The following is a 49,042-nucleotide window of genomic DNA, read 5'->3' as shown; positions in this document are numbered from 1 at the left end:
CCGGAGTCAGGAGATTTGAGATTTGAGATTTGGAATCCCAGATTACTGACGTGTCCCGGCTTCTTTCGTCGGCGGCTGGTTCCCCTCTGGCGGGCTGTAGCGTCGGCCTGGGGCGCCTTGCGGCGAACCCCGCCCGCCGGAGCGGTGTCTCTCAGCCGTCTTGTCGGCCACTTAGAATGGGGCTGGGCGTCTCCAGCCGAGCTGGCCGAAGCGAGTTAGGCTGCGGTTTTTTAGGCCAGAAACGATCGATTTGACCTTTCCGATTCATACTGTGTTTGCGATATTGCCGATCCCGTGGACTGGACGAAAATCGCCCAATAGCCCCAAGTTGTGCGGACTCGACCGCTCGGCTGGGTGGTCACGCCGCCGTGATGACGGTGGAAATCGCTGGCCGCTTCGTGGTTGTATATCTTTCCAACCGCGGTCTCTGCGAACGCCCCAAACCAAATAGTTCCCTATCCCACCCGCCGGATATCGAGCCCCAATGCCCAAGAATGGTACGTGGCTCAGCCGGCCCTATGCTGCCCAGGTGTACGAATGAGTCTGGAGAAACTGCGAAATATCGGTATTAGTGCCCACATCGACTCGGGGAAAACCACCCTGTCGGAACGGGTACTGTTTTATACAGGCCGGATTCACAAGATCGAAGATGTCCGCGGCGATGGCGACGGCGCGACGATGGACCACATGGAGCTGGAGAAGGAGCGGGGGATTACGATCACCAGCGCCGCGACCAGTGTCGAATGGAAAGGTCACCCGATCAACTTGATCGACACCCCCGGCCACGTGGACTTTACGGTCGAAGTCGAACGTTCGCTGCGCGTTCTGGACGGAGCCGTATTGGTGCTGTGCGCCGTCGGCGGTGTGCAGAGCCAGTCGATCACGGTCGACCGCCAAATGAAACGCTACCAGATCCCGCGTCTGGCATTCATCAACAAGATGGACCGCACCGGTGCCAACCCGCAGCGTGTCGTGGAACAGTTGCGCGAGAAGCTGGGGGCGGAAGCCTTTCTGATGCAGTTGCCCATCGGCGCCGAAGATAACTTCCGCGGCGTGGTCGACCTGCGAACCATGAAGGCCCTGTACTTCGAAGGTGCGAAAGGGGAAGAGGTTGTCGAGCAGGAAATCCCCGACGACTTGAAGGACGAAGCCGAAGCGGCTCGCGCCCACATGCTCGAATCGCTGTCGATGTACAGCGACGAGATGATGGAGTTGCTGCTGAGCGAAGAAGAGATTCCCGAAGAGCTGCTCGAAAAGACCACCCGCGACGCCGTGCTCGGTGGAGCAACGCCGGTCTACATGGGCACCGCCTACAAGAACAAGGGTGTCCAGCCGCTGCTCGACGCCGTCATCAAGTACTTGCCCAGCCCGCTGGATCGTGAAATCCGTGGTCGCGACCCCAAGGACGAAGCGAAACGCATCGAGCTGACGCCCGATTCCGACCAGCCGTTTGTGGGCATGGCCTTTAAGATCGTCGACGATCCCTTCGGCCAGTTGACCTTTATGCGGATCTACCAAGGTACGATCAAAAAGGGCGGTACCTACGTTAACCAGCGTACCGGACGCAAGGAACGGTTCAGCCGGATCGTGCGAATGCACTCCGACAAGCGGGAAGAGATCGACGAGGCCAAGGCCGGCGACATCATCGCCGTGATGGGCATCGACTGTGCTTCGGGGGACACCTACGCTCCGGAGCGTGATTTCTGCACGCTGGAAAGTATGTTCGTGCCCGAACCGGTCATCAAAATGGCCGTCAACCCGACCAGCCGTGCCGACTCGGACAAGATGGGCAAAGCCCTGCAGCGGTTCCGCAAAGAGGATCCCACCTTCCGCGTCTTCACCGACGAGGAAACCAACGAGATTCTGATCAGCGGCATGGGTGAGTTGCACCTGGAGGTTTACATCGAACGGATGCGTCGCGAATACAAAGTCGACGTCGAAGTCGGTGCTCCGAAGGTCAGCTACCGCGAAGCGCCTACGGTCGAAGTGCCCTTCAACCACAAGTACAAGAAGCAGACCGGTGGTTCGGGTCAGTACGGTCACATCGTTGGCACCTTGACGCCGATCGAAAGCGACAGCGAAGACAGCTTCGAATTCGAAGACAAGGTCGTCGGTGGACGGATTCCCAAGCAGTACATCCCGGCCATCGAGAAGGGCTTCCGCGACTCGCTGGGCAAGGGACCGATCGCCGAATACCCGGTGGTGGGCACCCGCATCCAGCTGGACGACGGCAGCTACCACGATGTGGACAGTTCGGAAAAGTCGTTCTACACCTGTGCTCAGGAGTGCTTCCGTGTGCACTTCCGCAAGGCTTCGCCGGTGCTGCTCGAGCCGATCATGAGCGTCGAAATCGAATGTCCCGAATCCTTCCAGGGTTCGGTCGTCGGCGACGTGATCTCGCGTCGTGGTCTGATTACCAGCACCGACACGCAGGGTGAAAACAGTGTCATCATGTGCGAGTTGCCGCTGGCCGAAACCTTCGGTTACGCGACCGACCTGCGCAGCATGACGCAGGGTCAAGGTACCTTCAGCATGGAACTGCTGAAGTACTCGCAGACCCCGCCGCACGTCCAGGAAAAGATCATCGAAGAGAAGAAGCAGCAATTGGTCGGCGCCAAATAGGCTCCGCCGCTTCGCTGATTCACACCGCCCCCTGTGCCTGGTGCCCAGGGGGTTTTTTTGTGAGCCTGCTCAGCGATGTTCGATCATGCGCTGGCACAGGGCCTGCGCTGCGGCGTCGACGTCAGCGTTACCTGAAAACGCGGCCGCCATGTCCAGCTCGGTGCGTTCGCCCAGGGAGCGCAGAAAGGTTTCCTGACGGCGAGCCAGCTGGCGGGTATGCGTCTGGACCTGTTCGATCGTCTGTGCGAGGGTCAAGCGACCCTCGAGGTGCTGGATCGTTTCGGCGTAGCCCACGGCCTGAGCCGCGGTTCGGCTCAGCCGGCCAAAGCGGCGGAGCAGTTCGCGGGTCTCCTCGACCAGACCGGCGGCGAACATCTGTTCGACGCGGCGATTGATGCGCCGGTGCAGCTCCGCCCGCGGCCACGCACAGGCGAACACGCGGCACTGCGAGGCGGCGCGTTGTTGTTCCAGCTGCAACTGGCGATGGCTGAGCGGAATGCCGCCGGCGCGGGCCACTTCCAGAGCCCGCACCATCCGCCGTTGGTCGTTGGGATGCAACCGATGGGCGGCCAGCGGATCGACTTGTCGTAGTCGCTCGCGGAGCGCTTCCAGGCCGAACTCGGCCACGTCGCGTTCGACCTGACGACGAAACTCCCATTCGGCTGGCGGCCCGGGATCGAAACCCCGCAGCACGGCTTTCAGATACATCGGCGTGCCGCCAACCAGGATGGGCACGCGCCGGCGACGGTGAATCTGCTCGACCAACTCATGTGCGTGCTTCAGAAAGCACGCCACGCTGAACGCTTCATCGGGATCGACCACATCGATCAAGTGGTGAGGCACTCGGCGCCGCTGCGAGGCGTCGGGTTTGGCCGTGCCCACGTCCATGGCTCGGTACACCGCCATGGAATCCATCGAGATGATCTCGCCGCCGATCCGTTCCGCCAACGCGATGGCCAGCGAGGATTTGCCGCTGGCCGTCGGTCCGGAGAGTACCCAACAGCGATCGATCAGCGGAGGAAAAACGTCGGACTCAGACATCGAACTCGTAGCAAACAAACAACTTCGCAATCCGCGGCACAGGTTTCCAGCCGGTGAGGGCTGGAACACCAGCATAGAAGCCTTTGCCGCGTTTGATACACGCACCATCCAAGCATGACCGGATCGGCTCGATTCGCCTAGACACGGTCTGGAAACGAATGCCGTCAAACGGTGCGGGTCGTAGCGGTTGTGCGGGGCGGAGAATTGTCGGTCATGGCTTGTTGCCGGCCGGCCGATAACCGATGGATGTAGGAAGCTGGATGTTTCAACTCAGGGAAGAGAGCCTGTGGTCGCGCGCACTTCCGCGGCCCCCACCCGAGGTTCCCTCCGTGCGTACGATCTCTTACGGCATCCCGATCCTGTTTCTCGGGGTCTTGGCGGCGTTGCCTTTTCGTCGTGTTCCCGAACCGTCCTCGGCATCCAGTGAGGCGGCCGATCCGGCGCCCGAGACGATCCAGCCCACGGCTCTGGTCGAAGTCCAGCCGCGTGGCGCGTGGGTGCCATCGCCGGCAGAGCTTTCCCCGCGACCGGCCCCCGCACCGGCTCCACCGCCGCTGCCCACCGACTACACCGAAGTGGCTGTCCCGTTGGCGACGCCCCCGGCGATCGCTCGACGGTACGAGGCCCTGGAGATGATCGAAGAACGCAAGCGTTCGGGCGCCGACATCCAGTACCAATTACCGCCGCGGACCGAAAACTTGGCGCAGTCCGGCGCCGGTTGGCAGACCGATCTGCCGCTGGCCGTCGCCGCCCCACCCTCGACGCAGCCAGGGCCTACAACGCAGCCAGAACCTTGGCCGCAGCGGTCCAGCGAATCGATCGCCCAGGTTGCAGACGCCTCGCCGCCGTCGCCGGCCGGTATGGTGAGCGAACCAACGGGCACGCGTCTCCAGCGGCCGGCCGCGGCGGCGGCCAGCGAGGGCACGGTAACCGCCCTGAAAGCCAGCTTTGGAACGCGCAGCCAGCCGCACGACGCAGCGTCAAGTTCCCCGCCGGCACCCCGCAAACGGTACTACATCCGCGAACCCCAGCGGTAGTTGGTAGGAGTGGCGAGTGGCGAGTGGCGAGTGGCGAGTGGCGAGTTGCGAGTGGCGAGTTGCGAGTGGCGAGTTGCGAGTGGCGAGTTTGAATCGTGTTCGTGCTCGTGCTCGTGCTCGTGCTCGATTTGAGATTTGAGATCTGAGATTTGAGATTCGCTGACTCCGGCGGAATCTATTTAGGAGAAGAGTGGTTTTCTCCCCTCTCCCACCACTGCTTCACTCGCTGACGCTCGCGGCGCAGCGGGGGAGAGGGGAGAAAACATCGCCTCCTACCGCTCTGAACCCTGCATAGAATCCGCCGGAGTCAGGCACTTTGCACTTTGCAATTGGCAATTCGCACTTTGCAATCCCCCTCCTCTTCCGCTCACCACGGTTGGTGGGGGACGCCGGCGAGGCGGTCGATGCGGGCGAGGATCGCGGCGAGCGACGCATCGAAGCGGGCTAGCTGTGTTTCGAACTGCAACAGCTCGCGATACGTCTCGGTCAGACTGAAAAAGTCGCTGCGCCCGCCGCGGTAGTCGGCCACCGACAGCTTCAGCGTGGCTTCGGTGCGGGGAATGATCCGCTCCTCGTACAGCCGCCGCTGCTCGAGCACCGCGTCGGCTTCGGCGACCAGTCGTCGCAGCTGGCCCATGATTTCATCGCGGCGGGCCTCTCGGCGTAGCGCCGTGCTGCTGGCCCGGTGTGCCGCTTCGCGGATCCCGGCGTCGATCTTGCTGCGCCAGATCGGCAGCGTCGTGCCAACAGAGAAATTAATATTGTCGTGTCCGTTGGCGACCGGGCTGAGCACATTGTGGTCGTCGCTGATCAAAGCCCAATGGAGGCCGACCTGCAGGTCCGGGTACTGCTGCATGCAGGCCAGCCGCTGCCGCCCTCGATCCCGCTGGAGCTCCCAGGCCAAGCCTTGCAGTTCGGGGTTGTTGGCTTCGGCCACGGCGACCAGTTCGATCAGTTGTTGGCGGTCTTCGGGCAGATCCATTTGGTCGCGGACCAGGGGCACCAAACGGACGGGTTGTTGCAGCAGCGCCGCCAGATCGGCCTGGGCGACCGCCTTTTGCTGCTCCAGCTCGACCAGTTCGTCGTCCAGGCGATCCAGTTCCAATTGGGCGCGAAGCACGTCCTGCTGGGTGCCGCCACTGCGGTAGCGGGCTTCGGCCACTCGAACCAGGTCGTCGACCAATTCCTGGGTCTTTCGTGTGATCTCGATCGCTCGATCGGCGTACCAGACTTCGTAGTAGGCCAACCGCACCGCTTCGGCGATCTCGCGTTCGATCCGTTCGACTTCCGCCCGAGCCACCTGAGCCTCGCGTGCCGCAATTGCCGCTCTGGTCTCGCGTTTCCCTTTCCAGGGGATGCTCTGCGTCAGGGACATTTGATTGCCGACGCGACCGCCGGCCGTCTGCAGGGCTTGATCGTGGATCGGCCAAAACGTGTTGTTGAATGTGGGATCGGGCAGAGCTCGTTCCTGCGGAATCCGCTGGGTCTCCGCGGCGACACGGTGCCGCGCCGCGCGGAGCCGCGGATGGTTGGCCAGGGCCGCCTGGACCAGCTGCTGGACCGACGCCCCGGTGGGGCCGTCCGAAATGGCCTCGCCGGCCGGAACCGTTTCAGTAGCCTCCGGCGGATCCGTCGCGGCGGCGTTGTCAGCCGGTTCGTCGTCGCCGGCCCCCGCTTGAGCTGCGGCGAACAACTGGATCGGTGGCGCTTCGCTGAGCGCAGCGGCAAAGCGGTTCTGCACGGCCTGGGTGCCTGCCGGCGCATGGGCGACCGGCGCGTCGACTTCGTACCCGACCGTCGCCGTGCTGGCCAGCAGCGCCGCGGGTTCGTGTGGCGCCAGAGATTCGTGTGGTGTCGGGGGTTCGGTTGCCGGGGCGGATTGCGCCGCCGTTTGCGGCACGGTCGCAGCCACGGCGAGCGTGGCGGCGTCGGCGCCGGAGCGGCCGAGCGCCAGCCAGGATGAATTCGCGGCGCATCCCGACGTGGCGGCCAGGCCCAGCAGTACCGTCAGGGCCCATCGTTTCCGTAGCCGGCTGAGCCGGTGGCGGCGATCGGCGGTCCGGTTGGTCGTTGCTGTCGCGGATCGGGAGGTCACGAATATCACCCGTTTTCATGAGAATGATTCAAGTTGCCACGCCTCGCCAGGACTGGCAAGAGGCAAACGGCCGGCACGCCAGCCGGTCAGGCCGCATACCGGTCACGGGTATCATTTTCGGAACGCTACAGCGGCTACCTCTCGCTTTATTGACGCCGTCGTCAAGGTTTCACTGACCGGCCCGAGCGGAAGCCCGGGGGCCCCACAGGCTGGTGCTGCGTCAGCGTTAGATTTTAGGGTCTGGCCGTAGCTGAACCGCGCCAGACTTTGGGCCTTCTCGCCGCTTCAATCCAATCTCTGGCGAGATCAGCTACCCTAAAATTCGGCTTTGACGCACCACTAGAAGCCTATGCCACATATGCGACGCTCAGGTATTCGTCGACGCGTATTTGCGAAACAGCGTGACCAGCTCTTCCAGTTTCTGCTTGCGATCGTCCGCATCGCCGTTGCGGATGGCTTCTTCGACGCAGGTCTTCAGATGGTTTTCCAGGACGATCTGACCGACTTTGGAGAGCGCTCCGGTCGCGGCGGACAGCTGCATCAGCACGTTGACGCAGGGCTCGTCGGCTTCGATCATCCGGCCAACGGCTTCCACCTGGCCGTTGATCCGCCGCAGGCGATTGAGCACCTTTTTCTTTTCGTCGTCTGTCAGCATCGCGGGTCAAAGCGGGAAAGGAAGAAGCGGTGGAAGGAATGATTGTAGCGTATCGGGGTCGAAGTTCAGCGCCAGGCGAGGATCTGGCTCTGGCTCGCGCCCACGGCCTGTTGCCAGGATCGTAGCGCCGGCGGCAACGCATGGGGGTCGTAACGAGATTCGAGTTCGGTGGCGAACCCGACCGAGTCCAACAGCCCCAGGATCGCATCGGCCGAATTGTGGTCTCGGTCCGCGTCGGTCTCGTGCACCTCGACGTACAGGGCCGCGACCTCGCGCAGCCGCTCGCCGGCTTCGGCCAGCACCCGTTGCTCGGCGCCCTCGATGTCCAGTTTCAGGAAATCCACCGGACCGCGGTCCAGGAGGGTCGACAGCGGTTGGCAAGGCACCTCGGTCTGGCTGCTCGCGGCGCGATTCCCCCAAGCGGCGACCAGGGAGTTGCCACGGGCGTCGCCGCCGCGGCCCAGGTCGCCGTACAGGGGGGCGGAGCCGGGTTCGGGCCACAGCGCCGCATGCTGGCAGGTGACGCCCGGGATATCGTTGGCCGTGATGTTCTTCTGCAGCACGGCGAAGGCGGCCGGATCCGGCTCGAAACACTCCACACGCGCCCCCGGCCAGCGGCTTTTCCATTCCAGCATCGAAACGCCGATGTTCGAGCCGCCGTCGATGATCCGCGGCCGCTCACCTTGGGGGGTGAAGAACGACGGGAACTCCTCGGCTTGGCGAATCATCGACGCGGCCGCTTCGCCATTCTCATAGTGCAGCCAGTAGCCGCGAAATCGAGTTCTCTGCATCCGTCGTCAGCTTTTGTTTCATCCGTTGGGGGGCCTATGCCACACGGTTGCGCCGGTTTTGGCGGTTGTTCGCTTGGCCGGGCCGTTGTCGCCTACACAGTGGCCCCTGTTTTCCGGTGCGACCCGATCGCCAAGCCCCGCAGAGTGCCGAAATTACCTGTTTTCGTTGACACTCATTTTATCCCGTAACTATACTTCGCTTGTAAGATGGCTTCGTTCGCTTTCTTCTCCGCGGCTAGTGCCTTTGATTTTTGCGTCCAGCTTGGTTCGGAGAGCTAGAATAGAGTCCTGGATACCGCATTCCGATTCCGGAATCACCTTGTCTCATAGAGAACCTGCACGATGACATTTCTTGGCAAGTGCTTCACCTTCATGATCTTCATCCTGAGCGCCGTCTTTATGGCGTTGGCTCTGGCGGCAAATGCTTCGCACCGCAACTGGCGCGACGAGATTGTCAAGCCGGGCGGGTTGAAGGAACAGGTTGAGCAATACGCCCGCAAAAACAAGGAACTGGAGGACGCTCGAGTCCGTGTCGAGCGAGCGTTGGCGGCCGAACAGGTCGCTCGCCGCACCGCCCTGGCCGCCTTGCAGACCGAACTGGACGAGAAGACCCAGCTGCTGGAAACGGCCGAAGGGGCGATGAGCAGTCTGTTGGCACAGAAAGACGTCCTGACCCGCAAAGACCTGCAGATCACCGAGGAGCTGACGCGGCTGACGGCCGACAACGAAAAACTGCGGCAGCAGATCGTCGCCGAACAGGAGGACCGCGACCAGTTGTTCGCTCGGACGCTGGAGTTGACCGACCGGATGAATTCGCTGCGGGGACTGTTGGAAGTCCAGAAAGAACGCAACGAATCGCTGCTGGCCCAGGTGACGCGGTTCACCGAGGTGACCGAAGCCCATGGAATCAATATCAACGACGCGATCGACGGTGCTCCTCCGGAGCGGAACGGCACGGTGCTGGTGATCGATCGTCCGAATCGGCTGGTGGAATTGTCGATCGGTTACGACGAAGGGCTGCGAAAAGGCCACCTGTTGGAGGTCACTCGCGGCAAACAGTACTTGGGACGGGTGCAGGTTCGCCGCACCGAACCCGACCGGGCGGTCGCGGAAATCCTGCCTGATTACTCACTTGGAACCATTCGCGAGGGCGACCGTGTCGACACCACTATTGAATGAGCCGAATCGGATCGAGCCCAATCGCAAACAAAGCGCCAACGTCTACACCGTCATGCTGCTGCTAAGCATGCTGTTCATGTTCGTGGCCGTGATTGCGATGTTCGTGGAATTCCGCCGGTACGAGGGGACCTTGCCCTGGAAAACCGACGATGCCCGGCCACAGGTCATGCACGCGATCGATGCCCCGCATTATCTGTAATTTCCAACCTGCGTAAATTGACAGCTCGCACCGCCTTCCTACAATTCCAAGGCAGTGGTCTGGTACTTGCTACGAAAGCGTATTAGAACCATTGTGGGTTGGCTGGCCGACAAATCGGCAGCCAGCTCCTTGCAATCCGCTGGAACGTACTTTACTGAAAGGTGCAAAAATGGCAGGTGCCGTAGCTGAATTCACGGCTGATAACTTCGATTCGGATGTTCTGAAAGCCTCGGGACCGGTCTTGGTGGATTTTTGGGCGCCCTGGTGCGGTCCTTGCCGCCAAATCGCGCCGATGATCGACGAATTGGCCAACGACAATCCGGACGTCAAAATCGGTAAACTGAACATCGACGACTATCCGGAGATCGCCCAGCGTTATCAGGTGAACACGATTCCCACGCTGTTGGTCTTCAACAACGGCGAAGTCAGCGAAACCTTTATCGGCGTTCGCCCCAAGGCCCAGCTGCAAGAAGCCCTCGACTCGGCCGCCAACGCCTAGTGCTGCGTCATCAGTTTGATCTTAGGGTCTGGCCGTAGCTGAAGTCGCCAGACTTTGGACCTTTTCGCCGCCTCGATTTAATCTCTGGCGAGATCGGCTGCCCTGAAATCAGAATTTGACGCACCGGTAGGGGTAAAACGCTCCAGCCAGTGCTTGGAGTCAATTCTCTTTACTCTCCCCCGGGGAGAGTTGGGCTCTCAGGCCCGGAGAGGGCCTGATGCGGGCCCCTTCTGCAGTTTGACGCGTTCCCATCACACTCTGCGTGGACGCGAACATTCGACTACAATAGGCCGGCGTTCGGCGGTGCGCGTCGAACGCTTGATTCCGAAATCTCTCGGATTCGGTTTCCGCCGGGGGTCTGTTCGCATCGCGTCCGCGTTGACGCCTTCGTCTGCGACGAACGATTCTGGCCCGCGCCTTGTTCCTCGCCCAGAGAGTGTGTCCTCGTGTCGACTGTGGAACCGAATCCATCGAGTTCAAAGAAGCTTCCCGCCGACGATCTGGCGCGAGCCGCGCGGCTGGTCGAAGCCTGCCAGCGCGTCCGCCAGCAGGTCGCCAAGATCGTGGTCGGCCAGGAAGAGGTGGTCGAGCAATTGCTCATCGCCATCTTGGCTCGGGGCCATTGTTTGCTCGAAGGCGTGCCGGGGCTGGCCAAAACCCTGATGGTCCGCTCCCTGGCCGAGTCGATGGATCTGGTGTTTCGGCGAATCCAGTTCACCCCGGATCTGATGCCGGCGGATATCACCGGCACCGACATCATCCAAGAAGACCCCGAGACCGGTCATCGCCGCTTGGTCTTTGAAAAGGGACCGATCTTTACGCAGATGCTGTTGGCCGACGAGATCAACCGCACGCCGCCCAAGACGCAGGCCGCGTTGCTCGAAGCGATGCAGGAACACGAGGTCACCGCCGGCGGTCACACCTACCGCCTGCAAGCACCCTTCTTTGTCCTCGCCACCCAGAACCCGATCGAGCAGGAAGGTACATACCCGTTGCCCGAGGCCCAGCGCGATCGATTTCTGTTCCACGTCGTGGTCCGCTATCCCACGCGTCAGCAGGAAGCGGACATCGTCGACCGGACCACGTCGACCTTTACCGCTCGAGCCGAACCGGTGATCAGCGGCGAGGAGATCGTCCAGTTCCAGCAGACCGTACGGCTGGTGCCCTTGCCCGATCACGTCCGAGATTTCGTGTTGGATCTGGTGCGGGCGGTGCGGCCGGGCGAAGCGGATGTGCAGCCCTGGGTTCGCGAGTATGTCGAATGGGGCCCGGGCCCGCGTGCCTGCCAGCAACTGGTCCTGGGCGCCAAAGCGAGGGCGCTGCTAGAGGGTCGACATCACGTCACGCTGGAGGATGTCGAGGCCTTGGTGCATCCGGTTCTGCGGCACCGGATCGTGCCGACCTTTAGTGCCGAAGCCGAAGGGATCGGCGTGGACGACTTGATCTCCCGGTTGCTCAACGAGATCCCCCGAGCCAAGCCGGGTTTGCTGTAAACGGACCTTCGTTGTCGTTCTTTGCCCCGCGAGTGGACCGTTGCGAGTTACTGACTTCTTATCGCCCGAAGAACTCTCCAAGCTGAAGCACCTGCAGGTTTTGGCTCGGCAGGTCGTCGAAGGAGCGGCCAGCGGACTGCATCGTTCGCCGCACAAGGGATTCAGCGTCCAGTTCAAGGAGCATCGTCAGTACGTCCGCGGCGATGAGATCCGCAGCATCGACTGGAAGATCTACGGCAAGACCGACCGCTACTACATCCGCGAGTACGAAGAAGAAACCAATCTCCGCTGCACGATGTTGGTCGACTGCAGCGGGTCGATGCGGTATGCCGGTTCGCGAGCTGCGGGGCTGAGCAAACATCAGTACGCGACACGTCTGGCCGCTTCGCTGGCCTACTTGTTGTTGGGCCAACAGGACAGCGTCGGACTGGTGACCTTCGATGCAGCGGTTCGCCAGATCATTCCTCCGCGCAGCCGGCCGTCGCACCTGCGCGCCATCCTGGCCACCCTGGCGCGGACCGAGCCGCAGCGGGAGACGGAACTGGGCAAAGTGTTTCATCAGTTGGCGGCCAAGCTGCATCGCCGCGGACTGTTGGTGGTGATCTCGGACTGTTTCGGTGATGTCGACGAACTGCTGAAGGCTTTTGCGCATTTTCGACACGCACATCACGAGATCATCGTCTTCCAGGTGCTGGATCCGGACGAGGTGGATTTTCCCTTTCAGCGGCGCACCCAGTTCCGCTGTCTGGAAGCGGCCGGGAACCGGCAGACGGTCGATCCGGCGCAGCTGCGGCAGGTGTATATCCAGAGGCTGCAGGCGTTTCGAGAACAGCTGCAAGCCGGTTGCCGCCGCAACCATATCGACTTGGTGCCCGTGACGACCGACATGCGTTACGCCGACGTGCTGGCCGAATACCTCAGGCTGCGGAGGCGATCCGGTTGACGTTTCTCAATGGCGCGCTGGCCTTCGGGGCTTTGGCCTTTGCCATTCCGCTGTTGATCCACCTGCTTAATCGCAGCAGGTTTCAGACGGTGGACTGGGGGGCGATGCACTTGTTGGAGTCGGTGATTCGCGTCAACCAACGTCGCTTCCAGCTGCAGCAGTGGGTGTTGTTGGCGATCCGCTGTGCGATTCCCGTGCTGTTGGCTTTGGCGTTGGCGATTCCCGTTTTGACCGATTGGCGAGCGCTGCCTCAGAACACTCCGTCGTCGCTGGTCGCCGTGATCGACGACAGTTATTCGATGGCCGCGCGGTATGACGGCGATGGGGAACCGTTGATCGAAACCGCGACGGCCGGTCTGCGAAAGTTAATTTCCGCCCTGCCCCGCGGCAGCCAAGCCCAGCTGATTGCCAGCGGCGTGCGGCCGCTGGCGATGCCTTCGCGTCCCACCGTCGACCTCAACCACGTCGACAACCAGCTTCGCGCTCTGCGAGCCGAAGCCGGTCCGCAGAACGTCCTGGACGCTCTGCAGGCGGCCACGGTGGCGGCGGCCGGCATGGACCACGCTCGCCGCGAGATCGTGCTGGTCAGTGATTTCCAGCGGGCCGACTGGAACAACCTGGATCCCCAGCGGCTGGCCGGTCTGCGCCGCCAGTGGCAGGACTTGCCCGTCGCCCCGGCCGTCACGTTGATCCCGGTCGGAAACCGCGAGACGGGGACGCTTGCGCCGAATGTTTCGGTGCAGTCGTTAGAACCGGATCGGGCCACCGTGGGGATGGACCAAACGGTGCGGCTGCGAGCGACGATCCATAACCACGCCGACGAACCTCGCACGGCGGTACGCGTGCGGCTGCATGTCGACGGCGAAATGGTCTCCGCGACGACGACCAATCTGGAGCCGCGAGCCAGCCGGCAAGTCTTGCTGACCCACGCCTTCGAACGTGCCGGTTCGCACGTTTGCGAAGTGGCGCTGGAGGTTACCGACACGCTGCCGGCCGATGACCGCCGACAGGTCGTTGTGGACGTTCTGGAAACCATCAACGTCCTTTTGGTCGACGGTCGTCCCAGTCACCAGCCCTTGCAAGGCGAGACCGGATTCCTGTCGGTGGCCCTCAGTCCGTTTGCGTTTGGTCGCCAGGATCTGGCCGACCTGGTCAACACCCGCACCGTCGGCCGCGAAGACTTAAACGCGGAAACGCTGGCGGACGTTCAGGTCGTGGTGCTGGCCAATGTGAATCGGTTCAGCGACGAACAGGTGCAACAGCTCGAACGGTTCGTCGCTGCCGGAAACAGTTTGTTGATCTTCACCGGAAATCGTGTGGATGTGGACTGGTACAACGATCGTCTGGGCCCCGCCGGTGCGGGCCTGTTGCCCATGACGCTGGGCGAACGATCCGGCACCGGCCCGCCAGCAGGCAATGCCGGGCCCGCGAACGACGCTTCGGGTACGTCAAAATCGGCTCGTCTGGCAGCGCAGTTCTTCGAGCACCCGGCGATGCAGTTGTTTAACGAGACCTCCGGCGGCGCTCTGGCTGACGCGGACATCTATTACTGGCATCCGCTGCAGGCCTTCGAAGGTGCGCCGGTGCCATCGGAAACCGGCCAACCCGACCAACCCGGCGAACCCGGCGAAACCGGAGTACCTCGCCCCGCCGCGACGCTGGTGGCTCGTCTGGAAACCGGCCAGCCGTTGATCGCCGAATCCGCTCATGGCGACGGCGTGGTTTTGTTGGTCGGGACGTCGGCGTCGCTGCGCTGGTCGAACCTGCCGATGCAACCCAGCTTTGTGCCGCTGATCCAAGAGTGGATCAACTGGATGGCCACGCGCGGGATGCCGCCACGAAACGTGGACGTGGGCCACAGCGCGGTGGTGCTTCTGCCCGGCGATGCGGAGCGCACGTGGCAGTGGATCGGCCCCGAGGGCAAGCGGACCGAGGTGCCGGCGCCAGCGGATCCGCAACGTCACCGTTTTCAATCTCCCCCGCTGCGGCACCGCGGCGTCTATACCTTGGCCGGACGCGTGCAGGAATCGGCTGCGCCGGACCAGGTGGTTTATGTCGCCGCGGCGGCCACGGCGGCCGAGTCGCAATTGGTTCGACTGAGCGACACCGAAATCGCTCGCGTCGCGGACCAGCTGGGCGCGACGGTCAGCCCCTCGGTTCAGGAGTACCTTAATGCCGACAGCCTCCGCCGCTACGGACGCGAGATTTGGCGGCCGCTGTTGGGATTGTTGCTGGTGTTCATGCTGTTAGAAGTCTTTCTGCAGCAACGCTTCGCGGGGGTCCATTGATGAGCCTTCGCTTTCTGGGCGATCTATCGTTCTCGATCGGCTTGGCCATCGCGTTGCTCGCGGCCTCGGCGGTGTGGTGGTTCTATCGTCGCGACACCCGCGACAGCGGCCCGCTGGCCCACTGGGTTCTGCCCACCCTGCGAGCGACCGCCGTGGCTCTGGCCATTCTGACGCTGACCGGTCCGGTGCTGCGGCGAACCCGAGTCGTTGGGCAACTGGGAAAGGTCGTCGTGTGCGTCGACGCGTCGGCCAGCATGGCCTACCGGGACGATCTCCGTGGCGACGACGATAATGCCACCGTGGTCGCCCCGGCGGTCCTTCCGCGGACGACCGATTCGATAACGTCGCCGGCCGAGCCGGACTCATCGCGAGTCGAACGGGCGACGGAACTGCTGGCCGGAACGCAAGGACTGATCGAACGGCTGCGTTCGACGCATACCTTGTCGGTCAGTGCACTGGAGGGCGAGAAAGCCAGGCCGCTGTGGGATTCGGCCGGCGGCGAAGACGTGCCCGCGGCATTTGACCTCTCGGCCACCGCTTCGGCCACCAACCTGAACACGCCGATCGCCCAACGTCTGGGACTGGATGCCTTGGTCTCTACCGCGGACCCTGGCTCGGGCGATGATTCCGCCCACGATGACGTCGGCGAGGGGCCTCGCACCGCCGTGGTACTGCTGAGCGACGGCAGGCACACCGAGGGGCCGGCACCGTTGGAGCTGGCCACACAGCTGGCCGCTCGGCGGATTCCCCTGATTTGCGTCGGTTACGGCGACACCACCGAACCGGCAGATTTGGCCGTTCTGCAGGTCCAGTACCCTCAGTCGGTGTCCAGCAAGAACCGCGTGCGAGGAACATTGGTTTGGAAGGACCGGGGGCCCGCCGGTCGACCCGTGCTGGCCAGCATCCGGGCCGGGGACGAGGTCTTGTGGCAGCAGCAGTTGGTGACGCAGGACGTGCCGCTGCGGCGCACCGAGTTTGATTTTTCGATCCGCGAAGTCGTCGAGTCTTCGCTGCGAGCGGCCGCGGACGAATTGCATTGGCGGTCGTTGCCGGTGGAATTGACCGCTCGCTTGGAACCGCTGGCCGGTGAAGTCGATGTCGAGAACAACGCGTCCTCGTTTCGCTTGTCCGCCGTCGTCGATGACCATCGCTTGCTGTTGATCGACGGACGCAGCCGCTGGGAGACTCGCTATGTTCGCAATCTGTTCGAGCGCGATGAAGCTTGGGATGTCCGCACCTTGATCGCCGGGCCTGCCGCCGGCCGGTCCGGTCTGCCTCGCGGCGCGGGACCGGCACACTTTCCCGACGCTCGGGCACGTTTGCAGGATTTTGCCTTGATCATCTTGGGCGAGATCGATCCGGGCCTTTTCCGCAGCGACGAACAGACGGCGCTGGCCGAGTACGTGGCTCGCGGCGGCGGGGTGATCCTCGTCGATGGGCCGCGGGGCAAATGGAAACAGCTGGCCCCGACGCCGCTGGGAGATCTGTTGCCGGTGCGCTTCAGCGATGTGCCGGCGCAACACGCCGAGCGTCTGCAGTTGACCCCCGCCGGCGCCGATTGGTTGCCGCTGCGGCTGAGTGGCGAGCGTGAAGCGAACCGCCGGTTGTGGCAGCAATTACCGCCCCCACGCACGTTGGTCGGTGTCGAGCCACTGGCCGGTGCCGAAGTATTGGTCGAGGCGATCGTCGGTGGCAAACCCAAGCCGGCAATCGTGCGGCGACCCTTTGGCGCAGGCCAGGTGTTGTACGTGGCGTTCGAGGATTCTTGGCGTTGGCGTTACGAGGTCGCCGATCGCTTTCACATGCGGTTCTGGAATCAGGTCGGCAAGGCGGTGATGCGGCCACCCTTCGCGGTCAGCGACTCCTCGGCTTCGCTGGATACCGGACCGGCCGAGTACGTTCAGGGACAGGCGGCGGACATTCGCGTTCGGTTGCGGGATCCCGATGGACGCCCCGTCGCGGATGCTACGACCGACCTGTTGTTGTGGCGCGGCGAAGACGTCGTCGCCACGATTAATCTGCAAGCGGTTGGCAGCCAGCCCGGGCTGTATCGCGGCCGCACCGATCCGCTTCCCCCCGGCGAGTATCGCACCACGTTGCGGGCTTCGGGATTCAGCGAGGCGGCCCTGAAGGTTCGGACCGAGTTCCGGGTGCGGCCCCGGGCGAATCGCGAATGGGACGCCTTGGCGTGCCATGAAAGCCTGCTGCGCGAATTGGCCACGACGTCGGGCGGGGCGTACCTGCACGAGGCGAGCGCCGCGGAGGTGGCCGATTTGCTGCGTCCGCTCAGTTCCGGCAAGATGGAACGATCCGACACCTTGCTGTGGCGTTCTTACTGGTGGTTCTGGGCCATCCTCGGGCTGCTCAGCGCGGAATGGTTGCTTCGTAAACGGTCAGGATTGCTGTGATGAGTGTAACGCTGAACCCGATTACGATTGGCAAACTGGACCAGTTTCGCCGCCGTCGTCGCGTCCTGGTTCTGCTCCGCGGACTGGCCGCTGCGGTGCTGGTTTTTCTTGTGGCCATGCTGGCTGTGGCGGCGCTGGATTGGTCCTGGGTCCTGCCGACGCCGTTGCGGTATACGCTCAGCGGACTGGGGTACGCGGTGTCGCTGGCGACGTTCTATGGGCTGGGGCTGCGGCCGCTGCGCCACGATGCCGATCGCCGGGCCCTGGCCGGACGCATCGAAGCGGCCGCGCCGGTGCTGCACGAACATCTGCTGGCCGCTATCGAGCTGAGTGACCCTCCGGCGGCCAGTGCGTCCGCCGCCGGCGAGCGGTCCCCGGACAAAGGTTCGCCCCTGTTCCTCGCCCTGTTGCAGGATCGCGTGGCCAAGCGGCTCGCAGGCCTTCAGGTTCCCGAACTGCTGCCGCTGCGTTTGATCCTGCGATGGTTGTCCTCGGCCGCAGTCTTCGCCGCGCTGTGTCTGGCATTGTGGTGGTTGCCGGGATTGCCGTTTCGACAACTGATGACGCGGGCGATGTTGCCCATGGCCAATCTCGATCGCGTGTCTCGTACGCAGGTTACCATCCTCCAGCCGTCTCCAGCGTCGCTGCAGGTGCCCGAGCAGGAGACCGTGGCCGTGGTGGTCCGGATCGGTGGACGAAAGACCGACGACGTTACGCTAGAGATCACCTCGGCCGATGGCGAAACGATTAAGGAGCCGATGCGGCCACAACACGTTGCGGTCGAGGGATCGGGAACCCTCGACGCGGACGGCGAACGGTTTGCCGCCAACATCAGCGTCGGACAATCGGACGTCCGTTACCGCATCCTCGCCGGCGACGCGGTCACCCGCACCTACGAGGTCACGACGGCCCCGCGACCGCTGGTCCAGCAGGTTCGAAAACAGTACGTCTACCCGGCCTACACCGGGTTGCCGCCGAAGACCGTCCAGGAGCCGCACGGCGATCTGGAAGCCTTGGCCGGCAGCCGAGCCGTCCTCGATGTGACGATGAATCAGCCGGTGTCCACCGCGGAGGTCGTTTTCCAATCGGTTGCGGGCAAGGAAGCCAGACGCGTGTCGATGACGCCGGGTGACCAGCCCCATCGGTACACGGTCGAATTGCCGATCCTCCGACCCGATGTTTACCGTTTTCATTTGGTGGCGGAATCGAATGGCTTTGATAACCCTTTCAGTCCCCAGTACGAGATCCGGCCGATTGCCGACTTGGTGCCTCGAGTGCGTTTGCTGGATCCGCCCCACGACGCTTTGTTTCTGCCTGCCCATGATCTGCTGCATTTGTCCGTCCATGTCGAAGATCAACTGCCGCTGGCCTGGCTGGGGTACGAAGTATCCGTCAACGCGGGGCCCTGGCAGCGACGGCCGTTGGAGGTTCCCGCCCAGCCTGCCTTCGATGCCGCGTTTCAGTGGGATCTGACGGATTGGCCTTTTCAAGCCGGCGATCGGGTTGCCCTGCGGGTCACGGCGATCGACCGCAAGGGGCAACGTGGCGTATCGGATGAGCTGCAAACTGTCATCGCGACCGACGATTTCGAACCGGATCGTCACCGCTTGGCGGATCTGAAGGCAGACTTGGTGCCGGCGGTGATTGCCTGGGCAGAGGAGACCGAACGATTGTATGACGACGCCTTCGCGTCGCTGGAACCGATGGCGAAAGACGGTGCGCCCCTGCTCCCGCAAGCTCGCTTCGAAGCCTTCCAGCAACAGGCCACGGCCCTGCAGCTGCGCAGCAATTCGTTGCTGCAGCAAATTGCGAAGATCCTTCCTGAAATGCCGGCCGGATATCATGCGGCTCAGGTGCAATGGGTCGGCCGTGCGGTCGACCGGGTCCGCTCGCAGGCGGCCGAGCTCGCCAATCAGTGGGAGACAGCCGCGAGCGCTTCCGCCGAGAACGCAGGGGCCGCCGAGAACGCAGGGGCCGGCGAGAGGCAGGAAGAAGACGGCGAAGCGGACGACGACAGGAGACAACGCCAGCGTCAAGCTCACTCCTGGCGGCACGTCCTTTCGAGCTCTCGCGATCTGACGCGGCGCGGCGAAAAGGGGTTCGTCGCGATGGTCGGCCACGACACCAATCAATCGCTTACCGTAGACCTGGCTGCCCTGGCAACTCACGTCGGTCGCCTGATTCGTTCCGATACGGATTCCTCCTGGCAACGTTTGCTGCGTCAACACACGATCACCGTCAATCAATTGTTGGCGATCGAACAACGGATCGAAGCCAAACAGCCTTCCAGTCCGTCCAGCTCGCACGACGCACTCCGCCGGCTCCGCACGTGGGCCGCCGAGTGGCGAGATACTTTGGATCAACGGATGGGCGAAGAACATCAGGCCGAGGAATTGCGACGGGTCACCTTGCGACTGGCCGAAGAGCTTGAGGGTCGCCTGGTAATCAGCCTGATCGATGCACATCTGCCCAGACCGATCGTCGACGAGTACGCCAACGTGGATCGACGGGTCGGTACGATCGCCGACGACATTCAGGAAGGACGTATCCATCTGGATGCGGCGATCAACCGGTTGGTCGATGCCGAACGTTCCGGCGACAGCAGCGAGTTGCGCGAGGCAACCGAGCGGTGGCGGCAAACACTCCGGCAACTGGCCCGACGTTACGCGCTGGCTGGCCAGCGAATGTCCACTTGGCGTTTGCTGCAACAGTTGCGTCAGGACGGCGATCCCCAGTTTCCTGCCGATGCGGCCCTGGCCGCCGCGGCGCTTCGCAACGTTGTCGAAGCACAGCTGATGGCGGATTACCATGATCACCGCAGCGCCCAGCAGTGGCGGGCGGATTTGGACGAGGTGCGCCGTGCCTATCAGACGCTCGAAGCGGGACACTACCTGCAACAGTACCGGCGAGAATTAAGTACGTTGATCGATGCCGAACGCTGGCAGGCGATGGAGATCGAAGGCCGCATCGCCAATCCCTTGGCCTGGGAAACCTTGCATCGATCGGCCGAACTGGTGGTTGAACGGCTGCGGACCGCTGGTTATCCCGAAGCGGTTCGGCGTGCTGCGCAGGACTTGCGGCATTCGCCGGCCACCCGCCGTGCCGGCGAATTAATTCCCGCCAGACGATCGGCCAAAAATCCTTTGGTTTCGGGGCTGCAACCCCTGCAAGAACTGCGGCTGCGTGGCGACCAGGTGGCAGCCGCAGTCGAACCGTTGATGGAAGACGCTCGCGAGCGTTTGCGTTTGTTTGTCCGCACGCCGGCCGAACTGGCCAAGCACACCGCCGAACAACTGCACCAGCTGCACCAGGAAACGCAGCAGGCGGCCGAGAGGCTCGCCGGCCAAAGCGAAACCCAAGAACCTTCGCCCCCGCTGGACACCTTGCGCAAACAGCAGTCCGAAATCGAACGCCAAATCCAGGAGTTGCTCGACGCCCTGACCGATCAAGCCAATGCCCAGGACCTGCTGACCGCCGAGGGACGCGAGACGGCGCGGGATGCCGACGATGCGCTCGCGATGCTAACGCCTCCGGCCCAGGCCATGCAGCAACACATGCAGCAGGCCGCTCGGGCCGATTCCGCCGATCGGGCAGCTCAGTCCCTCGATGCGGCAGCCACCAACCAACAGCAAGCCGCCGAAGCGCTCGAACGCGTCGCCGAGCACTTGCAGAACCAGGAAACCGGTGCCGATGTCAGCGACACGCGGCAGACGCTGCGCGATCAAGAACGGCAGCTCGGGATCCAGCGGCAATTCGAGCAGCGTTACGAACAGGCCAGAAAGCTGGCTCAGGCCGCCACGCAGAAACCCGAACCATTAATGCGGCAGCTCGAAGCCGAACTGCGTCGTAATCCCGAGATGCAAGAGGCGCTTTCGGACATTGCTGCCGATTCCGCCCGGCAGGCCCAGCAGGCGCTGCAGCGTGCCGCCGAAGAGGAACAGAGCCTGCGCCGTGAAATCGAACGACAGGATGAAGACTTCCGCACGGAAAAGGCTCTTGTGGCCGGCGAACTGCAGGCCATGCATCGCAACTTGCAGGAGGCAGCAGGCAATCTGGTCAGTCAGGCCGAACAGGCGGCCCAGCAAGGCCGGGCCGATCGAGCCTCCGAGCAACTACAGCGTGCCGGCGAGCGATTGCAGGAGGCCGTTGAGGCGACTCGCAGGGTTCAACCTGATGCGCTGTTGGAGGATTTGGCGAAAGCTGCCCAGCAAGCCGATGCCGCTCTGCAAGCTGCGGTCGAAGATCTGCGCACCGCCCAGCAAAGCACTGCCCAGTCGCAGCAGCGGGCGGCCGACGAGAATCCGAATACGCAAACAGCAACGCAACAAAAGGCCGAAGCCACTCGCAAACGCATCCACGACACTCGCGTCCGTGATACCCGCCAGCTCCGATCGGTGGCCGAACAGGAAAAGCGACACGCCGACAACGTCGTCAAGCACGCTCGCAGTCAACAGAAGAGTGCCGAGCAACAGATTGAAAAGGCCCGGCGCGAATTAAAAAAGAATCCGGATCAGGACCGGGCCCAGAACAATCTTCGTCGCGCAGAGCAACAATTGCAGCGGGCCCGGCAATCCCTGGCCAACAGCCAGCGACTGGCCGAAGCGGCTGACCAACGTCGCCAGCACGCGCTGCAGACGGAACAACAGCAACAGGACTGGCGGCCGTCGCCGCTGGACGAACCCAACGCCTACGCCCAGCTGGCCAATCAATTGACGGAACAAGCCGCTGAAGTCGCCCAGGCCGCGCAGCGTCGCGCGGCGGAACTGGCCCAGCAAACGGACTTCGGCGAACAACTGGAAAGCGACTCCGGGCAATTATCTCAGGCCCGGCAGCAACAGCAGCGGATCGGCGATGATGTCGGCCGCGTCGCTGAAGATCTGGATCGTGCGGCTCGCCACGAACAACGGCTCGGACGCAAAACCCCTGCGGACCAATTGGCTCAGCGTGCCGAGCGTGCTCAACAGGCCGCCGCGGACGAACTGGACGCCGCCGAAGCGGCGCTCGGGCAAGCCGCTCAGTCGGCGGCGGATGCGTCGTCGCCAGCGGCCGCGGAGTCATCATCCGAGAACCCGGCAGAACAAGAGGATGCCGCCGAGCCGGCCGATGTTGCCGCGAGCGAACCCGCAGGAGACGTTCCTTCCGGGGCCGCGGAGCCGACGACTGCGATGCAGGCCAATCGAGTCGTCGGCCGGGCGGAACAGGCACTTGAGCAACAGGCTGCGTCGTTGGAGGCGTTGCTCGGTCAACACGCCGTCGCCCGAGCCGCGGGCGAACAGACCGGCGGCGAGCAGGCCGGCGGTGAGCAGGCTGGCGGTGAACAGGCTGGCGGTGAGCAGGCTGGCGGTGAACAAGCTGGCGGTGAACAGGCTGGCGGTGAACAAGCTGGCGGTGAACAAGCTGGCGGTGAACAGACCGGCGGTGGCTTAGCGGCGCCGACGGGCGAGCCGTCGCGCGGTGAACTCCTGGCCCGGGCGCTGGATGATCTGGATCGCATGATGCATCAGTCGTCGTCGTCTTCCGCGGCCTCGCCACCGTCCGCGGCCTCGCGGGCGTTGGCCCGTGCGGCGGAGGCTCGCTTGCGCAGGATGGCGATCGCTCGTTCGCAAGCGCGCCGCCGCTCGGCCGCTTCGCCGTCCCCACCCGGCCAGCCCAGCGAAGCTCTGCCGGCGGGTTCGGGAGCCGAAGCTGCGATGCCCGACCAGTTCGCCCTGCAGCGTGTCGAGCGTCAGCCGCGACGCGATTGGGGGCAATTGCGGGAGAAATCCGCCGAGGATCTGACCGAAGGGCGTCGCGAGCAAGTGGCCGAGCGTTATCGCCAGCAGGTCGAAGCCTACTTCCGCGTGATTGCCGAACAGGCCAAAGCCGAAGCCCGTTAAATCCTACCCCGCCGTTCCGCTTGTCGGTTTGTTACTCATGACATCGTTTTCCCCACCATCGTTTTGCTCACCACGACGACGCGGCGCGGCCGCAACGGGGATCGTCATCGGGTTGTCGGTGTGTGCGTGTTTCGTCGGGCTATGCCAGCCGCCGACGTATGGTCAGGACCTCGCCGATTCGGCGCCGGCCGCGAGCGATCCGTTTGTCAAGGACCGCGTGGATGCGTCCGTGGACAAGGCGATTCGGTACTTGATCGCGCAGCAGCGACCCGACGGAGCCATCGCCAGTCGCGGTAACGACACGGCGATGACCGCGCTGGCGGTGATGGCGATGGCCAGTGTCGGACACCAGCCGACGGATTTTTCGCCGGCTGGTCGAGCCATGAACCGGTCGCTGGAGTTCGTGCTGCAGGACAACCGGCAAGACGACCAGGGGTATTTTGGACGACAGGATTCCTCGCGAATGTATGGTCACGGCATCGTCACGCTGATGTTGACCGAGATGCTGGGAATGGGCGTCAGCGACCGGCAAGACGTCCGCATGCACGATGCCCTCGAGCACGCCATCGATCTGATTTTGGCCGCCCAAGAGGTGCCCAAACGCGAAGGCCACCAAGGTGGCTGGCGGTATCAACCCAGTGCCAACGATGCCGACCTGTCGGTCAGCGTCTGGCAATTGATGGCCCTGCGATCGGCCAAAAACGATGGCTTGCAAGTGCCGGCCACGGCGATCGACCGGGCGGTGGAGTACCTGCATCGGTCCTACACCGTGCCGCTCGATCGAGACGGCACGCCGGAGAAACAGCTCGGCGGATTCAGCTACACCCCCGGCGGCCGCAATGCGACCTTCGCCATGACCGCCGCGGGGCTGTTGGCGATGCAGGTCTGCGGCCAGGACGACTCGCCGCTGGCGAGCGGGGCGGCGAGATGGTTGGAACAGCACCCGCCACGCTGGAAGGATCGGTTCTGTTTGTACGGAACGTATTACTATGCCCAGAGCATGCATGGCCGCGGCGGCGAGGCCGCACGGGCGGCACGCAACCACGTCGAACAGATGTTGCTGGAGCACCAACGAAGCGACGGATCGTGGTTAGCCGAAAACGGCGAAGAGGAAGATCATGGCACCGTGTACGCCACCAGCCTGGCCGTGCTGAGTCTGTCGGTGAAGTACCACTACCTGCCGATCTATCAACGCTGAGCGTCGCCGATCATCCGCCCGCGGGGAGGCCTCACGTCTTTTGCATCTTCTTTTCCGCGACGGCCTTTTCCAATTCCGGATCCAGATCCTCAAAGATATTACCGGCACCCTCGTAGAAGATGCGTCCGATCAACAGATCCGTCAGGTTGCTGCGGTGCTGGGGATGTTCTTTCAGGAAATGGCCGATGCTGAATTCCTTGGTGTAAAAAACATTGACCAATTTCCGCAGCCACAGCGTGCCGGCTTTGAACGATTCGGCCCAGCCGCCCAGCTGCGCTTCCGACGTGTCTCCCTTGGCCAATCCTTCCACCACCGCTTCGCCGGCGCGGATCCCCATTTCCAGAGCGAAGTACACGCCCGAGGAGTACACCGGATCGATAAAGCCAAAGGCGTCGCCGACCAACACCCAGCCGTCGCCGGCATGCCGCCGCGTCCAGTAAGAAAACTCCTTGGTCGTCCGGTAGCCCTCGATTTGCCGAGCATCTTTCAGGCGGGCCTGTAGTCCCGGGCACATCGCCAGTTCTTCCTGATACACCTGTTCGGGTTTGCCGCGACCGCGGACCAGGTAGTCGCGATCGGCGACACAGCCGATGCTGGTGCGGCCGTTGGACAGGGGGATGAACCAGAACCACGAATTCTTGTGCTGGGTCTGCAGGATGATCGTGGCGCCTTCGTTCTCGCCCGGATCGCGTTTGGCGTTCTCAAAGTACGTCCAGATCGCCAGCTTTTTCAGTTCCGGATTGACCTCTTTTAATTTCAGCTTGTTGGCGATGAAGGACTGTTGGCCGGTCGCATCGATGACCACCTTGGCCTCGATCTCGTGCACGTTGCCATCGGCGTCGCGGACCTGCACCCCGGTGGCTCGATCGCCCTCGAACCTGACATCCAATAGACGCGTTCGGTCCAGGCATTCCGCACCGACTTCGGCCGCTCGCTCAAACAGCATCTGGTCGAACTTGGACCGTTCGACCTGCCAGGTCGAACTGCACTCTCGATCGTCGTGTTCCCGAAAGAAGAAGGGGTCGGATTCTTTGCCGTTGCCGGTCACGAACTGGACGCTGCTTTTGACCACGTAACTGCTGTGCTTCATCCGCTCCAGCATTCCCAGACGCCCGAGGGGCCAATACACTTCGGGCATCAACGACTCGCCGATGTGGTATCGCGGCACCGCTTCGCGTTCGATCAGCAACGTCTTGCATCCGGCTTCGGCAACGATCGTCGCGGCCGATCCACCCGCCGGGCCGGCTCCTACCACCACTACGTCATATTGTTTATCCACCCGTCGCCACTCCCAAACGTAAAAGACGGTCCGATGCTCGTGAGCAGTCTATTTTACAGTCAATTGGCTGGGCTGCAGCTGATCCGCCGGGGGGCGGCCTGATGTTATCGGTCGAGGCCCTGCGCACGTTATTGCTGCGGCGCGAAGCGGTTTGGGCGGTTTTGGCCGGCCAACGCCCACCGGCGACCGCTGGGACGCTCGCCAGACTTCGCCGTCAGTGGGGGCCGGACGCGGCCGCCTGGGTGCTGGAATGGCTGGAAATCCAGCAAAAAGCGGTGGAAAAGCTGGGCCCGGGGCCGTGGTTGGCAACCCAGCGCGCTCTCCAGCAGGCCAGTGACATGGCGACCGCGATGTACAAAGCGAGCCGCTTTCCCGAGGCCGCCGGGATCTACGACGTGTGCTGTGGAATCGGCGCCGATGCGCTGGCCCTGCGTCAAAAGGGCGCGGTCGTGGCCCTGGACTGCGACCCGGCCATCGCCGCGCTGGCCGGCGAGAACTTGCGGTCGCGGCCGGGTGCGCATCCGGCGGCCGTGCTGTGCCTGGACGCCGCTCGGTTTCCGTTGGAGACGGCCCGAGCGGCAAAGCCCTACGTTCACATCGATCCCGATCGCCGGCCCGGTACCGAAGCGGGCGGCGCGGGCCGCGTCATTCGTCCGGAGGATTACTCGCCCCCCCTGCCTGTGGTCCAGCGTTGGATCGACGCGGCTCTTGGAGCGGCCGTCAAATGCGCCCCGGCCGCTCCGTTGCCGCCGAGCTGGCGCGAAACCGGCCAACCGGAATGGATTAGCCACCGCGGCAGCGTCAGACAACAGGTCGTCTGGTTTGGAGGCCTGCAGCACGCACTTCCCGCCGGGCATCACATCGCCACCCGCGTGGACCGCTCGGGGTGCGGAGTCTCGTTCACCGGCGACCCCACCTGCGAAGAGGTGCCACGGGCCGACCAACCCAAATCATTGATCGTTGACTTGGACGGTGCCGTGCGGGCGGCCGGTTTGTCGGTGGCTTTCGCGGGGCGCTGGAACCTGGAGACACTGGACGGACCCAGCGGTTTCTTTACCACCGACCAGCCGCCCGAACATCCGCTGGCCAGCGTCTACGACGTGTTGTGGAGCGGATCGGGCGGTGTTAAACAGATCAAGCGAGCGGCCGCGGCGTTGGCGGTACGGTTGCAGGAAATCAAGGTCCGCGGGGGACCGCAAAGGCCGGAGCAGCTCCGGCCCGCACTGGCCGACAAGCGAACCGCCGAGGGGCCCGAGGCCACACTGTTGATCGGCCGGCGAGGCCGCGGAACCTACGCCGCCATCGCTCGTCGCATCGACTCAGCCGAGTAAACAAGTCGCAGGTCATGGACTACAATACGCCGACGTTTTGCGATTTGCCTTGCAGGAGACATCTCTTTTCCCTGGGCATCGGTATCTACACAAGTCATTACCCTCCCCTACAGTCGCCACTCCTCGAGGCACCAAAAATACATGTCTGAAGCACTGCGTTGTTGGCCCGTTAGTACCGGAGCGGATCGTCGGGCGTTTATGCGCGTGTTGAAGGACCTGTACCGGGACGATCCCCTGTGGGTGCCGCCGATCTGGAGCCATCAGAAAGAGGTCGTGGGGTTCAAGAAACACCCCTTCTGGGACGATGCCGATGGCCAGGCCTTCCTGGTCGCTCGCGATAACAGGGTGATCGGTCGCGTGCTGGCCCTGGTCAACCACGCCCACAATCGTCGCTACGACGAGCGGCGCGGGTTCTTTGGGTTTTTTGAATGCGCCGATGATCCCGAGGCTGCCAAGCTGTTGTTGGATACGGCCTGCGAGTGGTTGAAAACGCAAGGGATGACGGCCGTGCGGGGGCCGACCAGCCCCAGTTTGAACTACGAGTGCGGCACGTTGATCGACGGTTTTGATACGCCGCCGACGTTCATGATCCCCTACAACCCGCCCTACCACGACGCCTTGATCCAAGGGGCCGGTTTCGAAAAACGCGAGGATCTGTACAGCTACGATGCCCACGTCAGCATCCTGCAGAAGCTGGATCCGAAGCTGTTGTTCATTTTGGAAGAGGTCAAACGTCGCTTTGACGTGAACTGCCGTCCGCTGGATAAAAAGAATCTGGCTCGCGACGTTCGCATCTTTCTGGAAATCTACAATCGCTCCCTGGAAGGCACCTGGGGCTACGTGCCGATGTCCGACGCCGAGATCGATCACCAGGCCAAGGGGCTGAAACATCTGCTCGTGCCCGAGGTGACCAGTCTGGCGGAGGTCGACGGCAAACCGGTCGGCGCCGGGTTCGGACTGTTGGATTTCAATCCGATCATCAAGAAGATCAACGGGCGGCTGTTTCCCTTTGGCTGGATCCGCTTGTTCACCGATCGCAAGAAGCTCAAGCGGGTGCGGCTGGTCAGCACGAACGTGTTGCCGGAATACCAGAAATGGGGGCTCGGCCTGGTCACGCTCGAACGCATCGTCCCGGACGCGCTGGAGTTCGGCATCGAGATCGGCGAGTTCTCCTGGGTGCTGGAGAGCAATAGCTTGTCGCGACGAACCATCGAACGCGGCGGCGCCGACAAAACCAAAACCCACCGCCTGTACGACCGGGAGTTGGTTGATGGTTGATGGTTGATGGTTGTTGGTTGTTGGTTGTTGGTTGTTGGTTGTTGGTTGGTATCGAGTTCCGGTCCCCTTGAGCCGTTTGGGCGATAGCCCCGGTTGGTTTATGTCAAGGAACCGGGGCTATCGCCCAAACGGCTCAATGCGCCGGTTTGTTTGTTCGATTGACCGGTGCCGCTCGGCGGACTTCAGCCGGCTTCGATTCGCATCATGCCCCACAGCCAGCTCACGCGAAAACGCCGAGCGGTGACGGTTTCAAAACCGCACTCGCGGAGCATCCGCTGGCAATGCTCCACGGTGTAAGTGCGATGGAAGGCGGGATCGACCAACCGCAGCCACAGGCTGCACAGTTTGCAGATCAGGTAGTCATCGCACCAATCGACCAGGACCAGCCGTCCGCCATCGCGGAGGACTCGACGCATCTCTCGCAGCGACGCTTCGGGGGCGGCAAAGAAGTGAAAGCTGTTGACGCAGAAGACGCAGTCAAAGGCGTCGTCTTCGAAAGGCAGCTCCGACGCGCAGGCCTCCTGCATCTGGACGCTAGAGAGTTCGGGTTTCTGCGCGGCCTGCTCCAGCATCTCGGGGCTCACGTCCACGCCGGCGATGTTAAGGTCCGGCCATTTGGCCAACAATCGCTCGGCCAATGGACCGGTGCCGATCGGTACGTCCAGGATCCGCTCGGTGCCCTCGAGTTCCAGCGAAGCCAGCGTTTCTGATAGGGTAGCATCCGTATAACGGCTCCAGCGCTGATCGTAATCGGCGGCCAGTTTGGCGTATTCACCACGAACGCGTTCGGCGTGATTCATAGCGGCTGAATCATGGGCGGTGGATAGGAAAGCGAGGGGTCCTTCAACGGCGCCTCGTCGCGCGGCCGGCTCGGAACGGTCAACACCGGGCAGCGGGCGTGGCGGACGACGTACTCCGCCACGCTGCCCAGCAACAGGTTGATCAGGCCGGTGCGTCCATGGGTCCCGATCACGATCTGATCACAGCGATGTTCCTGAGCGATCCAGCAAATGACCTCGCCGGGGGCTCCCGCATAGAACATGCGTTCGATCTTGATGTCTGACATTCGCGACCCAACGGCCTGCAGCTGACGCTTCTTCTCGCGGTCCGGGTTCTCCAGCGGACCGACCGTGGGCACGTCTTGTGGAACATGCAGGACGAGCAGTTCCGCACCGGTGCTGCACGCCAGCCGCTCGGCGTACGCAAAGGCGGCATCGGCGGCGGGCGAAAAGTCGGTCGGAAAGAGAATACGCTCGATGGGCTGGATCGTTTGTTCGGACACCGCTATCTCCTCAAGGGCTTCGGAACACAAGTTGGAAGTGTAATGTATCAGGTGGGGAAGCGAACGGTGTTAGGGCGGTCTGCGCCGCGGCCCGCCCTTCGGGCTGGTCCGGCGGTCGGGCGGAATGATTGCGGCATGGATTGTTTGGAGGCCGCTGCCGGTCAAACTCTTGGTGTCCGAGCGGACAACCCGCACGCGGGCTCTTAGCCCGAAGGGCGACATAGCCCCTGCCGGGGACGTGAGTCCCCGGATACACGCACCTTGAACATGCTTAGCCCGAAGGGCGACACAGGTGCGCACTGTCTGTATCGCCCCTCCGGGGCTTTTATTTGTTTGGGGGGGGAGAGGCCCGGCGGTTGACACCGCCGGCAGGGGCTGTGCCGCCCTTCGGGCTGGTCCGGCGGTCGGGCGGAATGATTGCGGCATGGATTGTATGGAGGCCGCTGCCGGTCTAACTCTTGGAGTCCGAGCGGACAACCCGCACGCGGGCTGCAAAGCGGCCGCGGGCTTCGGCTCAACCATCAACCATCAACCATCAACCATCAACCACCAACCATCAACCATCAACCACCAACCAACAACCATCAACCACCAACCAACAACCAACAACCACCAACCATCAACCATCAACCAACTCCCCTACCCCGGCACGTACCATTGCCACGGGGCTCGGTAGCGTAGGCCCAGATTAATAATCCTCTGTAGCAATGATTCGTAACCGATGCCGATGCTTTCGGCCGATTCGGCGAAGTCTTCTCCGAATTCGATGTTGGGATTGGCGTTGGCTTCGATCACGTACACCTGCCCTTCGGCCGTCACGCGCAGGTCCATCCGGGCATAGCCGCTCATTCCTAACGCCCGATAGACGCGTTTGCAGATCTTGTGGATCCGTGCGTCGACCGCCGGCGACAGACCCTCAGCGGCTTGCGTCATGATCCCGTGGCGTTCTTGATAGTCGCGGTCCCATTTCACGTGCCGGGTGGCGATCTTGGGTTGGTCGTCGGGCGTTTTGGAAAACAGCAGTTCCCAGGTCGGAAAGGTTTGCAAACGCTCGTTACCGATCACACCGACGTAGATCTCGCGGCCTTCGACGTACTGTTCAACCAGCACGTCTCCCTTGGTCAATTCGTGCAGATAGCGGACACGTTCAATCAGAGCTTCGTCGCTGCGGACGATCGAGGCGCGTGAGATGCCCAGCGAGGCGTCCTCGGTGGCCGATTTGACGAACAAGGGAAACGCCAGCCGTTTCGGACGACGGATGCGGCGGCCGCGGGGAAAGACGGTAAACTTTGGCGACGGGATGCGGTGGTAGGCCAGGATCTTCTTGCACAGCGATTTGTCCTTGGACAGCAGCATCCCGCGGGGGTTACAGCCGGTGTAGGGCTGGCGCATCAGTTCCAGGTAACTGGCCACGGCGTGGTCGTAGGTGACCACGCCATGGAACTCCTCGAGCAACATAAAGACGATGTGCGGTTCGAAGTCTCGCAGGGCTTTGCGAATCGGTCCCAGGTCGTCGTACACGCCCAGCGGCAGCACCTCGTGACCCATGCTCTTGAGCGTATCGACCACGTCGAATTCGGCTTTCCAGGCGTCGATCTCGTCGTCGCTGTATCCCTCGGTCGATTCCGGCGGCACGTGCCCCTCGCGAACCAAGGCCAGCACGCGAAGTTTTCTGCTCATAGTGCGATCCGGTGCTTGCCTTCGTGCAAATAGTTCATGGTTTGCACCGTTAAGAGGATGGTCGCATCGCGTTTGGTCTGCTCGGGCGCGTCGCCGATGCGGAGTTTCAGTTCGCGGCAGCGCGAGATCATCTCCGACAGGACTTGATCGATCGTGTACTGATACACGCCGGTCCACTGAGCCACACTGCGGCGCAGTTCCGACCGCACGTTGGTCAGAAACCGGGCGGCCGTCATGTTGCGGCTGTGACGGGTTTCGGCGGAAAACAATCGGCGCAGATCGCGATCATAGAACCGCGGGTGATTCAACCCGTAATCGCTGCGTTTGGCTTCGTAGTGCTCGCCCAGCGTTTTGGTGATCCGGTGCACCGGGTCGACGCGGCGCCGGGTGGTGACGGCCGGTTTCTTGCCGCGGATGCTTGCCATCATCGTGTCGATGGCGTCCAGTTTCTTGATCGCGGGCCAGTTGCGGTAGCGGTTTCGCCAGCGACCGTTGGGCCGCAGCCAGACGGCGAAGGTTTCGGCAAAATCTTCGACCGGATGCGACTGGGCGTACCACAGATCCAGATGCAGGACGTACTGTTTGCTGTAGGGTTGCGGTTGGTAGTACCGCGGGTAGGGACGGCTGGGATTGCCGAACAGCCTGCGGTAGGTGGGCCGCCGCGACAGCCGGTACGCGGTGTCGATCGCATGCCCGGCCTCGTGCCGCAGGATTTTCAAACAGCTCTCTCGTGTGCCGCCTTCGACCTCCAACAACTGCCGGCGTTCCAGGCGTACCAGCCGCGGATGCGCAAGGTAAAAGGGGATCGCGATTCCCGGAATGCCCGAGGGCGAGTACCACTCGTCGCTGAGCCAACAGTGGGGGCGGTGGCGGATCCCGCGTTGGCTCAGCTCGTCGTAGACCTGCGCGATCCGCGGCTCGAGATTCGATCCTTCGAGTTGGATTCCCAGGTCGCAGATCCGCGTTTGCAGCAGCTCCTCGTCGCTCATGCGATTCAGCGCGTCGGAATTCGGCGAGGTGCGTCTGCGAGCCATAACAGGGCAAGGTTACATGGGAAAGAGGACTGCGCCGAGCATCGTGATGACCAGAGCCACAAAGCCCATCGCCGTCATCATGGGCGTGACCGTGCGGAGGCCTTCCGATTCGGTCATGCCGCTCATCTTGCAGATCACCCAGAAACCGCTGTCGGTCATCCATGAGATCGGTTTGCTGCCCGCGCCGATCGCCAGCGCCAGGTACACCGGATGAAAGGGCAGCGTGCCGGTCGTGGCCAGATCCTGCAGCAGTCCGGCGGCCGTGATCATGGCGACCGTCGCCGAACCCTGCAGGGTGCGGATCGCCGCGGTGACCAGAAACGCGATCGCCAGCACGCTCAGGCCCGAGCCGCCGTGGACCAGGTCGGCCACCACCGCCGCGATGCCGGCTTGCCGCAGCATCGCCCCGAAGGCGCCGCCCGCGGCCGTGATCAGAATGATCGTTGCCCCGCCGGCCAACGCCCGCCCGACGGCCTGATTGCGCCGCCGGCGGTGGTCGGCATCCGCACAGCGGCCGTACCGCAGCAGCAACAGCGCCACAGCGGCCGATAGTCCCAACGCCACGTTTTTGTCGCTGAGCAATTCCACGACCGGGTGCCGGCCGACCGACATGCGAAAGGCCGTTCCAAAACCGATCAAGACCACCGGCAGGACGATCGGCAGCAGGGCCCACAGCAGCGGCGGCCCGGTCGGTCGAGCCTCCTCGGCCGGCCCCACCTGCCCCGGCAAGCCGCGGTCGTCCAGTCCCAGTTCCTTTTGCTGCTCCGCCTCCGCCGCTCCGTCCCCGGCGGATTGATCGGCCGTGTCACGCAGCGGCACGGTGATCAAACGATTGATGCCCCGTGCGATCCCCAGCGAGACGACGCTGCTGCAGCCGCAGACGACCAATCCGGTCAGCATCAGCGTGGCCACGTCGACGTCCAGCGTGTCGGCCACCTGCAGCGGCCCGGGCGTGGGTGGGACCAGCGAATGGGCCAGCGAACCGCCGGCCAGGATGGCCAGGATGAACAGCACATAATCGCCGCCGAGTCGGCGCCGCAGGGTGCGGGCCAGGGGGATCATCAGATAGAAAACCGTGTCGAAGAAAACCGGAATCCCCAGCAGAAACGAGCTGGCCATGAGCGCTTCCGGCACGCGCTTGGGGCCGACCAGTGCCAGGGCGCGATCGATGATCGTCTGCGCCGCGCCGCTTTCCAGCAGGCAGACGCCGATGATGCTGGCCATGGCGATCAGGATGCCCACGTTGCCGGCGGTCGAACCGAACGCGGTGGCCAGGCGATCGGCCGGGCCGCTGGTGACGAAATCCTCGGCGGCTTGCGCCGTCCACTTGCCGGCTTCGACTTGGCCGAGTGCGAATTGTTCGAGGGCTTCGACCGGGGTGGTCACCGCGACCAACAACCCCGCCGCCAACAGCGCCAGCAAGGCGTGCAGCCGCAGCCACAGGATGGCAACCAGCACCACCGCGACGGCGACGCCCACCTGAATCCAAATCATGAAACCTCTCGAATGCTCAAACAGTTTTCGCTGGCGACGATAATGTGATCCAACACCGTGATGCCTATCAACCCGCCGACCTCGGTCAGACGCTCGGTCACCTGATGGTCTTCGCGGCTGGGCGTGGGGTCGCCGGAGGGATGATTATGCACCAACAGGACGGCCGATGCTGCATCCCGGATCGCGGGCCGAAAAACTTCGCGCGGATGCACCAGGCTGGCGTCCAGCGTGCCCACGGTAATTCGGTGGGTGCGAATCGGTTTGTGTTTGGTGTCCAGCGTGACGATGTGGAACTCTTCCTGCGTGGCGTCGTTGGCCAGGTAGCGGAATTGTTCGGCGCAGTAGGCGACCGCGGCCGAGGTGCTGGTGATCTTGGTCGCTTGCCGGTTCTGCCTGGCGGCGATTTCCGCTTCGGCGACGCGGCGGCCCAGTTCGATGCCGGCCTGGATCTGGCAAAAATTCGCGGCCGTCACCGCGCGGGTGATCTCACGCAGCTCCAGCCGTGAGTGCTCGCGCAGCTCCGGCAGCCGAGTGGCGAAGCGATTGGCCAGCTTGCGGCCGCCGGTCACGGCCGATTCACCGCGGACGCCTACCCGGATCAGGATCGCCAACAACTCGGCCGTCGACAGCGTGCTTGGGCCGTCGCGAAGCAGTTTTTCCCGCGGTCGTTCCTCCGGCGGCAGCTCGCGGACCTGGTCACCGTGCAGCTGTTGATCGATCCAGACGGCCGGCCGGAAAGAAGCTCGGGGCACGGCCCAGCGAAAGCGGCGGTTGCGGGGACCGCCCTGTTGCTCCAGCACGCCCGTGTTGACCAGGTCCTGCAGGGTGCGGGTGACGTAGCCGCCCTGCGGTTCCTGGCAACGCTGCTGCACGTCGCGGCTGGAGAAGTCATCCAGGTGAATCAATGCGTCCAAGACCTGCTGAAGGCGCAGGCGTCGCTGGTCGAGGTCCATCTGCCACCACTGGGCTCGCGTTCACGTCGCCGGCGGCCCGCCGTTGTGCCGCCCCGAGATGTCCCAGAATACCATGAACGAAGCGCTCCGTAGCTGATCTCGCCAGAGATTGGATGCTGGTGTGTAGCCGTTTGGGCGATGCAGCTCAGGCAGAAATCGGCTAAAGCCTAGACTCCAACGCTCCGTAGCTGAACTCGCCAGAGTTTGGAACGGGACGGCGAAAAGGTAGCTGATCTCGCCAGAGATTGGATGCTGGTGTGTAGCCTTTTGGGCGATGCAGTTCAGGCGGAAATCGGCTAAAGCCTAGACTCCAGCGCCCCGTAGCTGAACTCGCCAGAGTTTGGAAAACGCTTCCCCAACAACCAACAACCAACAACCAACAACCAACAACCAACAACCAACAACTAACAACTAACAACTAACAACCAACAACCAAAGTCTGGCGACTTCAGCTACGGCCAGCCCCAAAGCTAAGAGGATGTTGCAGCGCTACTCCAGCGGTTTGCCGATCAGGCGGCCGCCGTCTTGTTCGACCGCCGGGGCGCTGGTGGCGTCGGCGACGACTTCGCGCAAGGCCAAGGCACCGCGGCCTTCGGTTCGCAGTTGACTCTCGCCGTTGCCCGCGCTGACGCTGCCCTCGAGCACGACGCGACTGGCTCCGCCGACGCTGACCCCGCTGCGGCCGTTCTCCAAGGTCGTCACGTTTCGCAGCAGCACCTCGGTCACGCGGTCCGCCGCGTTGATGCCGTCGATGCGAAAGCCGCGCACCGTCAGGTCTTCGATCACCACGTGCTGGACGTCGTAGAGGGTGATCCCGGTGGTTTGCCGGGTGACTCGCAAGGGATAGTTCCGCGGACCCAGGCCGGGTTCGGTGCGGAGGTAGATGCGGCCGTTCTGGCGGGTCCAGTCCAGCGGTTTCAGCTGGGCCAGGGGAACCGGTCCACCCGTGCTGAGGACGCGCTGCAGGGCCGGTTCTGGCATCAACAACAGGCCAAAGCCGGGCGGTGTGCGCAGCAGGACCCACAGGTCCGGCTGCCGCGGCTGGGCCTGCCAAAATTCGGCCGGTGCCGGTTCGCTGCCGTCCAGGGTCGCACCGTTGCCCAGAATCGTCAGCGGTTCGGTGGGCGTGCCGCTGTGGGTCAGGCCGGTCAGGCTGATGCATTCCCGGTAGGGCCGGTCGGTTTTGGTCAGCACGATGCGGTCGCCGGGGCCCGCGGCAGCCAGGGCCCGGGTGATCGTGCGGTAAGGACCGAACGTGGGCGGCGTGCCCAGCAGGCCGCGGTCGTTTTGCAAATCGCTGCCGCGGACATTGTCGACGATCAGATCCGCCGCGGCGGCGACCGTTGTCGGACCGGCAAGGCAGCACAAGGACAGCAGCGATGCCAGGGCGAGGCGAGCGGCGTGGTGAGAGATCACGATGGGCCTCCGAGGGGAGCTGGGGCAGGCGAGCCGAAACGGAGCCGCTAGTCTAGTTGGTCCAGCGGCGGGGAGTCGGCGTTTTCCTGATTCGGGGAGTCCGTGCGCTGGGCCTGTTCGAGGACCCGTTTCAGCGGTCTTCACATGTCGGCTCCGGCCGCGGCGCCTACAGCACCGCAGCGATCGCCTCGCACAGCCGCGGCAGGTTTTCCTCGGTCATGCCGGCCACGTTGATGCGGCCGCTGCCGACGATGTAGACGCTGTGTTGGCTGCGCAGCTCGTCCACCTGCATGGGGTTCAGCCCACTGAAGGAGAACATGCCGTTTTGGTCCAGCAGGAAGCGAAAATCGCGTTCGACGCCACTGTCGCGCATCCGCGTGACGAACGCCTGGCGCATCGCCGCGATCCGCTGCCGCATCTCGGCCAATTCCTGATGCCACTGGGCGGTCAACGCCGAATCGGCCAGCACCGTAGCGACGACCGAGGCGCCGTGTCGAGGTGGATTGCTGTAATTGGAACGCACCAGCCGCTTCAGCTGGCTCCGCCCGGCCGTGGCCGCGTCGGCCTGTTCGGCCACCAGGGTCAACGCTCCGACGCGTTCGCTGTACAGCCCAAAGTTCTTGCTGAACGAGCTGCACACCAAGGCTTCGCCCACGTGGTCGAGGATCGTGTGTAGTCCGGCGGCGTCTTCCTCCAGGCCGCTGCCGAAGCCCTGGTAGGCAAAGTCGATGATCGGCAGCAAACGGCGCTCTTTCAGGACGGCTGCGATCTGTTGCCACTGTTCGGCCGTCGGGTCCACGCCCGTGGGGTTGTGGCAGCAAGCGTGCAGCAGCACGGCGTCGCCGGCGACCGGACCGGAGGTCAAATCGGCAAGCAGTCCTTCGAAATCCAGCCCCGTCCGCTGGGCGTTCAGGTAGCGGTAGGTTTCGATCGGCAGGCCGGCGGCTTGAAAGATGGCCTGGTGATTGGCCCAGGTGGGATTGGAGATCCAGACTTTTGCGCCGGCGAACTGCGAGCTGACGAAATCCGCCGCCAGCCGCACCGCTCCGGTGCCCCCGGGCGTCTGGATCACGGCCAGCCGCTCGGCCGGCACCCGCTCGCCGAATAGCAACCCGGCGACGTGGCTGCGGTACTCCGGCAGGCCGTCGATGCCCAGGTACGACTTGGTGGCTTCGTCCTCGATCAATCGCCGCTCGGCCGCTTTGACGCACTGGAGCACCGGCGTCTTGCCCTCGGCATCCTTGTAGACGCCGACGCTGAGATTAATTTTTTCCGGATTGGAATCCTGCTGGAAGGCTTCGGTGAGCCCCAAGATGGCGTCCGGCGGAGCGGTGGAAACCGTTTCAAACATGGCGGTTTGGAGGGTTGGAACAAAACGGAACGAGGGCGAGACATAGAAACGCTGTGCAGATCTTAATCCTGCTCGCGCAAACTGGCGAGGCGGCCACCGGTGCCGCTCAGCCGCCCACGCATCGGTAGGCCTGGCGAGCCCGATCGCGGGCCTCGGCGACGCTGCTGCCCACGGCGGTCAAGTGGCCCATCTTGCGACCCACCCGCGCTTCGGCCTTGCCATACAGGTGCAAGCTGACGCCGGGCACCTTGAGGGCTTCGGCAAAGCAGGGCGAGCCGCCGCCCGAAGGCCAGAGGTCGCCCAGCAGGTTGACCATTGCCGCCGGGCAGCGCAGCTCGGTCGAGCCCAGCGGCAGGCCGCAGACCGCGCGGACGTGCTGTTCGAATTGGCTGGTCACGGCCGCTTCGATCGTCAGGTGACCGGAGTTGTGCGGCCGCGGAGCGATCTCGTTGATCATCAGGCGGTTGCCATCGATCAAGAACATCTCGACGCACAGCAATCCCACCAGGTCCAGCCGTTCGGCGACCGTGCGAGCGATCCGGTCCGCTTCGGCCGCCACCGCTCCGGGCACGTCCGCCGGACAGATGCTCTCGGCCAGGATGTGATTGCGATGATCGTTTTCCAGCAACGGATACACGGCCATCTCGCCGTGGCGGTTGCGGGCGACCAACACGGACACCTCGCGATCGAACGCGATCCGCTGCTCGGCCACGATCCGCTGGGAACCGAACGCCGCGGCGGCGTCGGCCAGTTCCTCGAGGCTGTGGACGCTGCGTTGGCCCTTGCCGTCGTAGCCGCTGCGGGCCGTCTTCAGGATCATCGGCAGGCCCAGTTCTTCGCTGGCTTGCTTGAGCAGCGCTCGGCCTTCGTCACTGGCCGGATTGGCGATCGTTCGGAACGGGGTGACGGGCAGGCCAAAGTCGGCCATGGTTTGTTTCTCGAGGCTGCGGTCCTGAGCCGTCTGCAGGATCCGAGCGTTGGGATAGGTCGCCACGGAACCGCTCAGAGCTCGCACGGCGTCGTCCGGGATGTTCTCGAATTCCAGCGTCACCACCTGGCACTTGTCCGCCAGAGCGGCCAGGTGGTGCGAGGCATAATCACCGGCGATCACCTCGCTTGCCACCTGAGCGGCCGGGCCGCCGGCTTCGTCGGAGAGAACGACGACGCGGTAACCCATCTGCTGGGCCGCCTGGATGAACATGCGACCCAGTTGTCCGCCGCCCAACATCCCGATCGTCGCGCCGGGCTCGATAATGTGTGGTGCGTCGCTCATCAGGGCAGCTCCGCGGTGGCCACGACGTCGTCGTGTTGCTGCTGGATGAAGGCTTCGAGCCGCGTCCTTAGGGCGTCGTCGGATAGGGCCAGGATGCGTGCGGCCATCAGGGCGGCGTTCTTGGCGCCGGAAGTGCCGATCGACATCGTCGCCACGGGGATGCCACCGGGCATCTGGACGATCGACAACAAAGAGTCCAGGCCCTGCAGGGCGCGGCTTTGGACCGGCACACCGATGACCGGCAGCGTGGTTTCCGAAGCGACCATGCCCGGCAGGTGCGCCGCCCCGCCCGCCCCGGCGATGATCACTCGCAGGCCCCGCTCGCGAGCTCCCGCGGCGTACTGCATCATTTCCTGCGGGGTGCGATGAGCCGACACGACGCGGCTTTCGTGGGGGATTTCCAACGTCGCGAGTGTCTCGGCGGCCGCTCGCATGGTCTCCCAATCGTTGCGGCTGCCCATGATGACACCCACCTGGACAGAAGAAGTGGAATCGGACATCCAGAGAGCCTCTGGTCTGGGGGAATGGGTGGGGCAAGCGATTGTTTTAACCAGCGTCCCAACTAGCCGAAAGGCCTGGTACGGGGCTAGGATAAGACTGCCTGGACGCCACCGGGCACGCGAAATGTTCTTCCTCCCCCCTTTGCTGAGTCTGTCCTAAAAACTATGGGCCTGTACGATCGCGAATACTCACGCTCCGGCGATTCTGGTTTCGGTGGCGGCTCGCAGGGCGGGTTCGGCTCGGGGGGCGGGTTCGGCTCGGGGGGTGGGTTCGGCTTGGGGGGCCGGTCCCAGCGGTCGATCACCACGATCCTGATCGTCGTCAACGTGGCCCTGTTCCTGATCAACCTGTTGGTCCAGCGGACCGGCATGGATTCGATGGGCAACCCGGTCCGCGTGCACCTGTTATTCGAATGGATGGCCGTCCACGGCGATACGCTGGCCAAGCCCTGGTTGTGGTGGCAGTTCCTGACCTATGGATTTGCTCATGCCCAAGACGATATTTTGCACTTGGGAATGAACATGCTGGTCCTGTTCTTCTTCGGCAACGCCGTCGAGCAGCGGCTGGGGCGCGGCGAGTTCCTGCGGTTTTATCTGGTCTCGATCCTGCTCGGCGGCATCGTCTGGGGCGTGCACGCCTTCCTGACCGGTGCTTCGCCCGCCGCTTCGGTCGTCGGCGCCTCGGGCGGAGTGCAGGCGGTGACGATCCTGTTCGCCTTTCTGTATCCGCACGCCACCGTGCTGCTGTTCTTTGCGATTCCGGTCAAGGCCTGGATCGCGGCCGTGGGGTTTGCGGTATTGAACCTGTTGGGAGCGATCTCCGGCGATGGCCGCACCGCCTACGACGTTCACCTGGCCGGAATGGCTTTCGCCGCCCTCTACCACCTCCAACAGGTCAACCTGACGGCGTGGACCACCGCCGGCAGCAAACGGCTTCCGAAGCTGCGTTCGGGGCCCCGGCTGCGGGTGCATGATCCCGACAAGCAGACCGCCAAAGAGGAAGCCGAATCGGATCGGATCCTGGAAAAAATCCATCGCGAAGGCGAAGCCAGCCTGACTCGCCGCGAACGCAAGTTCATGGAAAAGCTGAGCCGCAAAAAAAGAGCGGAGCGCGGCGGCTGAGCCGTTGGCTACAATGATGAAGGTCCAATTCCATGTTCCCCACCCACCTTCATAAGGCTCGCACTATGCGTTCGCTCTGTCTTGCTGTTCTGTTGTCGTTCGGTTGTGCCGGCCTGGGGGTGGCTCAGGACTCGCCGGCTCCGGAACCCGCCGATTCGTCCCAAGCCGATTCGTCCCCAGCCGCGGCGGATCAGGACGCGGCGGAACAGGGAGCTCAGCTGCGTTGGAAATTCAACACCGATCAAAACCTGAAGGTCGTCATGTCGCAGGAGATGACCCAGGATATGAAAGTTGCCGAGACGACGGTCAGCAGTTCGACGACCAATAAGACGTGGTCGAAGTGGCATACGACCGAAGTCCACCCCGATGGCTCGGCGACCATCCTCTCGGAAGTCACGCGGATCCTGATGACCATCGAAAACCCGGTGACCGGCAAGATGGTTCTGGACACCGATCAACCGGCCGAGGAAGAAGGGCAAGCCGCCCAGCTGGAAGCGATGCTGCGGCCGATGGTCGGAGCCGAGATCCGCAACCGCATGAGCCCGCGCGGCAAGGTGTCCGACGTGAAGATTCCGGACGAAGCGCTGGCGGGCCTGCAGGGTGCCGTCGGCGGCGGCATGATGTCGGCCGAGAAGCTGGGCGAAATGATGCAGAAGGTCTCGCCCGTCTTTCCCGAGCAGGCAATGCAGGAGGGCGACTCGTGGACCAGCGGGTCCGAGGTGAAAACGCCCGTCGGCAATATGAAGGTCGACAGCACCTACACCTACGAAGGTCCGGTCGAAGTCGATGGCCGGCCCCTGCACAGCATCAGGGTCGATATGACGATGGATTTCGAAGCCCCCGAGGGCGGACCGAGCATCAAGTTCGGCGATCAGAAAAGCACCGGCGTGATGCTGTTCGATAACCAAGCCGGACGATTGATTCGCTCCGACATCGAACAGGTCTTCACGCTGAAGGTCGAAGCGGCTCCGGGACAGGTGCTCGAGCAGAAGATCACCCAAAAGACCAGCAACGTGGTCGAAGAACTGTAGCGGTCCCCGAAGAAAGGAAAACATGGTCGAGGACAGTAGCGCCGGCGACGTGTCGCAGGATGACGTGCCGCGGGATGACGTGCCGCGGGAGGTGGTTACCCCGGAGAAAACCCGCATCGGCTGGATCGGCACCGGCGTGATGGGCGCCAGCATGTGCGGGCATCTGCTCGCGGCCGGCTACCGGGTCACCCTCCACACGCGAACGCGGGAGAAGGCCCAGAGTTTGATCGACCGCGGGGCGCAGTGGGCGGCGACGCCGCGGGGTGTCGCCCAGCAGTCCGATGTCGTGTTTGCCATCGTCGGTTTCCCGCCGGACGTGCGGCACGTGTTCCTCGACCCCGATCAAGGCGTGCTGGCCGGTGCGAAGGCCGGAGACGTGATCGTCGACATGACGACCAGCCAGCCGTCGTTGGCCGAGGAGATTTACGCCCGAGCCGGCGAGCGAGGCGTCGCGGCGCTCGACGCCCCGGTCTCCGGCGGCGATCGCGGAGCTCGCGAAGCCGCGCTGTCGATCATGATCGGCGGCGACGAGGCGGTCGTCGGGCGGGTGCGCCCCTGCTTCGAGCTGCTGGGGAAAACCATCGTGCATCAGGGACCGGCCGGCGCGGGCCAGCACACCAAGATGGTCAACCAGACGCTGATTGCCAGCGGCATGATCGGCGTCTGCGAAGCTCTGGTGTACGGTCACCGGGCAGGCCTGGACCTGCCCACGGTGCTGCGTTCGGTGGCTTCCGGAGCGGCCGGCAGTTGGTCCCTCAGCAATCTCGGTCCGCGGATCATCGACAACGATTTCGATCCGGGCTTCTTCGTCGAACACTTCATCAAAGACATGGGGATCGCGCTTGCCGAGAGCCGCCGCATGGGGTTGTGCATGCCGGGGCTGGCGCTGGCCGAGCAGCTGTATCAATCGCTCCAGGCCAACGGCCACGGCCGCGACGGCACCCAGGCCCTCGCGGTAACCCTGGCCCAGCTGTCCGGCTTCGACTGGCGAGGCCGCCGCAGCGACTGATCCGACCACGCTCGCGGACGGTTGATGTATCGAGCCGTTTAGGCGCTAGCCTCGGTTTCGTCCCCGCATAACCGGGGCGTTCGCCCAAACGGCTCACATCAGCAACGCGTTTTCGAATCAATCGACAGGCCGCTGGCGCCTCTGTGGACTGGGACGGTCGTTACGATTGCAACGACAGCTGGCCCGGTAATCTTGCCTGATCGGTACGTTTTCTTCGGCCCGCACCCGCAGCGTCTCCCATATCTAGGTGATCCGATAGCCGAACTGCGAACCTTGGGGACTGCTGGGTATGAATTCGACGAATTCGACGCGACCGAACACTGAAAGCAAAGCTCTTGCCGTCAACCTCGATCCGCGGCGCTACGGCTCGTTCGCCGAGATCGGTGCCGGCCAGGAAGTCGTTCGCTGGTTCTTCCGCGTCGGCGGAGCCGCCGGGACGATCGCCAAGAGCATGTCGGCCTACGACATGTCGGTCAGCGACGCGATCTACGGCCGCTGCGAACGCTATGTGTGTCGGCAACGCATGGAAGACATGCTGGACCACGAACACTCGCTGAACCTCGAAAGGTTGCAGGAGAGCCGCGGCGATACCACCGCGTTCTTCGCCTTTGCCGACACCGTATCGGCTCGCAATTTCAAGGGCACCAACGACTGCCACGGCTGGATGGGGATCCGCTTTCAGGCTCACCCTCGTGACCAGGACAGCCAGATCGTGTTGCACGTGCGGATGCTGGACACCGAAAACGCCCTGCAGCAGGAAGCTCTGGGGATCGTCGGCGTCAATCTGTTGTACGGCGCGTTCTTTCTGAATCATGAACCCGATCAATTGATCGAAAGCCTGCTGGACGGCTTGAATACGCGGCGGATCGAGATCGACATGATCGAGTTCTCGGGGATCGCTTTCCGCCACGTCGACAACCGCGTGATGAGCCTGCGGTTGGTGCAGCTGGGGCTGAGCAACGCCGCGATGTTCTCGGCCAGTGGCGAAGTCCTGCAGCCTTCGGAAGTTCTGTACAAGAAACCCATCCTCGTGGAACGGGGCAGTTTCCGGCCCGTGACCCACGTCAACGTCGACATGCTGCGAGCGGCGCAGGAAAAGTTTCAGGCCGAGGCCGATGTGGAGGCCGACGAGGTGGTCACGCTGGCCGAGATCACGATGCGGAACCTGCGGGCCAACGGCGACATCGACCTGCGCGACTTCCTGGCTCGAGCCGACGTGTTGGCCGCCTGCGGCATGACCGTCCTGATCAGCGACTACTTCGAGTACTATCGGTTGGCGGCCTACCTGTCGCGTTACACCAAAAACAAAATCGCCATCACGATGGGCGCCGGCAGCCTGTACGAATTGTTCGACGAAAAATACTACACGATGCTCGACGGCGGGATTCTGGAATCGTTCGGGCGGATGTTCAAGAACGATTTGAAACTGTACATCTACCCGCTGCTGGATCGACACTCCGGCGATCTGACCACCGTCGAAAGTCTGGAGGTTGCACCGGAGATCCGCAGCCTGTACCAGTACTTGGTCGACAAAGGGTGCATCGAGCAGCTGGACAACCACAACCCTCAGCACCTGGAAACGTTTTCACGCGAGGTGCTGCGGCAGATCGAAGCGGGCGAGCCGGAGTGGAAGCAGCACGTTCCCGATGCGGTCGCCGAAGTGATCGAGCAACGCGGCTTCTTCGGATGCCGGCGTCCGGCAGTCACCCGTTCCGCAGCAGAGCGTTCCGCAGAGCCGCGTCCCGTCGAGCCGGCGCGCAACCACCAGTTGCCGCCGCTGGCCAAAGGCACCTCGCTGTACCCGCCGGTCAACTACTAGGCTGTGCGGTACGGACTGAAGTTCATTCTCTGAGCCGTTTGGGCGATAGCCCCGGTTGGTTTATGTCAAGGAACCGGGGCTATCGCCCAAACGGTTCACATAAGCAATGCGTTTTCGAATAATTCGACAGGCGGTGACACCGCCGGCAAAGGCTGTGCCGCCCTTCGGGCTAAGAAACGGCTCAAGAGGTCAAAATGCAGGCCAGCGGCCGGCACCTACGTCCAGACGTCTTTGTCCATGCTGCGGTAGTTGACGGCTTCTTGTAGGTGGGACTCGTCGATGTCTTCGGCTCCGTCGATGTCGGCGATGGTCCGTGCCACCCGCAGGATCTTGTCGTGGGCGCGCGCGCTCAGGCCCATCTCTTCGACGTTGTGGCGCAGCAGGGCTTGGCAGACGGCATTCAGTTGGCAGTAGCGGCGCACGTCGCGGCTGCTCATGTGGGCGTTGTAACGCGTTTTGCTGCCGGCGAACCGTTCGGCCTGTACCTGTCGAGCTCGCGAGACGGCCTCCCGCATCTGCTGGCTGGTCGTACCGGCCGCGGCGCTGGACAGTTCCTCAAACGGAACGGCCGGCACCTCGATGTGGATGTCAATGCGATCGAGCAGCGGTCCCGAGATCTTGCCCATGTATCGTTCGATCTGTGGGATGGTGCAGTTGCACGTGCGGCGGGGATCGGTGCGGTAGCCACAGGGACAGGGGTTCGCCGCGGTGACCAGCATGAAATCCGAAGGGAACGTGGTCGATCGCATCGCCCGGCTGATCGTGACCACGCCGTCCTCGAGCGGCTGGCGCATCACTTCCAGGGTCTTGCGATTGAACTCCGGCAATTCGTCCAGGAACAGGATGCCGTTGTGGGCCTTGGAAATTTCACCCGGCGACGGAGGGCTGCCTCCGCCGACCAGTCCGGCGTCGCTGATCGTATGGTGCGGGCTGCGAAAGGGACGCTTGGCCAGCAGCGGTTGCCCGGCCGGCAGTTGGCCGAGCGCACTGTAGATCCGCGTCGTTTCGATCGATTCCGCCGCGGTTAATTCCGGCAGGATCGTCGGCAGCCGTTTGGCCAGCATCGTTTTACCGCTGCCCGGAGGCCCGAGCATCAGCAGATTATGGCGACCGGCGGCGGCCAGCATCAGGGCTCGCTTGCCCATCTCTTGGCCGCGGACGTCGCCGAAGTCCAGGTCGTAGGCCGATAGCTCCGCGAACAATTCGCCGATGCGGCTGGGCGCCGGGTCCAGGGTCAGCTCGCCACAGAAGAACCCGACGGCCTGGGCGAGGCTGTCCACGGGAATGATTTCGATGTCTTCCACCACGGCCGCTTCGCTGGCGCTGGCCGTGGGAACGACGATGCCTTTGACGTCGCCGCGGCGAGCCGCTTCCATGGCCACCGAAAGGGCACCTTTGATCGGTCGGGTTTGGCCTTCGAGGGCCAGCTCGCCAATCACCGCATAGTCTTCCAGCAGGTCCGACTGGAATTGGCCGCTGCCGGCCAGCACGCCGAGGGAAATCGGCAAGTCGAATCCGGCGGCTTGCTTTTGCAGGTCGCCCGGAGCGAGATTGATGACGACGCGGTCCTGCGGGCGAATGAAACCGCTGTTGACGATCGCCCGTTCGACGCGGTGAGCACTTTCCTTGACGGCGGTATCGGGCAGGCCCACCAGAATCGTCTTGGGCAGCGCCGCCGGAGAGAGGTCGACTTCCACGTCGACGGGCATCGCGTCGATGCCCAGCAGGGTAAAGGTTTTTAGTCGAGCCAACATCAGAAAAGATTGCCCCCCGCAGTTCGTCGTGAACCCCCATGGTGGCAGGTCGCGCACCGAGAATCAAGCAGGGCCGAGTACGTCAGGTTCTTCGGCCTGACAGAGAGCCACAGCATCGGCTGCAAGACCTCTACAAGTTCGTGTCCAGTCCCGTGTCCTTTGGCGTCAGGCCAGTGTTTCAATGTGTGGGTTCTGACGGGCCGAAGGTCCAGCCCCATGCCAGCCCAGGGGAAACGTAGCGAGCTTGCGAGTGGAGTGCCGCCCTGGGAACGGGGGGAGCGCAGCTAGGGTCGCCGGCCGCCCTTTTGGCGGCCCGTGCCGCCAAAAGGGCGGCCGGCGACGCAAAAAAATGCGGACGTCCCCCAGGGCGGCGACAACGCTCGTTCCTCGCGTTGCCTTGCCCTGGGCTGTTATAGAGCTGGACCTTCGGCCCGTCAGAAAAGACGTCCCCCTTTCCTTCGCCGCTACGTCACCGCGCTACTCAAGCGAGACTTTTGTAAGCGGAGTTAGAAGCAGGGACGAAAAAGAAGCTCAGTCAAAGGCGGACGCGGCAGAGCTGGACCGCATGACTGCAGACGCCAAAACGTTAAAGACCTGGCAGGCGGACCTAGCGGCTTTGCGGGCCGCGATCGACGAGCCGGGCGCTGCGGACATGCGGGCAAAGTTAAACGTCCACCTGCGCAGCTTTATAAACAGCATCGCCGTCTACCCCGTGGGCTTTGCGACCGCCTACGACGCGTCCAAGCATGGCACCCTGACCCCTGGGCCGGCCACCAAGACCGCCAGCGGCAAGACACGCCGCAGGGGCCCCAAGCGGGACCCGCAGCTGGACGAGGTGGACACCATTGTGGAGCAGGTGGAGGAATATGACCTGCGACCGGCCAAGCGGGCCGTAGCCTTTGCCCAGCACGTCCTGGCGCGTCGCATGTCGCGGGAGGGCCGGGTTTACCGGGTGCGGTTTAGGACCGGCGAGCGGGTGGACCTAGTGCCACCTGGCAGCTTAGCCACTGGGTACACCCTGCTAAAGGAGGGCAACGGCAAGTCGCTGACGGTGGCAGGGCCGGACCTGGACGCCCTGTGGCAGGCGTTTGGGGCTGGTACTTAGCATGCGATCGTATTGAGCTGTGCTAAGTGCTATCTGTTTCGCGCTGCCTGTTAAAGGGCGTCATTTTGGGGAACTCGTCTACGACTACCACGCCTTGTTGCGCATTGCCAAACCCGGTCGGGAATTCAACGTGAGATGCGTCGCTCAAAGCAATCGTCCGAGCGACTTCGAACCCGGACCCGATGTACGTAAAAACGCTTATATGCATAAGTCGCGAAGCTAATGTCTGCGTGACTTTCGCTATGTCCCGCGACTCAGTTTTGGGATGCACGATTTCATTGCGTAGTGCTTCAAGGCGTTTGAAGTCGGACCAGTGCGGGTTCCCTTGCGGCCCTGGTGTACCAAGTATGCCAGGCAAGATCTTGCTAATCTTTTCCGTAAGGCTAAGCCATCTTTCGATGCTTTTTTTTGTCCATGTCTCTTCGATTTGCTTGCTGTTGACAACCGTTCGTGTGTAGTCGTCCGGTATGGCCAAGTTCGTTATGGCTTCTGCTCCGCTATAGACTGACACGATAGATGTCTGTATCTCCTCCAGGTAGTCATAGATTGAGCTTAGTGTAGACTTCGGGACCATGCCATAGCTGTCAACGGTCTTGTGCAAGTCACAAAGGCTTGTGAACAAATCCCGTGCCTTGTGTAAAGACCTTTCCGCACTGCTAAAGAACAGGGCAGCGACGTTCGGCGCTTCAAACGCTACTTCAGTGCCTTTCCAGTCAAGTACTTCAAGTGGCACAAATGCTACGGCCTCACCAGTGTCAGACTTGACGAAATTGATAGGCTTTCGCGCCCTACGGTCCCGCATCGTGGCACCGTTTTTGAAGTCTTCTCCTGCCATCGCGTTTCGGTTCATTGTGTACAAAGCTTTGTTACAAGGCGTGGACAACTTTGGATGGTGGCGTAGTTTTTAGCCAGTATAGACACCCGATCCGGTGCTTTTGTTCGGGGCATTGATCGAAGATTAGCCTGAGGGCAAACCGGCTACACCTTTAACAGATTATGCCTCCCCGCCGCGGCCAGCATTAGGGCTCGCTTGCCCATCTCTTGGCCGCGGACGTCGCCGAAGTCCAGGTCGTAGGCCGATAGCTCCGCGAACAATTCGCCGATGCGGCTGGGCGCCGGGTCCAGGGTCAGCTCGCCACAGAAGAACCCCACCGCCTGGGCGAGGCTGTCCACGGGAATGATTTCGATGTCTTCCACCACGGCCGCTTCGCTGGCGCTGGCCGTGGGAACGACGATGCCTTTGACGTCGCCGCGGCGAGCGGCTTCCATGGCCACCGAAAGAGCACCTTTGATCGGTCGGGTTTGGCCCTCGAGGGCCAGTTCGCCGATCACCGCATAGTCTTCCAACAGGTCCGACTGGAATTGGCCGCTGCCGGCCAGCACGCCCAGGGAAATCGGCAAGTCGAATCCGGCGGCTTGCTTTTGCAGGTCGCCCGGAGCGAGATTGATGACGACGCGGTCCTGCGGGCGAATGAAACCGCTGTTGACGATCGCCCGTTCGACGCGGTGAGCACTTTCCTTGACGGCCGTATCGGGCAGGCCCACCAGAATCGTCTTGGGCAGCGCCGCCGGAGAGAGGTCGACTTCCACGTCGACGGGCATGGCGTCGATGCCCAGCAGGGTAAAGGTTTTCAGTCTCGCTAACATGGCACTCCCCTGCCCCGCCGAACCGCATGCCAGCTGATGCCGTGGCCCCGGTTCGGACTGAACTCATGTTGAAGCGTCCGGGGTGCGTCCCACTTGGCGTGAGCCGATCCCCTCCGGTGTGTGTCCCCATGGTGGCAGGTCCCGAGAGGGGAATCAAGCAGGGAGACCCAGAGTAGCTCGGCTGTCCCAGCCGAGGCGGAGTCGGTTCACAGGCTGGAAGCCTATGCCACAAATAGTAGCTCGGCTGTCCCGGCCGAGGATTAACCAAGACCCCTTCCAAACTCTGGCGAGTTCGTCGGTTCACAGGCTGGAAGCCTATGCCACAAATAGTAGCTCGGCTGTCCCAGCCGAGGCGGAGTC

At 63.2% G+C, this 49,042-nt stretch carries 36 protein-coding genes; 18 read left to right on the top strand and 18 right to left on the bottom strand.

Annotated elements, in window-relative coordinates; genetic code table 11:
- The first annotated feature begins 537 nt into the window (after positions 1-537).
- On the top strand, positions 538-2,622 hold the full coding sequence (fusA, locus tag GE027_RS17735; protein WP_153558559.1) for an elongation factor G: 2,085 nt from the start codon (positions 538-540) through the stop codon (positions 2,620-2,622).
- Positions 2,623-2,691: 69 nt separating this feature from the next.
- Here fusA and miaA read toward each other — a convergent pair whose 3' ends face one another.
- Positions 2,692-3,663, bottom strand: coding sequence for a tRNA (adenosine(37)-N6)-dimethylallyltransferase MiaA (miaA, locus tag GE027_RS17730; RefSeq protein WP_162006787.1), 972 nt, complete (start codon positions 3,661-3,663; stop codon positions 2,692-2,694).
- 329 nt (positions 3,664-3,992) lie between these two features.
- On the opposite strand from miaA, the gene GE027_RS17725 reads away from it, so the two are divergent.
- On the top strand, positions 3,993-4,700 hold the full coding sequence (locus tag GE027_RS17725; protein ID WP_153558557.1) for a hypothetical protein: 708 nt from the start codon (positions 3,993-3,995) through the stop codon (positions 4,698-4,700).
- 367 nt (positions 4,701-5,067) lie between these two features.
- Here the strand turns inward: GE027_RS17725 and GE027_RS17720 are convergent, their stop codons facing one another.
- From GE027_RS17720 to GE027_RS17710, 3 genes are all read right to left on the bottom strand, one after another.
- On the bottom strand, positions 5,068-6,795 hold the full coding sequence (locus tag GE027_RS17720) for a TolC family protein (RefSeq protein WP_237607621.1): 1,728 nt from the start codon (positions 6,793-6,795) through the stop codon (positions 5,068-5,070).
- Positions 6,796-7,162: 367 nt separating this feature from the next.
- The gene (locus GE027_RS17715; RefSeq protein ID WP_153558556.1) at positions 7,163-7,450 is read right to left on the bottom strand and encodes a metal-sensitive transcriptional regulator; all 288 of its coding nucleotides are present in this window, start codon (positions 7,448-7,450) and stop codon (positions 7,163-7,165) included.
- A 65-nt stretch (positions 7,451-7,515) separates the two neighbouring features.
- Positions 7,516-8,241: an FkbM family methyltransferase gene (locus tag GE027_RS17710; RefSeq protein ID WP_153558555.1), complete on the bottom strand. Its 726-nt coding sequence runs from the start codon at positions 8,239-8,241 to the stop codon at positions 7,516-7,518.
- 399 nt (positions 8,242-8,640) lie between these two features.
- Between GE027_RS17710 and GE027_RS17705 the strand changes: the two genes are divergently transcribed.
- From GE027_RS17705 to GE027_RS17665, 9 genes are all read left to right on the top strand, one after another.
- Positions 8,641-9,420 carry a hypothetical protein gene (locus GE027_RS17705; protein ID WP_202617454.1) on the top strand — a complete coding sequence of 260 codons (780 nt, stop codon included), beginning with the start codon at positions 8,641-8,643 and terminating at the stop codon, positions 9,418-9,420.
- The gene (locus GE027_RS23130) at positions 9,413-9,619 is read left to right on the top strand and encodes a hypothetical protein (protein ID WP_153558553.1); all 207 of its coding nucleotides are present in this window, start codon (positions 9,413-9,415) and stop codon (positions 9,617-9,619) included. Before GE027_RS17705 ends, GE027_RS23130 begins: the two co-directional genes overlap by 8 nt.
- Before the next feature lie 169 nt (positions 9,620-9,788).
- Positions 9,789-10,118 carry a thioredoxin gene (trxA, locus tag GE027_RS17695; protein WP_153558552.1) on the top strand — a complete coding sequence of 110 codons (330 nt, stop codon included), beginning with the start codon at positions 9,789-9,791 and terminating at the stop codon, positions 10,116-10,118.
- Between the two features lie 446 nt (positions 10,119-10,564).
- Positions 10,565-11,611 carry an AAA family ATPase gene (locus tag GE027_RS17690; protein WP_390621608.1) on the top strand — a complete coding sequence of 349 codons (1,047 nt, stop codon included), beginning with the start codon at positions 10,565-10,567 and terminating at the stop codon, positions 11,609-11,611.
- A gap of 40 nt (positions 11,612-11,651) precedes the next feature.
- The gene (locus GE027_RS17685) at positions 11,652-12,554 is read left to right on the top strand and encodes a DUF58 domain-containing protein (RefSeq protein WP_153558551.1); all 903 of its coding nucleotides are present in this window, start codon (positions 11,652-11,654) and stop codon (positions 12,552-12,554) included.
- Positions 12,551-14,842: a BatA domain-containing protein gene (locus GE027_RS17680; RefSeq protein ID WP_162006786.1), complete on the top strand. Its 2,292-nt coding sequence runs from the start codon at positions 12,551-12,553 to the stop codon at positions 14,840-14,842. The genes GE027_RS17685 and GE027_RS17680 overlap by 4 nt, the downstream gene beginning before the upstream one ends.
- The gene (locus GE027_RS17675; protein ID WP_153558549.1) at positions 14,842-17,250 is read left to right on the top strand and encodes a hypothetical protein; all 2,409 of its coding nucleotides are present in this window, start codon (positions 14,842-14,844) and stop codon (positions 17,248-17,250) included. Before GE027_RS17680 ends, GE027_RS17675 begins: the two co-directional genes overlap by 1 nt.
- Complete coding sequence (locus GE027_RS17670) at positions 17,250-23,126, top strand: hypothetical protein (protein WP_153558548.1); 5,877 nt, start codon at positions 17,250-17,252, stop codon at positions 23,124-23,126. Before GE027_RS17675 ends, GE027_RS17670 begins: the two co-directional genes overlap by 1 nt.
- Positions 23,127-23,163: 37 nt before the next feature.
- Positions 23,164-24,324 carry a prenyltransferase/squalene oxidase repeat-containing protein gene (locus tag GE027_RS17665; protein ID WP_153558547.1) on the top strand — a complete coding sequence of 387 codons (1,161 nt, stop codon included), beginning with the start codon at positions 23,164-23,166 and terminating at the stop codon, positions 24,322-24,324.
- Positions 24,325-24,355: 31 nt separating this feature from the next.
- Here the strand turns inward: GE027_RS17665 and GE027_RS17660 are convergent, their stop codons facing one another.
- On the bottom strand, positions 24,356-25,603 hold the full coding sequence (locus GE027_RS17660) for an NAD(P)/FAD-dependent oxidoreductase (protein WP_153558546.1): 1,248 nt from the start codon (positions 25,601-25,603) through the stop codon (positions 24,356-24,358).
- 101 nt (positions 25,604-25,704) lie between these two features.
- Here GE027_RS17660 and GE027_RS17655 point away from each other — a divergent pair, with 101 nt between their 5' ends.
- Entirely contained in the window at positions 25,705-26,934 is a 1,230-nt protein-coding gene (locus GE027_RS17655; RefSeq protein WP_153558545.1) for a hypothetical protein, read from the top strand.
- Between the two features lie 141 nt (positions 26,935-27,075).
- Positions 27,076-28,212: a GNAT family N-acetyltransferase gene (locus tag GE027_RS17650; RefSeq protein WP_153558544.1), complete on the top strand. Its 1,137-nt coding sequence runs from the start codon at positions 27,076-27,078 to the stop codon at positions 28,210-28,212.
- A 182-nt stretch (positions 28,213-28,394) separates the two neighbouring features.
- Here GE027_RS17650 and GE027_RS17645 read toward each other — a convergent pair whose 3' ends face one another.
- The 10 genes from GE027_RS17645 to purE all read right to left on the bottom strand — a co-directional run bounded on the left by GE027_RS17645 (position 28,395) and on the right by purE (position 39,195).
- Positions 28,395-29,012 carry a class I SAM-dependent methyltransferase gene (locus GE027_RS17645; RefSeq protein WP_153558543.1) on the bottom strand — a complete coding sequence of 206 codons (618 nt, stop codon included), beginning with the start codon at positions 29,010-29,012 and terminating at the stop codon, positions 28,395-28,397.
- Positions 29,009-29,494, bottom strand: coding sequence for a universal stress protein (locus GE027_RS17640; RefSeq protein ID WP_162006785.1), 486 nt, complete (start codon positions 29,492-29,494; stop codon positions 29,009-29,011). Before GE027_RS17640 ends, GE027_RS17645 begins: the two co-directional genes overlap by 4 nt.
- A 639-nt stretch (positions 29,495-30,133) precedes the next feature.
- Positions 30,134-31,174: a D-alanine--D-alanine ligase family protein gene (locus tag GE027_RS17635; protein WP_153558541.1), complete on the bottom strand. Its 1,041-nt coding sequence runs from the start codon at positions 31,172-31,174 to the stop codon at positions 30,134-30,136.
- Complete coding sequence (locus tag GE027_RS17630; protein ID WP_153558540.1) at positions 31,171-32,208, bottom strand: putative zinc-binding metallopeptidase; 1,038 nt, start codon at positions 32,206-32,208, stop codon at positions 31,171-31,173. Before GE027_RS17630 ends, GE027_RS17635 begins: the two co-directional genes overlap by 4 nt.
- A 12-nt stretch (positions 32,209-32,220) precedes the next feature.
- The gene (locus GE027_RS17625; RefSeq protein WP_153558539.1) at positions 32,221-33,702 is read right to left on the bottom strand and encodes a GntP family permease; all 1,482 of its coding nucleotides are present in this window, start codon (positions 33,700-33,702) and stop codon (positions 32,221-32,223) included.
- Complete coding sequence (gene radC, locus GE027_RS17620; RefSeq protein WP_153558538.1) at positions 33,699-34,655, bottom strand: RadC family protein; 957 nt, start codon at positions 34,653-34,655, stop codon at positions 33,699-33,701. Before radC ends, GE027_RS17625 begins: the two co-directional genes overlap by 4 nt.
- A 489-nt stretch (positions 34,656-35,144) precedes the next feature.
- The gene (locus GE027_RS17615) at positions 35,145-36,071 is read right to left on the bottom strand and encodes a right-handed parallel beta-helix repeat-containing protein (RefSeq protein ID WP_153558537.1); all 927 of its coding nucleotides are present in this window, start codon (positions 36,069-36,071) and stop codon (positions 35,145-35,147) included.
- 166 nt (positions 36,072-36,237) lie between these two features.
- Positions 36,238-37,422, bottom strand: a complete 1,185-nt coding sequence (locus tag GE027_RS17610; RefSeq protein WP_153558536.1) for an amino acid aminotransferase — start codon at positions 37,420-37,422, stop codon at positions 36,238-36,240.
- A 106-nt stretch (positions 37,423-37,528) separates the two neighbouring features.
- A complete protein-coding gene (locus tag GE027_RS17605) occupies positions 37,529-38,695 on the bottom strand; it encodes a 5-(carboxyamino)imidazole ribonucleotide synthase (RefSeq protein WP_153558535.1) in 1,167 nt (388 codons plus the stop codon).
- Positions 38,695-39,195, bottom strand: coding sequence for a 5-(carboxyamino)imidazole ribonucleotide mutase (gene purE, locus GE027_RS17600; RefSeq protein ID WP_153558534.1), 501 nt, complete (start codon positions 39,193-39,195; stop codon positions 38,695-38,697). The genes GE027_RS17605 and purE overlap by 1 nt, the downstream gene beginning before the upstream one ends.
- Before the next feature lie 165 nt (positions 39,196-39,360).
- Here purE and GE027_RS17595 point away from each other — a divergent pair, with 165 nt between their 5' ends.
- From GE027_RS17595 to GE027_RS17580, 4 genes are all read left to right on the top strand, one after another.
- Complete coding sequence (locus GE027_RS17595; RefSeq protein WP_153558533.1) at positions 39,361-40,317, top strand: rhomboid family intramembrane serine protease; 957 nt, start codon at positions 39,361-39,363, stop codon at positions 40,315-40,317.
- A 65-nt stretch (positions 40,318-40,382) separates the two neighbouring features.
- A complete protein-coding gene (locus GE027_RS17590; protein ID WP_153558532.1) occupies positions 40,383-41,348 on the top strand; it encodes a DUF6263 family protein in 966 nt (321 codons plus the stop codon).
- Positions 41,349-41,370: 22 nt separating this feature from the next.
- The gene (locus tag GE027_RS17585; protein ID WP_153558531.1) at positions 41,371-42,357 is read left to right on the top strand and encodes an NAD(P)-dependent oxidoreductase; all 987 of its coding nucleotides are present in this window, start codon (positions 41,371-41,373) and stop codon (positions 42,355-42,357) included.
- A 289-nt stretch (positions 42,358-42,646) separates the two neighbouring features.
- Positions 42,647-44,176, top strand: a complete 1,530-nt coding sequence (locus tag GE027_RS17580; RefSeq protein WP_237607620.1) for a TonB-dependent receptor — start codon at positions 42,647-42,649, stop codon at positions 44,174-44,176.
- A gap of 215 nt (positions 44,177-44,391) precedes the next feature.
- On the opposite strand, the gene GE027_RS17575 is transcribed toward GE027_RS17580, so the two are convergent.
- Entirely contained in the window at positions 44,392-45,930 is a 1,539-nt protein-coding gene (locus tag GE027_RS17575) for a YifB family Mg chelatase-like AAA ATPase (protein ID WP_153558530.1), read from the bottom strand.
- Between the two features lie 565 nt (positions 45,931-46,495).
- Here GE027_RS17575 and GE027_RS17570 point away from each other — a divergent pair.
- Entirely contained in the window at positions 46,496-47,035 is a 540-nt protein-coding gene (locus GE027_RS17570) for a hypothetical protein (RefSeq protein WP_153558529.1), read from the top strand.
- A 22-nt stretch (positions 47,036-47,057) separates the two neighbouring features.
- On the opposite strand, the gene GE027_RS17565 is transcribed toward GE027_RS17570, so the two are convergent.
- Entirely contained in the window at positions 47,058-47,885 is an 828-nt protein-coding gene (locus GE027_RS17565; RefSeq protein ID WP_162006784.1) for a hypothetical protein, read from the bottom strand.
- Positions 47,886-48,013: 128 nt separating this feature from the next.
- Entirely contained in the window at positions 48,014-48,682 is a 669-nt protein-coding gene (locus GE027_RS17560) for a magnesium chelatase domain-containing protein (protein WP_153558527.1), read from the bottom strand.
- Between the last annotated feature and the right edge of the window lie 360 nt (positions 48,683-49,042).

The organism is Roseimaritima sediminicola (assembly GCF_009618275.1).
Lineage (GTDB): Bacteria > Planctomycetota > Planctomycetia > Pirellulales > Pirellulaceae > Roseimaritima > Roseimaritima sediminicola.
Note: the sequence above shows the minus strand (reverse complement) of the source record. Positions and strands in the feature narration are given on the sequence as shown.

What these genes read in the sequence shown, in the direction of transcription:
- GE027_RS17605 (WP_153558535.1), bottom strand. Translation starts at nt 38,695, where the DNA reads ATGAGCGACGCACCACACATTATCGAGCCCGGCGCGACGATCGGGATG.
- GE027_RS17645 (WP_153558543.1), bottom strand. Translation starts at nt 29,012, where the DNA reads ATGAATCACGCCGAACGCGTTCGTGGTGAATACGCCAAACTGGCCGCC.
- GE027_RS17575 (WP_153558530.1), bottom strand. Translation starts at nt 45,930, where the DNA reads ATGTTGGCTCGACTAAAAACCTTTACCCTGCTGGGCATCGACGCGATG.
- GE027_RS17655 (WP_153558545.1), top strand. Translation starts at nt 25,705, where the DNA reads ATGTTATCGGTCGAGGCCCTGCGCACGTTATTGCTGCGGCGCGAAGCG.
- GE027_RS17715 (WP_153558556.1), bottom strand. Translation starts at nt 7,450, where the DNA reads ATGCTGACAGACGACGAAAAGAAAAAGGTGCTCAATCGCCTGCGGCGG.
- miaA (WP_162006787.1), bottom strand. Translation starts at nt 3,663, where the DNA reads ATGTCTGAGTCCGACGTTTTTCCTCCGCTGATCGATCGCTGTTGGGTA.
- GE027_RS17585 (WP_153558531.1), top strand. Translation starts at nt 41,371, where the DNA reads ATGGTCGAGGACAGTAGCGCCGGCGACGTGTCGCAGGATGACGTGCCG.
- GE027_RS17635 (WP_153558541.1), bottom strand. Translation starts at nt 31,174, where the DNA reads ATGAGCAGAAAACTTCGCGTGCTGGCCTTGGTTCGCGAGGGGCACGTG.
- radC (WP_153558538.1), bottom strand. Translation starts at nt 34,655, where the DNA reads ATGGACCTCGACCAGCGACGCCTGCGCCTTCAGCAGGTCTTGGACGCA.
- GE027_RS17580 (WP_237607620.1), top strand. Translation starts at nt 42,647, where the DNA reads ATGAATTCGACGAATTCGACGCGACCGAACACTGAAAGCAAAGCTCTT.
- GE027_RS17565 (WP_162006784.1), bottom strand. Translation starts at nt 47,885, where the DNA reads ATGAACCGAAACGCGATGGCAGGAGAAGACTTCAAAAACGGTGCCACG.
- GE027_RS17560 (WP_153558527.1), bottom strand. Translation starts at nt 48,682, where the DNA reads ATGTTAGCGAGACTGAAAACCTTTACCCTGCTGGGCATCGACGCCATG.
- trxA (WP_153558552.1), top strand. Translation starts at nt 9,789, where the DNA reads ATGGCAGGTGCCGTAGCTGAATTCACGGCTGATAACTTCGATTCGGAT.
- purE (WP_153558534.1), bottom strand. Translation starts at nt 39,195, where the DNA reads ATGTCCGATTCCACTTCTTCTGTCCAGGTGGGTGTCATCATGGGCAGC.
- GE027_RS17630 (WP_153558540.1), bottom strand. Translation starts at nt 32,208, where the DNA reads ATGGCTCGCAGACGCACCTCGCCGAATTCCGACGCGCTGAATCGCATG.
- GE027_RS17670 (WP_153558548.1), top strand. Translation starts at nt 17,250, where the DNA reads ATGAGTGTAACGCTGAACCCGATTACGATTGGCAAACTGGACCAGTTT.
- GE027_RS17590 (WP_153558532.1), top strand. Translation starts at nt 40,383, where the DNA reads ATGCGTTCGCTCTGTCTTGCTGTTCTGTTGTCGTTCGGTTGTGCCGGC.
- GE027_RS17675 (WP_153558549.1), top strand. Translation starts at nt 14,842, where the DNA reads ATGAGCCTTCGCTTTCTGGGCGATCTATCGTTCTCGATCGGCTTGGCC.
- GE027_RS17625 (WP_153558539.1), bottom strand. Translation starts at nt 33,702, where the DNA reads ATGATTTGGATTCAGGTGGGCGTCGCCGTCGCGGTGGTGCTGGTTGCC.
- GE027_RS17610 (WP_153558536.1), bottom strand. Translation starts at nt 37,422, where the DNA reads ATGTTTGAAACGGTTTCCACCGCTCCGCCGGACGCCATCTTGGGGCTC.
- fusA (WP_153558559.1), top strand. Translation starts at nt 538, where the DNA reads ATGAGTCTGGAGAAACTGCGAAATATCGGTATTAGTGCCCACATCGAC.
- GE027_RS17710 (WP_153558555.1), bottom strand. Translation starts at nt 8,241, where the DNA reads ATGCAGAGAACTCGATTTCGCGGCTACTGGCTGCACTATGAGAATGGC.
- GE027_RS17705 (WP_202617454.1), top strand. Translation starts at nt 8,641, where the DNA reads ATGGCGTTGGCTCTGGCGGCAAATGCTTCGCACCGCAACTGGCGCGAC.
- GE027_RS17595 (WP_153558533.1), top strand. Translation starts at nt 39,361, where the DNA reads ATGGGCCTGTACGATCGCGAATACTCACGCTCCGGCGATTCTGGTTTC.
- GE027_RS17665 (WP_153558547.1), top strand. Translation starts at nt 23,164, where the DNA reads ATGACATCGTTTTCCCCACCATCGTTTTGCTCACCACGACGACGCGGC.
- GE027_RS17650 (WP_153558544.1), top strand. Translation starts at nt 27,076, where the DNA reads ATGTCTGAAGCACTGCGTTGTTGGCCCGTTAGTACCGGAGCGGATCGT.
- GE027_RS17570 (WP_153558529.1), top strand. Translation starts at nt 46,496, where the DNA reads ATGACTGCAGACGCCAAAACGTTAAAGACCTGGCAGGCGGACCTAGCG.